Below are 56,530 nucleotides of genomic sequence, written 5' to 3'. Positions count from 1 at the left end.
TGTTGCTCGAGCGGCGGCCGGGGAAGCTTTCAGGCGGCGAAAAACAGCGCGTCGCGATCGGCCGGGCGTTGCTCTCCGCTCCGCGTCTCCTTCTGATGGATGAGCCGCTTGCCGCGCTCGACGACCTGCGCAAGGCCGAGATCCTGCCCTATCTCGAACGTCTGCGCGACGAAACCTCGACGCCGATCGTTTATGTCAGCCATTCGGTTTCGGAAGTGGCGCGGCTTGCCGACAAGGTGGTGATAATGAAGGAGGGCCGGGTCGAGGCCGTCGGCACGCCGTCGGAAGTCCTCTCTATGCCTTCGGCGGATCGCCGCGATGCCGGCGCAGTACTGACCGGCACGATCGAGACGATCGATATCCCGCACCGATTGGCGACCGTTCGGCTTTCGCAGGCGCAGATCGTCGTACCGAATGCGCATGCCGAAGAAGGCCGGAGCGTCCGCGTGCATATCCCCGAACGGGACGTCATGGTCGCCACCCGGCGGCCGGAAGGCCTGAGCGCTCTCAACATCCTTGACGGCATAATCGCCGCGATCGAGCCGGACGGGGACGGCATGGCCCGCATCCACATTCGCTGCGGCGGAGATACCGTGCTCGCCCGCATCACCGCACTTTCCGTCGAACGGCTCGACCTGAAGCTGGAAAAGCCGGTTTTTGCCGTGATAAAGACAGTGGCGCTGGAACGGTAGGCGGGCATTGATCTTACGTCGACTGTGAACTATAGATTACATATGATCGAAGTTCGCAAGACGGCAACCTTTTCAAAATGGTTCAGCGAACTTCGGGACCATAACGCCCGAATGCGAATAGTTACGCGGATTCGCCGTATGGAAATTGGCAATCTTGGCGATGTGAAGCCAGTCGGCGAAGGCGTCAGCGAGGCGCGTATTACCTACGGTCCTGGCTACCGGCTGTATTTCATCCAACAGGGCCAGGAAATCATCATCTTGCTCTGTGGCGGAGACAAGAGCACCCAAAGCAGGGACATCGCTTCGGCAAAACAGATGGCGAAGGAGATATGACAGTGCCTATTGAAACGACGAAATGGGACGTTCAGGACTACCTGAAGGCGCCCGAAGCGCGCGTTGCTTATCTCGAAGCAGCTTTCGAGGACGGGGATCCGAAACTTATCTCGATCGCCCTTGGCGATGTTGCCCGCTCCATGGGCATGACCAATGTCGCCAAGGAAGCGGGCATTACCCGCGAGGCGCTCTACAAGGCGCTGAGCGATAAGGGAGATCCGAAGCTCTCCACGTTGCTCGGTGTCTTGAAGGCCCTCGGACTCCGAGTCACGGTGGTTTCCACCAACGAAGCCGCATAGGGTCGGCCCCAGCAGACGGCAGAACGATTCTTCGAAGAAATTTTGCACACGCGTACATTTTGTCATCCGGGTGTTAAGGAGCCCCGCTAGACCGCTTCCTGTTGATGATCTTCAGCGCTTCCGCAGCCTCGGCCGACAGGTCTTTCAGGGTTCGGAAGAAGCCATTTCGCTCTTCGGGGAGTAAACCATGACTGTTCTTCCGATACTCAAGTCCGCCACGCTCGCGGCCGTTCTCTTGACCTCGACCGCCGTCTTCGCGTCCGCCAAGGATGTCACCATTTCCGTTTGGTCCGGCGGTTCCGGGCCGAACGACAACTACCGCACCGATGCCTTCGACATCGCAGCCGATATTCTCGAGCGCGAAGCCGCCATCCGCGGCCAGCAGCTCAATATCATCGTCCAGAAGACGCCCTATTCCGGTTGGGAAGATTTCAAACAGGCCCTGACGCTCGCCGCCGAAGCCAAGAAGGCTCCGAACATCGTCGCCACCGGCCATGAAGACATCGGCCCCTGGGCGCAGGCCGGCCTCATCGTTCCGGTCGAGAAGTTCATCGACCTCGACAGCTGGCCGATCAGCGACATCTATCCGAACCTGATGGAGATCACCTCCTTCAACGGTACCGTCTACGGCATCCCGCAGGACGCAGAATCCCGTCCGTTCTTCTTCTGGAAGCCTTACATGAAGGCGATCGGCTATTCGGATGCCGATATCGAGGCCCTGCCGGCCAAGGTCGAAAAGGGCGAATATACGCTCAAGAACGTACTCGAAGACGCCAAGAAGATGCAGGGCAAGGGCCTCGTCCAGGCCGGCTACGGCTTTTATCCGCGCACCAATAACGGCCCGGACTACTGGCAGTTCTACACGTCCTTCGGCGGCGTGATGGAAGAGGAAGGCAAGCTCGTCTTCGACAAGGCCGCGATGAAGCGCACCTACCAGTATTTTGCCGATCTCGTGAAGGCCGGCGTCACCAAGAAGAACCATGTCGGCATGCCGGGCGACCAGTGGTGGAAGGAAGTTGCCACCGGCAAGGCCGGCATCTGGCACGGCGGCACCTGGCACTATGCCCGCCTCGTCAACCAGGAAGGCCTGAAGGACTTCTTCACCAACGTCCAGTTCACGCTGGTACCGGGCGGCGAGGGCGGCAAGGCCAACACGCTGACCCATCCGCTCGCTTACCTGCTGATGGCCGGTCATACCGAAGAAGAAACCCAGATCGCTGCCGACCTGATCAAGATCGCCTCCGAGCCGCGCATCAATGCCCTGCATGCGATCAAGTCCGCCCATCTCGGCATCTCGCCTTCCGAAACCAAGGTCGACCTCTATGCGGCCGACCGCTGGGCTTCGGAAGCCACCGAACGCCTTCTGCCGCATGCCAACGCCATGCCGAACAATGCCGATTTCGGTAAATACTGGACGATCATGTGGAAGAACTTCGAAGCCTCCTGGACGGGTGCCAAGACCGCCGATGCCGCGGTCAACGATGCCGAAGCCGAGCTGAAGTCGACACTCGGCGCGGCGATCATCATCCGCTGATGCCAGGCGACTTATCCTGCTCGGACAGGGCGGGATAAATCGTGGACTGTCCGGGCGAAACTCCTCGCCCCGAACTGTGGGCGGCGATCACTCCGCCGCCCACACCCGATCCGTCTCCCAAGGCTTCACCCATGCGAACGTCCCGAACGCTCGGACTGGTGATGATCGCGCCCGCCGCGGTCATGACCTTCCTGTTCTTCCTGATGCCGGTCGTCCTGACCGCCATCTTCGCCATGACCAACATGACCACCGCGACCGGCATTTCCGGCGGCGCCTGGCAGGTCACGCAGGGCGCCATCAACCGCCTGAAGGCAGACATGCCGGAACTTGCGGGCGGCATTGCCGAACCGCGTTTCGTCATCGACGAGGAGGGGCTTGCAGCGCTGGAGGCCTTGAAGCTCAAGGCAGGTTTCAGCACTGAACTGCGCACCAGCCACATGGGCGAGGTCTTTCCCTCGCGCCGCGAGGCCGAACGCATGATCAAGGCGCTGAAGGACCGGCCCTCGACGCGCGAGGTCAAGCAGATCTCCGACCTCTTCAACCGTTCGGTTCTGAATACCCGGTTCGAGACCCGAGACGGACTGATGGCGAGCCTCAAGAAGCTGGGTTTCGCTCTACCGCCGGCCGAACAGGAGACGGTCGCCACCGCCACCTATACCGGCTGGGTGTGGACGACGGAAAATTTCAGGATCATCGGCAACTCGCCGGACATGGCGCAGATCTTCCTCAACACCGCCTTCTACGTCTCGGTGACGCTGCTCTTGTTCAACGTCAGCTACGCGCTCTTCCTCGCCATCACCACCCACTACATGCCGGCTTCGACCGCATCCATCTTCCGCGCCATCTGGCTGCTGCCGCGCATCACGCCGGTGGTCATCTATGTGCTGATGTGGAAATGGCTGACCTGGGACAGCGGCTTCATCTCGATGTTCATGGGCCAGTTCGGATATCCGGCGAAAAACTACCTGCTCGACAGTGCCTACAACGCCTGGTTCTTCGTGATCCTGATCAACGGCTTCATCGGCGCTTCGATGGGCATGCTGGTCTTCTCTTCGGCCATCAAGGCGATCCCGCAGACGCAGTTCCATGCAAGCGAGGTGGATGGCGCCAGCCGCTGGCAGCAGGTCCGCCACGTCATCCTGCCGCAGCTTCGCTGGCCGATCCTGTTCGTCACCTGCTACCAGACCCTGTCGCTTCTCGCCTCCTTCAACGAAATCCTCCTCTCGACCCGCGGCGGGCCGGGGCGGGCGACCGAAGTATGGTCGCTCGCCGCCTACCACACCGCGCTCAACAACTATACCGGCAATCTGGAATACGGGCTGGGCGCTGCCATGGCGCTGGTGCTGGTGGTTGTCGGCATCGTCCTGTCGCTCATCTACCTGCGCATCTTCCGTTACGATACGCTGATCTCCAAGCCGCTGATCGAGGATTGAGCATGGCCGAAAAACCGCAAATCTCGTCCAACACCACCTCGGCGAATTTCTCGAGCCTCCCGGTGATCCTGCTGCTCGGCCTTTTCAGCCTGCCGCTGCTGGTGATGTATGCCTATCTCTTCATCGACACGATCAGCGACACCGAGGCCGGCTCGCTGATCCCGAACGAGTTCACGCTGCGCCACTGGAGTTTCCTCTGGGAGACCAAGGCCGGCAAGCCGAACATCTGGCTCGTCACGCTCAACACCTTCATCTTCGCAAGCTGCATCACCGGCGTCATCCTCACGGTCTCGTCGATGGCGGGTTACGTGCTGTCGCGCCTCAACGTGCCGGCACGCGGCTTTTTCCTCGCCGGCGTCATGGTGCTGCATGCCTTCCCGTCGGTGACGCTGATCATCGCCATCTTCATCGTGCTGCAGTGGATCGGTCTCTACAATTCGCTGATCGGGGTGATCCTGGTGAAGGCTGCGGTCGAGCTTCCGCTCGGCATCTGGTTGATGAAGGGGTTCTACGACACCGTGCCCTGGGAAATCGAGATGGCCGGCACCGTCGACGGCGCCTCGCGCTTCACGGTCTGGCGCCGGCTCGTGCTGCCGCAGATCAGACCAGCGGTGATGGCACTTGGCCTCTTTTCCTTCCTCACCGGCTGGAGCGAGTTCATCATGCCGCAGGTGCTGGCGCCGGGCGCGAAAGTGCAGGTCCTGTCGGTCTATCTGGCGGGCCTGATCATCGACGACAACAATTTCGATTTCGGCACCTTCAAGGCCGTCGGCGTCTTCTACGTCGTGCCGGTGCTGATCCTCTATGTCTTCTTCCAGAAGCATCTCATGAACATCTATGGCGGAGGCACCAAGGGCTGATGCGTATACTGCTCGACAAGTTTTCCAAGAGTTTCGGCTCCACCAAGATCATCGAGGACATGGATCTCGAAGTGGGTTCCGGCGAAATGCTGGCGCTGCTCGGGCCTTCCGGCTGCGGCAAGTCGACGACGCTGTTTGCCGTCTGCGGCATTCATCGGCCGACCTCGGGCCGCATCATGTTCGGCGACAGGGACGTCACCCATCTGCCGAGCCAGGAGCGCAATGTCGGCGTCGTCTTCCAGTCCTATGCGCTTTATCCGCATATGACGGTGGAGGAAAATATCGGCTTCCCGCTGATGGTGAAGCGGGTTGCCTCCGCCGACATCAAACAGCAGGTCGCTGGCATCGCAGCCCTTGTCCATATCGAGGATCTTCTCGGGCGGCGCCCGGCGCAGCTTTCGGGCGGCCAGCAGCAGCGCGTGGCGCTCGCCCGCGCCCTGATCCGCCGGCCGGACGTGCTGCTTCTCGACGAACCGCTTGCCAATCTCGATGCTAAACTGCGCCTCGAAATGCGCTCGGAAATCCGGCGGCTGCAGAAGGAGACGGGCATCACCGCCATCCTCGTCACCCACGACCAGGTCGAGGCGATGTCGATGTGCGACCGCATCGCCATCATGAAATCGGGCGAGATCGTCCAGATTGCCACCCCGTCGGAAATGTACAAGGATCCTCGGACGTCCTTTGTCGCCAGTTTCCTCGGCAATCCACCGATCTCCTTCCTCAAGGGTCAGGCGCAGCAGGGGGCTTTCGTGCTGGGCGGAAGCGGCTTGCGCCTGCCGCTCGCTACTCTGGCCGGCATTCCGGACGGAACCGCGCTCAGCCTTGGCGTCCGCCCGGAGCATTTCGGGACGGCGGGCGGTGTGCCCGTCGAAGGCAAGGTCGTGTTTGCGGAAACGCAAGGCCGCGAAAACCTCTACGACGTCGTGCTGCCGGACGGTTCCGTGCTGCACTCGATCCAGCCGGTGCGCGACGACGTGAAGCCGGGCGACAGCGTGCGCTGGAACCTCGACAGCGCCTCGACCTTCGTTTTCACCGAAGACGGACAGAGATTGTGACGGAGGCTCCGATGCGCGACTTTTCCGCCTTCTTCGGCAAATTCGGCTGGCCGGAAGGGAAGGGCCGGCTGCCATTCTGCATCGGTCATCGCGGCGCAAGCGGCCATGAACGGGAAAACACGCTGACCGCCTTTCGCCGCGCGGCTGAACTCAGCGCCGAGATGTGGGAACTCGATACCCAGATGACCTCGGATGGCGTCGTCGTCGTCTCCCATGACGACCATCTGCAACGCGTCTTCCAGCGGGACCTGTTTATCTCGCACATGACCTTTGCCGAACTGCGCGAGGCGGTGCCGGATGTGCCGAGTTTCGCGGAAGTCGCCGCACTCGGCCGGGAGACCGGATGCGGCCTTTACGTCGAGTTGAAGCGGTCGGGCACCGGTCCGCTCTGCTGGCAGCACCTGAAGGACATGGACCAGCGCTTCGCCTGCCTCGGTTCCTTCGATATCGCCCAGGTGCGCGAGCTGCGCGAGATGGGCTGCGATTATGCGCTTTCGGTGCTGATCCGTGTCGGCCACGATCCGCATGCGGCAGGGGAGGCGGCCGGCGCCGACATCCTGCATCTCTGCTGGGAAAAGGTGAGCGATACGCCGCAGGAATTCGTGACCGAGGAACTGATCGACAGGGCTTTCGGCGATGGCAAGGAGCTCGTGCTCTGGCACGAGGAGCGGCCGGATGTCCTGAAGGACATCATGGCGCTGCCCGTGCTCGGCATCTGCACCGACCTGCCGGACCTGATGCGACCAAGGGAAACGAACGGCATGTCCCGCGAGCCACGCCGCGTCACCTCCTTCGACGTCGCCCGGGCGGCCGGCGTCTCCCGCGCCGCCGTGTCGCGTGCCTTCACCCCGGATGCCAGCGTTTCGGAAAAAACCCGGCAGAAGGTCTATCAGGCGGCCAAGGAACTCGGCTACCGGGTCAACTATCTCGCCCGCAGCCTCACCAACAAGCGGTCCGATTTCGTCGGCCTGGTGGCCGCCGGCCTCGACAATCCGTTCCGCACCCAGCAGCTTGAACACCTGGCCCGCGCGCTGATCGCCCGCAATTACCGGCCGATCCTGCTGCCGACCTCCAAGGAAGCCGACAGCGCCACCGTCATCGGCCAATTGCTGCATTATGCCGTTTCCGGCGTCATCATCACCTCGGATGCGCCGCCCTCGCACATCTTCGAGGAATGTGCGGTCGAGGGCGTGCCGATCGTGTTGGTCAACAAGGGCGAAGATTTCCCGTTTGTCGACCGGGTCGTCTCCGACGACCGGATGTCAGGTTACACGGCCGTCGACCATCTCGTCGAATCAGGTGCTAAAAAGCTCGCCGTCATCGCCGGCACGACCGTCTCCTATTCGTCGCGCCGGCGTGCGGAGGCTTTTCAGAGCCGCTGCCAGATGCTCGGGCTCGATGCGCCGCTGATCCCGGTCGCCATCAACGACTACGCCCACGGCCACGAGGCGGCGCAGGCGTTGATCGACATGGGGATAGACGGGGTGTTTTCGGTCAACGACTACATGGCCTGCGGTGTCCTCGACGGGCTCGCCAGGGCTGGCCGGAGCTACGGCACCGTCAAGGTGATCGGCCATGACGACATCCCCCAGGCAAGCTGGTCGGCCTATGACCTCACCACCTTCGTACAGCCCTGCGACGTGCAGGCGGAACAGGTGATCGATCTCCTGACCAGCCGGATGTCCGAACCGGACGCCGTGGCTAGGGTGGAGTTCACGCCGGTGACGCTGATCAAAAGAAGAAGTGCATAAATGGCATCTGCATTCGATCTCTCCTCCCTGCAATCGCGCGAAAGGACCGCAATCGAGGTCGCCCGCCGGGTCGGCATGGAGGCCGCCGCCTTCCGCGCCGAAGCTCTTCCCGAAACGCTCGGTGTCGAGAACAAGGGCCTGCAGGATTTCGTCACCGTTGCCGACAAGCGGGCCGAAAAAGCGATCCGCGCATCCCTGCTCGGCGAATTCCCCGACGATTCCTTCATGGGCGAAGAGGGTGGGGGAGACTCTGGAGAACGCGGCACCTGGGTGGTCGACCCGATCGACGGCACCACCAATTTCATCCGCGGTTTTCGGCACTGGGGCGTGTCGATCGCCTTCGTCTCCGCTGGCGAAATCCTGCTGGGCGTGATCTATGACGCCGCACAGGACCGGGTTTTCCATGCGATCCGGGGTGAGGGCGCCTTCAAGGAAAGAAAGCCGATCACGGCGGCCAAGACCAGTGATCCCAACCACGCGATCGCCATTCTCGGCCATTCGCGCCGCACCGATTTCGAGGACTACATCACCGTCTCGCGCAGGCTTTACGAGCGCGGCATCGACTACCGCCGCATGGGCGCGGCCGCAATCGGCCTCGTCCGCGTCGCCGAAGGCGTGTCCGACCTTTATTACGAACGGCACCTTTCTTCCTGGGACATGCTCGCCGGCGTGTTGATCGCCGCGGAAGCCGGTGCGACGATCGCCGTGCCGCCGCTCGAGGAATTGCTTTCGCGGGGCGGGCCGGTGGTTGCCTGTTCGCCAGGGCTGGCCGGCGAATTCGCCTTCCTGATGAAAATGGAAGGCTTGCTCGCGGCCGCGCAGTAGGGCAGGCAGATGGCGGCAGCGGCATCGATGCGACATAGAAGATCCGCAGCGACATCGTCGTGATTGGCCCGTCTGGCGCGGTGAAAGTCATGATCGCCACCAAGCCCGTCGACTTCCGCAAAGGCGCAGAGGGATTGGCCGCATTGGTGAAGGCCGAGATGGGGTGCTGATCCGTTCTCCGGCACAATCTATGTGTTCCGGGCCAAGCGAACCGACCGCATCAAACTGATATTCTGGGATGGCAGTGGCGTATGCCTGGTCGCCAAGCGGCTTGAGGATGGCGAGTTCCATTGGCCCCGAATGCAGGACGGCGCGATGCATCTGACGGCCGCGCAATTCTCGGCTTTGTTCGAGGGACTCGATTGGAAACGCGTGCATGCGCCAATCGAAACGCGCACCCCCGTTAAGGCCGGATAGCGGCCGCGACCAATTGAATCAGCCGCATCCAATAGCTCGTTTTGCGGGGCAAAATATGCTGTTCTTGTCCCATGACGACAAGGGCGGACGAGCTTCCGGATGACCTGAACGCGCTGAAAGCGATGGTGCTTTCGCGCGAGGCGGAGAATGCCCGCCTGCGTCAGATCATCAAGGAATTGCAGCGCCACCGGTTCGGTCGCCGCGCCGAAACGCTTCCCGAAGATCAGCTACTTCTGGGCTTGGAAGAAGCCGAGCAGGTCGAAGCGAATGGTCTGGAAGCGAAAGAAGAAGCCTCTGCCCCTGAGCGCCAGGCCCGTGTTGCCAAACGGCGGACGAACCGGGGTTCATTGCCAGCTCACCTGCCACGCATCGAGATGGTCGTCGATATCGATGATCACGCCTGTCCAGGCTGCCGCCATGATCTGCATCGGATTGGCGAAGACGTCAGCGAAAAGCTCGACATTGTCCCCGCCCAGTTCCGTGTGCTGGTCGTGCGCCGCCCGAAGTATGCCTGCCGGGCCTGCGAGGATGTCGTGGTTCATCTCCTGTGAATAAGAATGTAGAGCGCATCCTTGCCGCGGGCCTTTTTCGAGCGCGCGGCGCGCAGCACTGCATAGGAGGCAAGCGCCCAGGTCTCGCCGATCCGGCGGGACTTTTCGATGAATAGGACGCGGCAGGCGATGCTTTCGAGAAACCCAACGGTGCGGCTCTGGTAGCCGAGCAGCGCCTTCGGCAGGCCGAGCGTCTCGATGATGTCGGGGATAGGGTCGCTGTTCGATGGTCTTTGTAAGTGCGGCCGAGTCAGCAGCGAATTCCGGCGTTCATATTGCTTTTCGCGAAAAGTGAGCGCGGTGTCGGCCTTATCGGGCGCGGCGATCAAGGTTTTGTCGCCACACCGACATTCAAATGACGCTGAATGTCTACGGCCATCTCCTGAAAGGCAAAGAGGAGGAACACGCCCGCACGGCAGAGGACCTCGCAGCCGATCTCATGCCTGTTTGTGCAGGCAGCTTAATCGTCTTTCGCCGGGAACAGCCCTGGCATCCAGAACTGAGCAAGTGCTGCGGGGAAGGCAAGGTGCAACGGCGCCTTGGAACTTTGCGAAGTCAATATGCCGGCATCTAGAAGCGCCGAAGTTATGCGGCGCGCCTGGCGATCAGTCAGTCCCAAAAGATCAGGAACATCGCCGCGCGGAAGCGCACCGCGATAGAGGACGGCTTCGAGCACGTTGCCGGATTTCGCGGGCAGCTTGTCAGCGCGAACCTCTTCTTCCACCCAGCGTAGAATGCGGTCGCGCAGCTTCCCCGGCTCGACCAGATCGCGCATGAAGCGCACCTGATCAATGCAGGTTTCCAGAAAATACCGGGTGAAGGTGGCCAAGGCCTCTTCGCTGAGCGTCCCGCGTCCATCGAGATCGTTGCGGCGGGTCATGTCGCAGGCCGCCAGATGATCCTTGTAGGCCTTTTCCGAACGGGCCAGTCCGCGCGACACGGACCAGACTCCCCCGGTATCTAATGTGTCGAGGAGCATGGCATGGGTCATCAGGCGGCCAACGCGGCCGTTGCCATCAAGAAATGGGTGTATCCAAGCGAAGCGATGATGGGCGGCGGCGGCGGCCAGCACTGAATCAATCCTGCCCAGTCTGCGATATGCTTCCTCAAAGCGAGCCAGGAAACGTGGCACGGCACCTGGGCTTACGGGAATGTGGCGGCCGACCTTCACGTCGCGCTGACGCACTTCGCCGGGGACGACCGGTATTTTCTCGGCCGTCTTCGGGTCTTCCGCGAAGAGCATCTCACCTGGAAGTAGTTCGCAGAAGCGCCTATGTATCTCGCGGAGCGTGTCGGCGTTGGTCGCGACTCCTTTGATGGTTCCCCCGTCGATCCAAGCCTGCACCGTAATGTGAGCTCTCGCTTCAAGCTGCAAATTGCGCTTCTCGGGATTGGCACTGTAGTCGTCTTTCAGGGCGCGCTCGATATCAACCGGATGCGTGTTGTGGCCTTCGATCAGATTGCTGTAGTAGCAGTTCATCGCACGCACGAGATCGGCAAGGGCGTGCATGACCCCTGCGGGAAGGCTGCTTCTGAAAGCCGCCGACTCCTCCGCAAGGGTCAAAGCCAGATCGGCGAGAGCGGATTTGTGTTTTGACCCATCGGATACAAGCATAGGCTCCATGAGCCCGGTGCTTTCGTCCCGATCTGCTGCCGCTGAAATGTCCGGATTTTTGTCCGCTACTGAATCGCTCATAAATACCTCTATATCATAGTTTTTTCGCATTTTCAACGAAGAGGATGTCCGCGGCTATGTCCGCTTAAATGTCCGGATTCAGCGCCTTGACAGGAGGGTGCAGAATGTCTCCGGTGTGTTTCGGCACGGCTTTGACCCCGCCCTCGACACCGAATGCTTCCGAGCCGAAAGGGGTCAAATCCAGCGCCTAGTCACACCCGGCCTTCTTCGCGCGTCATCGCCCGTTCGGGAGCAAGCTTCAGCTGGCATGGGACGATCTTGTCGAGGATCAGCCTATGCACGAACAAAACACGGACGAAGCCGAGCAATCGAAACCTGAATCGAACCAACCTGGCAGAACTTGCTGCGGCCATTCGTGATCTCCAGCAAGAGTTAAGGAAGAATACCGACCTGACGAATTTTGTCACACAGTCCGCACTGCGTGAAGCGGATGCCGTGATCGAGCAGGCTGAATCAATCAAAGTCTCTGAACGCGATTTTTTACGCATTCTGGAGCTGCTGGAAAATCCGCCGGCACCTAATGAAAAATTGCGTGCTGCTGCACGTTCGCTACCCAAATCGAAATGACGGCTTGGCATGAAGAGGCGATCGGCAAGCATCATGATCGCAAAAATTTCGACTGCGGCGATGCTGAACTGAACGATTTTCTGCAAAAATACGCGCGACAGAGCCACGATCAGGGCGGCTCGAAGAGCTTTCTTGCGGTCACTGATGACGGCAACAAGCATATTTTGGGCTTTTACAGCCTTACCCCGACGTCAATCGATCCTGAGAAAATGCCGGCTGCGGTGCGTAAGGGGCTTGGACGGCATGAGGTGCCGGGCTTCCGGTTAATCCACCTTGCTGTCGATCGACGCCAAACAGGAAAAGGCATCGGTGGTCAGCTCATGCTGGCGGCCGGCAGGCGCTGTTTGCGTGCAGCGTCGGAAGTCGGCGGCGTAGTGTTAGCTATCGATGCTAAAAATGACAGAGTAGCCGAGTGGTATAAAAGCTATGGCGCGATACAGCTCGTCGATTCCCCGCTTTCGCTGACGATATCGCTGACGACCATGGCGGACGCACTGAAAGCGGCTGGACACATGCTATAATACGCCATTCACAGGAGCAGATTGTTTAGATGGGATATTCGGCTGGCGTCGCATCTAAACAGCTAGCCCTCGATTGGTGTCGAGCCGGGTAGCTTTGCGCCCCTCGTGGTCCTCGTTAGCAGAGGGTGCAAATTTCCCCCCAGAATGATATGAACAAGCGGATATCCACGATCCATGGGGGGTACAATGACAGGCGCTTCACGTCACGACGCATGGCAGGCGGGCGACAGTTACGAAATCTACATGGGACGTTGGAGCCGGCAGATTGCGCCGCGCTTCATCGAGTGGCTTGAACCCGACGATGATCTTGATTGGCTGGAGGTCGGCTGCGGGACAGGCGCGTTGAGCGCCCGCATCCTTTCGGACACCAATCCGAAATCCCTCATCGCCATCGATCCGTCCGAAGGGTTTCTGGAGAAGGCTCGCTCGACGATTGCCGATCCGCGCGTGGAATTTCAGATCGGCAATGGCGAGGCCCTGTCAGTTCCATCGGGCACCAGGGACATGGTCGTCTCAGGCCTGGCTTTGAACTTCATACCAGACCGCGAAAAGGCGCTTCTGGAAACGCAGAGGGCGGCGCGCAGCAAAGCCACCATAGCCTTCTACGTCTGGGATTATCCAGGCGGTGGAGTAGAATTCATGCGGGCTTTCTGGACGGCGGCGACAGAACTGGATCCAGGCGCACGCGACCTTACCGAAGATCGCCGCTTCCCGTTCTGCACTCTTGAGGGACTAGCCGATCTCGCTCACCGATCCGGGCTTTCCCACGTGGGAACGACGAAGATCGAAGCGCCTACACGCTTCCAAAATTTCGACGACTTCTGGCACCCATTCACGCTGGGTGCTGGCCCTGCACCCGGTTACTGCGCCAACCTGAAGGCCGCCGAACGAGAAAAGCTGCGGGAAAAGCTCCAGGAAAGTCTGCCGACGGCAGAGGACGGATCCATCCCGCTGAAGGTGAGAGCATGGGCGATCCGCGGCAGAAAGCAGTAAGGTGCCCCCGGGGCAACTTGGCGGCTATCTGAATTGCTGTCCCACCGACACCGGAATAATCCGCAAGTTGATGGCGGCTCCGGGGCCAAGAGCGGCCCATCTCCATTCCGGCAACAGGTTTGACGGCCGGGACCAACCAGTTCGTCAAACCGACCCATCGCGTTAGGGCGAAAAGGCGAGATTCACGAAAATTGTTCAGTAGCAAGCGTCGGTAACGCAAGATGAACGTGTCGGATCCCCTGGATAACCTATTGTTTTTCCTGTCTATACCGTTCGCTGGTATTCGGATTTCACCTCTGCTAAGTGATATTCATGCCATTCGATGACAAAAAGAAAAGTCGTGTGACGCTTCTCGACGTAGCGCGGCGCGCCAATGTGTCCCGCGCCACCGCCTCGCTCGTCATCCGCAAGAGCCCGCTGGTCGGCACCGAGACGCGGGCGCGGGTCGAGGAGGCGATGCGTGAGCTCGGCTATGTCTACAACATGGGGGCCGCCCGGCTGAGGGCCGAGCGCAGCCACACCGTCGGCGTCATCGTGCCCAATCTGACGAACCCGTTCTTCGCCGAACTGTTGTCCGGCATCGAGGCCGGAATCGATTCGGCCGGCATGGTGGTGATCCTCGCAAATAGCGGCGATCTCGTCGAACGGCAGGACATGGTGATGCGGCGCATGCGCGAGCACGGCGTCGACGGCGTCATCGTCTGCCCGGCGGCTGGCACCGAGCCTGCATTTCTTCACCAGCTTGCCGAATGGGACCTGCCGCTGGTGCAGGTGCTGCGCCAGATCTCCGAAGAAGTCGATTATGCCGGGGCCGACTATGCGGCCGGCATGCGCCAGGCGGTTGATTATCTGGCCTCGCTCGGCCACCGGACGATCGCGTTTGCCGTCCAGGGGCCGATCCATTCCGCCTATCACGAGCGTGTCGAAGGGTTTTGCGAGGCCATGCAGTCGCGCAGGCTCGATCCGAGCATGATCTTGCGCGTGCCGAACCAGATCGGCGAAATCGCCGACGCGGCGCATCTCCTGTTCGACGAGCGCGAACAGCCGACGGCGGTGATTTGCTTCAACGACGTGATCGCACTCGGCCTTTCCGCCGGTCTCTACGACCGGGGCCTGAAGGTCGGCGAGAATTTTTCGCTGATCGGTTTCGACGACGTGACGGACGCGGAGGCGATGCGGCCGAGGCTCACCTCCGTTTCCACCGCACCGGTGACCATCGGCGCGAATGCCGCCAGGCTTCTCCTCGACCGGCTGGCCGATCCCATCCGCCCGGCTCGGAGGGTCGTGAATGAAACGGTTTTGCATATCCGCCAGTCCTGCGGGCCGATCGCCATTTCGCCTGACAACAATCCGCCAGCTTCCGGTTGACGTCCGGAGCAAAAGCTTTTAGATCGATCTAAATGGAAAGGCGCCGCAGAGGAGTGGCTTTCTTTCGACATCATTGGGGAGGTCCCAAGTTGTACGCTTTCAATTTCGAGCCCGTATTTGCGGGTTTCGACCAGCTTCTGCTCGGCGCCTGGCTGACGATCCAGCTTTCGGTGGCAGCGATGATCATCGGCCTGATCGTTTCGATCGCCTGTGCCGCGGGCAAGACCTCGGGCATTACGCCGCTGCGCTGGGTCATCGACGCCTATATCGAGATCATCCGCAACACGCCGTTCCTGGTGCAGATCTTCTTCATCTTCTTCGGCCTGCCGTCGCTCGGGATTTTTCTGACCCCGAACAGCGCGGCGCTCGTGGCGCTGGTCGTCAATTTCGGCGCCTACGGCACGGAAATCATCCGCGCCGGCATCGAGTCGATCCAGAAGGGGCAGATCGAAGCCGGCACGGCGCTCGGCCTCTCGAAGCTGCAGGTCTTCCGCTACATCATCATGAAGCCGGCGCTGCGCACCGTCTATCCGTCGCTGACCAGCCAGTTCATCTACCTGATGCTGACCTCGAGCGTCGTTTCGGCGATATCGGCCGACGACCTTGCCGCCGCCGGCAACAATCTGCAGTCGCAGACCTTCGCGAGCTTCGAAGTCTATATCGTCATCACGATCATGTATCTCGTCATGTCGGTCGGTTTTTCTACGATCTTCTCGATGATCGAGAAGGCTGCCTTCAAATATCCGTTGAGCCGATAGGAGCCTGGCCATGCCATTGATCAGACCTTTCGGCATCAACGAATTCTGGATCATCGTGCTGGCCGCGCAATGGACGATCGCACTGTCGGCGATCGCCTTCGCTGGCGGGGGTATCGGCGGCCTGCTGATCGCGCTGCTGCGTGTCTCGGATGCGAAGCTGCCGCGGCTGATCGCCACCGGCTTCATCCGCGTCTTCCAGGGAACGCCGCTCTTGATGCAGCTCTTCCTGGTGTTCTTTGGCATGAACATCCTCGGCTTTGCCATCAATCCCTGGCTTGCGGCAACCGTCGCGCTCACCCTGCATGCGAGCGCCTTCCTCGGCGAAATCTGGCGCGGCTGCATCGAAGCGGTGCCGCCCGGCCAGCGGGAAGCCGCGACTGCGCTCGGCCTGCGCTACTACAACCGGATGCGCTACATCGTCCTGCCGCAGGCCTTAAAGATCGCGGTGGCGCCGACGGTCGGCTTCCTGGTGCAACTGATCAAGGGCACATCGCTTGCGGCAATCATCGGTTTTACCGAGCTCACCCGCCAGGGCCAGATCATCAACAATGCGACATTCAGCCCGTTCATGGTGTTCGGCACGGTGGCGGCGGTCTATTTCGTCCTCTGCTGGCCGCTTTCGGTGCTGGCACGACGCATGGAACTCAGATTTTCCCGCGCAACGGCACGTTGACGGGACCCGAGCCGGAGGGAGGAAAGCCGGCACAACAGAAAAGGGTAGGAACATGAATATTTCTAGACGCATGGTTATGGCCGTCATCGGCGCAGGCCTGATGATGGGCGCAGGCGCCTCCACCGCATTGGCACAGACCGTCGAAAGCATCAAGTCCGCAGGCACCGTCAAGATCGGCATGCTGGTCGACTTCCCGCCCTTCGGGATCATGAACACCTCGAACGAGCCGGACGGTTATGACGCCGACGTCGCAAAGCTGCTCGCCAAGGAATTCGGCGTGAAGGTGCAGATCGTTCCGGTTACCGGCCCGAACCGCATTCCCTACCTGCAGAGCAACCAGGTCGACCTGCTCGTCGCCTCGCTCGGCATTACCGAAGAGCGCGCCAAGAGCGTCGACTTCTCGCAGCCCTATGCCGGCATTTCGATCGGCGTGTTCGGCGCCAAGGCGACCGAGGTCTCCAAGCCGGAAGATCTGTCCGGCAAGACGATCGGTGTCGCCCGCGCCTCGACGCAGGATACCGGCGTCACCAAGATCGCCCCGAAGGATGCCAAGATCCAGCGTTTCGATGACGATGCCAGCGCCGTGCAGGCCCTGCTGTCCGGCCAGGTTCAGCTGATCGGCGTCTCGAACGTTGTTGCCGCCCAGATCGAAAAGGCCGCTCCAGGCCGTTTCACCCAGAAGCTGCAGCTCAGCCAGCAGGTTCAGGGCATTGCCGTCCGCAAGGGCTCGACCGAGCTGTTGACGGCTGTCAACGCCTTCATCGCCAAGGTCAAGGCCAATGGCGAGCTCGGCAAGATCCATGAAAAGTGGCTCGGCGCTCCGCTGCCGGACTTCGTCGCCAACGCCAAGTAAGACCAGAACCACGCCCAGAACTGAGATCGAAAAGGAGTTCCTCATGACGACTGAGGTGAACGCAAACGCATCGGCCGCGGCCACGCGAGGAACTTCCGAACTCGCCGTCAGGATGGAAGGCGTCAACAAGTGGTATGGCGGCTTTCACGCGCTGAAGGACGTCGAATTGTCGGTCAACCGGGGGGAGCGGATTGTCATCTGCGGCCCTTCCGGCTCCGGCAAGTCGACGCTGATCCGTTGCATCAACCAGCTGGAGACGATCCAGAAGGGCAAAATCGTCGTCGACGGCCATGACCTGACCGCCGGCGGCAAGAACGTCGATATCGTCCGCCAGGAGACCGGCATGGTCTTCCAGCAGTTCAACCTCTTCCCGCATATGACCGTCCTGGAGAACTGCACGCTGGCACCGATGAAGGTGCGGGGCATTTCGAAAATCGAAGCCGAAAAGATCGCCCGCAAATACCTGGAGCGGGTGCGCATTCCCGAACAGGCGGAAAAATATCCCGCCCAGCTTTCCGGCGGCCAGCAACAGCGCGTGGCGATCGCCCGCGCGCTGTGCATGAACCCGAAGATCATGCTGTTCGACGAGCCGACCTCGGCGCTCGATCCGGAAATGGTCAAGGAAGTCCTCGACACCATGATCGACCTTGCCAAAGAGGGGATGACCATGCTCTGCGTCACCCACGAAATGGGCTTCGCCCGCCAGGTCGCCGACCGGGTGATCTTCATGGACCGCGGCGAAATCCTCGAAACCGGCGCGCCGGGAGAATTCTTCGGCAATCCCAAGAACGAGCGCCTGAAGATCTTCCTCGGACAGATCTCTTAGACGCTGCTGTCACCTATTGGAATTTAAGGAGTTCCGGACGTGAAACCCGATATCCTGCTTGTGGAACCGATGATGCAGTTCATCGAGGACCGGCTCGACGCCGCCTATACCGTGCATCGGCTGTATGACCCGGCGCAGAAGGAAACGCTGGAAGCGGCGTTGCCGAACATCCGCGCCGTCGCGACCGGCGGCGGCAGCGGTCTTTCCAACGAATGGATCGAGAAGCTGCCCTCGCTCGGCGTCATCGCCATCAACGGCGTCGGCACCGACAAGGTCGATCTCAAGTTCACCCGCAGCCGCAATATCGACGTCACCACCACGCCCGGCGTCTTGACCGACGATGTCGCCGACATGGGCATCGCGCTGATGCTCGGCGTGCTGCGCCATGTCGCCAAAGGCGACGCATTCGTGCGGGCCGGCAAGTGGGGCAACCAGAGCTTCCCACTCGGCAACAGCCCCAAGGGCAAGCGTGTCGGCATCCTCGGCCTCGGCCAGATCGGTAAGGCCTTCGGCCGCCGCGCCGAAGCCTTCGGCATGGACGTGCGCTTCTGGAACCGCTCGCCGGTCAAGGACACGACCTGGAAGTCCTGTGCCTCGCCGGTGGCCTTGGCGGAAGACAGCGACGTGCTGTGCGTCATCGTCGCGGCGAATGCGCAGACGAAGGATATCGTCAATTCCGAGGTTCTGAAGGCGCTCGGACCGAAAGGTATCTTGATCAATATCGCCCGCGGCAGCGTCGTCGACGAGAATGCGCTGCTCGCCGCCCTCAACGACGGCACGATCGGTGCAGCCGGTCTCGACGTCTATCTCGACGAACCCCGTATCCGCGAGGATTTCTTCACCGCGCCGAACACGGTGCTGATGCCGCACCAGGGCAGCGCCACGGTCGAGACCCGCGTCGCCATGGGCGAGCTGGTGATTGCCAATATCGCCGCGCATTTTGCCGGCGAGAAGCCGCCCACCACCGTCAATTGAGCAATTCCAGGAAAAGTGTGAAGCGGATTTCCGTTCGGAATTGCGCAGCGCAAAAGTGAGCCGGAGAAACGAGATGATCATCCGTCAGGCCTTTTTCGAAGGCAGGATCCATGCCGGCCAGGAAGAGGCGTTCAAGTCCTATGTGGCCGAGAAGCTGATGCCGATGTGGCTCGCTTTTCCGGGCATCAGGGAAGTGCGCGTGCTCTACAATATCGAGCGCGACGAAGGTGCACCGTCCTACCCGATGGTGCTGTCGACCATGTACGAAAGTCGCGAGGCGCTGGCCGCGGCCTTGGAATCGCCGGTGCGCTACGAGAGCCGGGACATGACCAAGGGCCTCATGGACATGTTCGACGGCCATATCCACCACCACGTCTTCGATCTGGCGCTGGCCTGAGTTCGTCAACCGCCGGCGGTCTTTGTGCCTGAGCCGGGCGCGCGATAGGCGGGCGTGTTCGGCTCGAACAGTTCGATCAGGTTTCCGGACGGATCCTGCAATAAAATCTGCTTGCCGCCCGTCCCCTGGATGATCTCGTTGCGGAAGCCGCAGCCGGCCAGTTTCAGGCGCTCGACCATCCCATCCAGATCCTCGACGGTGAGATGAATGCGGTTCCAGCCGCCGGGTGCCTGCTGCTCCCCGGACGGCATGGGCGCACCGCCGCCACCCCGCGGGTTCGGCTGGGACAGATAGAGATGCATGTCGCCGCGTGAAATTTCCGCAAAAGGCGGGGCAGGGTGCATCTCGAGCTTGAAGCCGAGGTGTGCGGTGTAGAAATCGATCGCCGCCTTTACATCGTTGACGATATATCTGAAGCATGCGGACATGGTCTGAGCCCTCCCGGTGTCAGATGGATATCCGAAGACAAGCCTAACACTCCCGCAACAGAGGGCAAGCGTCATCCGTCTTCCTCCGCGAAAGCTGCTGCACGTCAACGCACCGCAACCGCATAAAGCTGTGGGGAAAGCCCGAAACTGCGGGTGAAGATGCGGGTCATGTGGCTCTGGTCGGCAAAGCCGCTGGCCAGCGCCGCCTCCGCAAGTCCCGTCCCGCCGGCGATCAGTTTTCGCGCCAGCTGGATGCGCCGCTGGATCAGGTAGGCATGCGGAGTGAACCCCGTCGCCTTGTCAAAAGCGCGCAGGAGCTGGAATTGGCTGACGCCTGCGGGGCCTGCCAGGTCGGCAAGGCTGACCGTTTTGGCCGGATCGTCATCGATCCGCTCGCGCGCTGCCCGGATCCCTCGCGGCACCGGTTTCGGCTCCGGCACCTCCCGTATCACCTCGGCCAGCAGCGTCAGCAGCAATTCCTGGCGGCGGAGTTCGGCGCCGGCTTGCTCGGCGGTCATCGCCGTGAACAGCTGCCGCATGGTCGTCGCCTGCGGCGGCTGCCGCAGCACCGGATCGGCAAATTCGAAATCGCCGGGTCTGCCCTGGCGGATATCCGCGGCCGCGCCGGCTATCACGTTCGGATCGAAATAGAGCATCTGCCAGAAACGGCCCTCGTCGCCGATCGGCGCGCCGTCATGCACTTCGCCGGGGTTGACGGTGATGACGTCGCCCGGTCCGGCTTCCACCGGACCGCGTCCGCTTGCGGACTTCTGGGCGCCGCTCTCGATCACGCCGATGCCGTACTGGTCATGGGTGTGACGGGCGAAATGGTGGTCGGAGCGGGCCACGACCGCCTGCACGCCGGCCATGCCGCATCGAAACATCCGAAATCCGTTTCGTCCCTTCGCCCGCATCGGCTCCTCGCGTTTGAGCCAGCATAACCCGGCTGGAGAAGATCGCCAACCGGCAGTCCCGGCCGCCCAGCTTATAGGACGGTGCGCACCCGCCAGAGTTCGGGAAACAGTTCGACCTCCAGCATCTTCTTGAGATACGACGTTCCCGACGTGCCGCCGGTGCCACGCTTGAAGCCGATCACCCGTTCCACCGTGGTGACGTGATTGAATCGCCAGCGGCGGAAATAGTCCTCGAAGTCGACCAGCTTTTCGGCGAGTTCGTAAAGCTCCCAATAGGTGCCGGGCGCGCTATAGACCTGTTTCCAGGCCTCCAGCACCTGCTCGTTCTCGATGCGTTTTGTGCGCCAGCCGGTTCTGGCCGCGTCCTCGCCGATATCGAACCCGCGCCGGGAAAGCAGCATCAGCGCCTCGTCGTAGAGGCTCGGGCGGGCGAGGATGCCCTCCAGCATCTCGATGATATCGGGCCGATGCGCATGCGGCCCGAGCATCGCGACGTTGCGGTTGCCGGCAAGGAACTCGATTGCGCGGTATTGATAGGACTGGAAGCCGGAGGACTGGCCGAGCGAGGCGCGGAATTCGGTGTATTCGCTGGGCGTCATGGTGCGCAGCACGTCCCAGGCATTGTTGAGCTGTTCGAAGATGCGGGCGACGCGGGTTAGCATCTTGAAGGCTGGCTGCGGATCGTCATTGCGGATAGCCTCGATCGCCGAGGTGATCTCGTGGATCGCAAGCTTCATCCACAGTTCGGACGTCTGGTGCTGGATGATGAACAGCAGTTCGTCATGCGCCGCCGAAATCGGCGCCTGCGCGTCGAGCACCTTTTCGAGATGCAGGTAGTCGGAATAGGACATCTTCTCGCGAAAAGACATTTCCGCGCCGTCTTCGCCGGGATCGTAAGGTTTCGAGCTCATGATGTCCGATATGTCTTTCGTGGTCTAGAATTCCACTTCCAACTCGACGATTTCGTCCGGTTCCGCAAGCGCCCCTTCGGTCCATTCGAGCATCAGCGGCCAGGCAAGGACCATTTCCGCATAGGCGGCAAGCTTCGGCGAGAGCTCGACCGCGTAGGTACGGAAACGGCTGCAGACCGGCGCATACATGGCATCCGCCACCGTTGGTTTCTTACCGAACAGCCACGGGCCGCCGCTCGCCTGCAGGCACTCGGTCCAGATCGTCTTGACCCGCTCGACATCCGGCCGGGCGCCCGAAAAGATCTTGAACCGCTCATGCCGCGCCTTGAGGTTCATCGGCAGGGCGGAGCGGAGATTGTGGAAGCCCGAATGCATTTCACCCGAGACCGCACGACAGCGGGCGCGATCGGCGATGTCGGCCGGCCAGAGACCGGCGTCAGGGGTGATTTCGTTCAGGTATTCGGCGATCGCCAGCGTATCCCAGACGATGACGTCGTCGTGAGTCACCCGCGGCACCAGCACGGAGGGCGACAGGAGCAGCAGTTCCTGGCGCGCATCATCGTTCATCTCGACCAGCACTTCCTCGAAATCAAGGCCTGCCAGGCGGCAGAGCAGCCATCCACGAAGCGACCACGAGGAATAGTTTTTCGACGAAATCGTCAGTGTCGCTTGTGCCATCGCTCGAAACTCCTGCCGGACAACCGTGCGTCCTGTGACAATCTTCTCGCATCGCGAGACATATTGCACTAGCATTTTTGCACTGCCGCATTTTGGCGGCGCGCGGGGTCATGTTCATGCTCTATCAGGCCTATCAATTTCATGATGACCTCCTCGCCCCGATGCGGGACCTGGCCCGACGCCTGCAGCTGATGTCCTCCACCCTATTCTTCGGCGCCGGCACCGAAATGGGCCGGCATGCCGCAGCAGCATTGGAATTGATGTCCCGCTTCAAGATCTCCCACGAGCGGCCGGAGTTCGAGATCACCTCGGTCACGATCGGCAATCGCGACGTGCCGATCGCCGTGGAAACGGCGCTCGACCTGCCCTTCGGCCGCCTGCTGCATTTCGTCGCCGACGTCGATACGCCCCGCCCGCGGGTGCTGGTGGTCGCGCCGCTGTCGGGCCATTTCGCGACGCTGCTGCGCGGTACCGTCCAGACGCTGCTGAAGGACCATGACGTCTATGTCACCGACTGGGCCAATGCGCGGGACGTTTCCACGGCCGCCGGCCGTTTCGGCATGGACGATTATGTCGACTATATCATCCGTTTCCTTGAGGAGATCGGTCCGCGCGGGCATATCCTCGCCGTCTGCCAGCCCTGCGTCCAGGCGCTGGTCGCCGTCGCGGTGATGTCGGAGGCGAAGAACCCGGCGACCCCGCGCACCATGACGCTGATGGCCGGACCGGTCGATACCCGCGAGAGCCCGACCAAGGTCAACGAACTTGCGGTCTCGAAGCCGCTGGCGTGGTTCAAGAGCGAACTGATAACCGGCGTACCGATGGGGTTTCCGGGCAGTGGACGGCGGGTCTATCCCGGTTTCCTGCAGCTCGTCGCCTTCATGAGCATGAACATGGAGCGCCATGTCGAGGCGCATCGCAAGCTCTACAGGCATCTCGCCAAGGGCGAGACGGCTGAGGCAAACAAGATCAAGCATTTCTACGACGAATATTTCGCCGTGCTCGACATGACCGAGGAATTCTACATCGAGACGATCGACCGGGTGTTCCAGAGGGCGGAGCTGGCGAGCGGCACCTACACCCATCATGGCCGGAAGGTGGATCCGAACCATATCCACGCCACGGCGCTTCTGACCGTCGAGGGCGGACGCGACGATATCTGCGGGCTCGGCCAGACTTCGGCCGCGCACGACCTCTGTCGCTCGCTGCGGCCGCATCTGCGCCGCCACCACCTGCAGGCCAATGTCGGGCATTATGGCGTCTTCAGCGGACGCCGGTGGGAGAAGGAAATCTATCCCGTCGTGCGCAACCTGATCCTCGCAATGGAATGACGCCGAAGGCGTCAAGCCTCATGCCTTGACTTGCATACGATCCTCTATCTGCTGTATGCAATGAATGGGTAGGAGAAAAGAGATGAGCAACAGGGATCCAGTTTTCGGCTGGTGGGACGCTCCACCGTTTATCGGCGAGCTGATCCAGTCCTTGTCCGGCCGCGGCCGGGCCTTGTTCGGCCTGTCATCGCCGCCGGTGCAGAACCGCGATCTCACCGGCCTTGCCGAAATGATCCTGTCGCGTCGCGGCGAAGTCTCCGGCGCCATTCTCGCCGAAGCCTTCCTCGAAGCCTACCGCCAAGCAAGTGCTGCGGACCGCGACGTGTTCATGCGCGCGCTGCTGGATCGTTTCGGCCCCGACCGCACGGCCCTCGATGCCGCGGCCACCGCCTATAGTGCCGAGCCGAGCGCAGAGAATATCGCCCGGCTGCACGAGGCGGCCGAGCCGCGCCGGCAGGAGCTTTTCCGCCGCATCAATTTCGCCAAGCGCGGTACGGCGACGCTGGTCGAGATGCGCGAGCATCTGATGGACATGCTGTCCAAGGAACCGGCGCTGCAGCCGGTCGACCTCGACTTCTGCCATCTCTTCTCCTCATGGTTCAACCGGGGCTTCCTGATGTTGCGATCGATCGACTGGACCACGCCCGCCAATATCCTCGAGGCGCTGATCCGCTATGAAGCCGTGCACGATATCGACGGCTGGGACGATCTGCGCCGGCGACTGGCGCCGGCCGACCGCCGTTGCTTCGGCTTCTTCCACCCGCAATTGGAAGACGAGCCGCTGATCTTCGTCGAGGTGGCGCTGACCGACCACCTGCCGGCTTCGGTCGATGCGCTTCTCGCCCGCGACCGCCAGCCTCTGGAAGTGCAGCAGGCGACGACGGCCGTCTTCTATTCGATCTCCAACTGCCAGCGCGGCCTTGCCGGCATTTCGCTCGGCAACTTCCTCATCAAACAGGTGGTGAACGATCTGAAGCGCGACCTTCCGCGGCTCGAAAATTTCGTGACGCTATCGCCCATCCCGGGCTTCGGGGCCTGGCTGCGCGGCGAAAGCCGCGTAACCGACAGCGAAGAAATCACCCGAGAAAAGCAGCGGCTTGTCGCCAGACTTGAAGGTGATTGGGCATCTGCCGGCGAGCACGAACTCGACCAGATCCAGCGCGCCATGCTGCCGCTCGGGGCGCATTACCTATTGAACGTCCGGCGCGGCAATGGTCGACCGGTGGATCCGGTGGCGCGGTTCCATCTCGGCAACGGCGCGCAGGCCGAGCGGCTCAATTTTCTCGGCGACCGATCGCCGAAGGGCATGCGCCAGTCCTGCGGCCTGATGGTCAACTATCGCTACCGGCTCGGCGAAATCGAAAAGAACCATGAGGCTTATGCCGAAAACGGCCATATCGCAGCCACGCCGGCGCTGCGCAAACTGGCCCAACCGGTTTCCCAGGAGGTGTTTTAATGGCTGGTAATCTCTATGACGCGCTGCTCGGCGGGCTCGACCGGGAGGATCGGCTGCTCCTGACGGACGAAACGGTCGGCGCCATGAGCTACCGCGCCTTCGCCGATCAATGCGCGCGGCTTGCCGGAGCCCTTCTTGCAGCCGGCCTGCAGCCGGGCGACCGGGTTGCCGTCCAGGCGGAAAAGTCGGTTGCGGCACTGGGGCTTTATCTGGCGACGGTCCGCGCAGGCGGCATCTACCTGCCGCTCAACATCGCCTATACACCCGCGGAAATCGAATATTTCCTCACCGACGCCGAGCCCTCGATCTTCGTCTGCGATCCCTCGAAATTCGAGGCGCTGCAGCCGATCGCCAAGGCGGCCGGCGCGAAGATCCTGATGCTCGATCCCACGGGGCAGGGGACTTTGACGGACGCCGCCGCCATCGCCAAACCGATTGCCGAAACCTCGGCGCGGGGAGGGGCGGATATCGCCGCGATCCTCTACACGTCCGGCACGACGGGGCGTTCCAAGGGCGCCATGCTCAGCCACGACAATCTCCTGTCGAACGCCACGTCACTGGTGGACAGCTGGTGTTTCACCGACAAGGACGTGCTGATCCACGCGCTGCCGATCTTCCACACGCACGGGCTTTTCGTCGCCACCAACGTCGTGCTCGCCTCGCGCGCCTCGATGATTTTCCAGGTGAAATTCGACCCGAACAAGATCATGGAGGCGATGCCGAAGGCGACCGTGCTGATGGGGGTGCCGACCTTCTATACGCGCCTGCTGCAGCATTCGGGGCTCAACAGGGACAGCACCGCCCATATGCGCCTCTTCGTTTCCGGATCGGCGCCGCTTCTTTCCGAAACCCACGCGGAATGGCAGGCGCGCACCGGTCACGCCATCCTCGAGCGCTACGGCATGACCGAGACCAACATGAACACCTCGAACCCCTATGACGGCCGGCGTGTCGCCGGCACGGTCGGGTTCCCGCTGCCGGGCGTCGAGGTGCGGATCACTGACCCCGAAACAGGCGCCTCCCTCGGCACGGAAGAGATCGGCATGATCGAGGTGCGCGGCCCGAACGTGTTTTCGGGCTACTGGCGCATGCCGGAAAAGACCGCCGCGGAATTCCGCAAGGACGGCTTCTTCATCACCGGCGATCTCGGCAAGGTGGATACCGACGGTTATCTGCATATCGTCGGGCGCGGCAAGGACCTCATCATCACCGGTGGCTATAATGTATACCCGAAAGAGGTGGAGATGGAGATCGACGCCATGCCGGGCGTCACCGAAAGCGCCGTCTTCGGTGTCGCACATCCGGATTTCGGCGAGGGCATCGTCGCCGCGATCGTCCTGAAATCAGGTGCCCAATTGACCGAGCAGGAGGTCATCAGGGCGCTCGACGGCCGTCTGGCTGGCTATAAACGCCCGAAAAAAGTGGCATTCATGGCCGAACTGCCGCGCAACACGATGGGCAAGGTCCAGAAGAATATACTGCGCGATCGGTTTTCCGGAATTTGCGAGCCTGCAGTGGCTGCAAAGTAGGCGGCGGCGATTTTAGGACTTGACGGCTGATGTATACGCGTGGACTATGAATTGCATACGAGCACGGATCATTTCGGGAGGAAATGGGATGTTGCAACAGGGAAAGCCGCAGAGCGCTCAGCCGCTCGTCACCGTCCACAACCCGATGGGTTATCCGCCGAAGGTCAGTCGCAAGCAGCCGGCCGACCGGCCCGCCAGCCTCGACGGCAAGGTCGTCTATCTCGTCGACAGCCGCTTTGACGATTCCGTCGAGCTTCTGAAGGAGGTGGAGGCCTGGTTTGCGCGCAACATGCCGTCCGTGGACGTACGGATCCGCCAGATGGCGAACACCTATTCCAAGGATGACCCGCAGCTCTGGGAAGAGATCAAGGCGAACGGCCATGCCGCGATTATCGGTGTCGGCCATTGCAGCACCTGCGCACCGGCCGTCACCACCCATGCGATCACGCTGGAAACCAAATACGGCGTACCGACCGCGGCGATCCATACCGAAAAATTCGACAAGGTGGTCCGCTCGGTCGCCAAGATGGGCGGGCTTTCGCAGCAGCCGCTGGTCTTCGTGCCGCAGCCGGTGATGGGAAAGACGCCGGAAGAGCTGCGCGCCTATGTGGAAGGCATCGATCCGATCAGCGGCAAGTCGGTGATGAAGGAAATCATCGAGGCCCTGACCGTCGGCCTTTCGACAAGTGCCGAGGATACACAATTCGAACGCAGCACACCGCGCTTGATTGAGCCGGATACGGAAGACAATCTCCACGTCGCCTTTTTGCGCAACAACTGGACCGACAAACTTCCGATCATCCTGCCGACCGACGCTCGCGTCGCCGACATGCTGGCCGGTACAGGTCGAAAGCCGGACGAGGTCGTCGGCCATATGCAGCCGACCACCAATCGCGGCCTGTGGGAATATACCGTCGAGAAGGTCGCCGTGAACGCCGTCATGGCCGGCGCGTCGCCCGAATATTTCCCGGTCATCCTGGCGCTGGCGGCAGCACAAGTCTCCGCGCGGGGATCGACCTCTTCTTCGGCAGCGGCGATGGCCGTCGTCAACGGACCTGTTCGCAACGAGATCGGCATGAACTGCGGCGTCGGCGCACTCGGCCCCTACAGCCATGCCAATGCCACGATCGGCCGCGCCTTCGGGCTCCTGTCGCAGAACCTGCAGGGCGGCTCGGTCGTCGGCGAAACCTTCATGGGCTCGCTTGGCAACAATTATACCTACAACAACCTCACCTTCGCGGAAAACGAGGAGCGCAGTCCGTGGGAGCCGCTGCATGTGCAGAAAGGTTTCGACGCCAAGGCGAGCACCGTCAGCATCTTCCACGGCTGCCGTTCCACGACCTTCAGCCTCGGCCTGCGCAAGGAATACTGGCGCGAGCACGTGCGCGACATGCTGCTCGGCACCGATGCGATCACCGCGCCGACCCTGGTGCTCGACCCGATCTGCGCCCGGCAGTTCATCGATCGCGGCAGCTTCGTGAACAAGCAGGACCTGCTGGACTTCATCTACGAGACGGCGCAGATGCCGGCCGGCCGTTACTGGGACCTGCAGCTCGTCCAGAATTATATCTATCCGCGCGCCACCTTCGGCGAGGAGCCGATGGCGGGCAAGCTGAAGGCCGGCAAGGACGAACTCATCCACATCTTCCGCCCGCAGGACATCAATGTCGTGGTCGTCGGCGGCGAGTCCAACGGCTACTGGCAGATTTACGGCGCGCATTACCGCACCACCGTTTCCGTCGACGATTGGCGCTGACGATGAGCGCCAACGATTACGACATCGTGGTGATCGGCGCCGGCGTGGCGGGGCTCAATGCCGCCATCGCCGCTGCCCGCCACGGCGCGCGCACGATGATCGTCGACATGCTCGGCGCCGGCGGCCAGGTGATCAATGTCGACCGCATCGACAATTTTCCGGGGCCTGCCGAGGGTATGTCCGGTTTCGAACTCGGCCCGATGCTGCAGATGCAGGCGGACGAGGCAGGCGTCGAATTTGCGCTTGATACGATCGAGACAATTTCGAAGACGGATACCGGTTTCCGCATCGCTGGCGCCGATCTCGATCTGACGGCAGGCGCAGTGGTCATCGCCGCCGGCTCGGCCAAGCGCACGCTCGGCATTCCCGGCGAAGCGGAATTCGAAGGCCGCGGCGTGTCCCATTGCGCTTCCTGCGACGGGCCGCTGATGCGCGGCAAGGACGTGTGCATCATCGGCGGCGGAGATTCGGCGCTGGATGAGGCTTTGGCGCTCGTCCCGCATGCCGCTCGCATCACCATTATCCATCACGGTTCACGTCTCACTGCCTCCGCTGCCCTGCAGGCGAAAGCGCGGGAAGCCTCCAATATCGAAGTCAGGCCGAACACGATCGTCACCGCGATCCGCGGTGACGGCGGCGTCAGCGCCATAACCGTCCGCGATCTGTCGACCGGCACAGAGAGCGATCTCCCCTGTCACGGCGTCTTCGTTTATGTCGGGCTCGAACCCAATACCGCATTCCTCGGCCAATCGGTCACGCTCGCGGCGGATGGCCGGATCGTCGTCGATCTCGACATGCAGACGTCGGTTCCGGGCATTTTCGCAGCCGGCGACATCCGCACGCGTTCGGTTGCGCATTTGGCAGCCTCCGCCGGCGACGGCGTGACGGCCGCGATTTCCGCCGTGCGTTATCTCGCAGAACAGGACGACGAAACCCAACAGGCGGAGCCGCGTTTTGCGGCGGCCGCATCGGCAGGATAGGCCCATGAACGTGCAGCTCAAAGGCAAGCAGGGCAAACCGAGCGTTCGTGATGCGATCGAGCAGGATATCGTCACCGGCTTCTATTCCCCCGGCGACCGGCTCGACGAGGCAGGGCTTGCGACCCGCCATCAGGTGTCGCGCACGCCGGTGCGCGAGGCGCTGATCCAGCTCAGCACCATGGGCCTCGTCAAGATGGTGCCCAATCGCGGCGCCTTCGTCACCCAGCTGACGATCACCGAGCTTGTCGAAATGTTCGAGGTGATGGGTGAACTGGAGGCGATGTGCGCCCGGCTTGCCGCCCGCCGCATCCGCCCGGAACAGCTGAAACTGCTCGAAGCGGCGCAAGCCGCCTGCGCCGCGGCTCAGCAGGCCGGCAATTCCGACGATTATTATTATGCCAATGCGGAATTCCATCGGCTGATCTACGAGGCGAGCGGCAACGGGTTCCTCGCCGAGAACGCCCATGCGCTGCAGCGGCGGCTGAAGCCCTATCGGCGCCTGCAGCTGCGGGTCCCCGGGCGCGTCAACAGTTCGCTGTCCGAGCACGAGGAGGTGCTTGCCGCAATCCGGGACCGAGACGACGCCCGCGCCCGTGATGCGATGCGCAACCACGTCGTCATCCAGGGTGAATATTTCAGCGACTTCCTGGCGCTGATGCGCCCGGTGGAACGCCAGCTGATCCCCGGCGAATGATGAGGAACATCGCCTCCGGGATCGATTGCGGCGGAAGGGAAATGTGAATTTTTAAGCTCGGGAGGGTCGAGCTTATCGCCGGCGATGGGCCGGATCAAAGGGAGGAGAGACGATGAAGCATGCCATGACCTATGTGGCCGGCCTGGTTCCGGCATTCTTGCTGGCGGCCGGTCTTGCCGGTGCGGCTGAAATGACGGCCAGCGAAAAGCAGCTCTACGACGCCGCCAAGAAGGAAGGTTCGGTCACCTGGTACGTCTCGCAGACGACCACCGAGTTCGCGGACGGCATGTGCGGCCTGTTCAAGAAGAAATATGCCGGCGTCGAATGCAACGTCGTACGCGCCTCCGGCCAGGTCATCTTCCAGCGCCTCGTGCAGGAACTGCAGGCCAAGGCCGTCCAGGGCGACCTGATGTCGACCAATGACGATGGCCAGATGGCGCAGTTGAAGGAACAGGGCGCGCTTGCCCAGTTCGCCCCTGAAAACCTCAAGGACATGGTGCCGGAGCTTCGGTCGCTCGCCGACAAGGAAAATTACTGGATCACGTCGGGCGTCTCGCCTCTTGTCATCGCCTACAATACCAAGCTGGTGACCGAGGCGGAAGCCCCGAAGAACTGGACGGATCTTGCCGATCCGAAATGGAAGGGCCAGGTCGCCATCGGCCATCCGAGCTTCTCCGGCAGCGTCGGGCTCTGGACGGTGCTGATGAACGATCTCTACGGCTGGGACTTCTTCAAGAATATCGAGAAGAACAAGCCCCAGATCGGCCGCTCCGTGGCCGATGGTCATAACCTCGTCGCCTCGGGCGAACGCAAGCTGGCGCTGGCGCCGTTGCCGCTGATCCTGTCGGACTCGATTCTCAAAAAGGTACCGATCGGTGTCGTCTATCCGACCGACGGCGCGCTGCTGCCGCCTTCGGCGACCGCCATCTTGAAGGACGCACCGCATCCCAACGCCGCGAGACTGTTCGAGAACTTCCTGCTCGGGCCGGAGATCGCCGAATATTTCGCCAAGGATTACCGTTACCCGCTTCGGGCCGGCGTGCCGCTGGCAGAGGGCATGCGTCCACTCAGCAGTTACAAGACGAAGTCGATCGCGACGGCCGACGGCATCAGGAAGCTGCCCGAGGTCCAGGAAAAGTTCCGCGACACGTTCGGGATCTGAACCGTAACCGGGAGGCCGGCATCTGCTGGCCTCCGCCCATCACGCCCGCTGGCGTGACCTGTTTCCGACGCCTCCAGTGACAAAGCGAGCGCCGATCATGACGAGTGTTTCCCATCCCGCGGCCTCCACCTGGTCGCAAGACCAGCCGGTGAAGGTGCGTGTGCCCTGGCACCAGCGACTGCAGCCGGCCAATCTGCTCTGGCTATTCCTGGCCGGCATTCTGGTCGTGCTGATCGTGGCGCCGATGTGGACGCTCGTCGTCTCCAGCTTCACTGACGCCAAGACCGGCGGCTGGACGCTTCACAACTATGTCGAGGCCTATGGCAAGGAACGCCACATCACGGCGCTCACCAATACGCTGAAGATGGGTGCCGTCGTCGTCGTGCTGAAACTGGCCTTTGGCGTGCCGCTCGCCTGGGCCTGCACCCGAACCGACATGCCGGGCCGCAATTTCGTGCGCTACAGCGTGTTCGGCGCCTTCATCATGCCGCCCTATCTCGCCGGCGTCGGCTGGATCCTGCTCGCTGGCCCGAATACCGGCTGGATCAACCGCGTCTGGCACAGCCTTTCCGGTTCGACCGAACCGCTGGTCAATATCTTCTCCTTCGGCGGACTGGTGCTGGTCACCGCGATCGGCGGCTTTTTCCTTGTCTTCGTGCTGGTGAGCTCCGCCTTCGAGATGATCAATTCGGAGATGGAGGATGCCGCCAACATCCTCGGCGCCGGTCCGTTCAAGACGGCGATGAAGGTGACGTTCCCGCTGGTCATGCCGGCGATCATCGGCGCAGCCCTTCTCTCCTTCCTCGGCGCGATCGCGCTCTACGGCGTGCCGGCCTTGATCTCGATCCCGGCGCGATATCCGGTCGTGGTGATCCAGCTCACGGAATTCTTCTCGTTCCCGCTGCGGATCCAGGTGGCGGCCGCCTATTCGATCCCGCTGCTGCTGATCACCGCCGCGATGCTTGGGCTGCAGAAGCTGATCCTGCGCCGCAAGGGTTACGTGTCGGTCAGCGGCAAGGGCGGCGAGCGCCGTATCGTCAAGCTCGGCAGGTGGCGCTGGGTGCTGTTTGCCTATTGCTTCTGCGTGGTGGCGCTCTCGGTGCTGATGCCGCTGTTCGTGCTGCTTCTCGCCGCCTTTTCCGATTCATGGACCACGGGCTTCTCGTTCAGCAACCTGACGCTTTCCAACTTCCACTATGTGCTCTTCGAGCATTCCAGCTCACAGAAGGCGCTGGTCGGCAGCATCGGCCTCGGCATCGTGGCGGCGACGGTGGCGATCACGCTGGCGCTGTTCATCGCCTATATCGTCCAGCGCAGGCTGATCCCGTTCTCGGGCCTGCTCGCCTTCCTGGCGGTCTCGCCCTATGTCGTGCCCGGCATCGTGCTCGCCATCGGCTTTTATGCGGCCTACGCCCTGCCGCCGATCGCGCTTTATGGCACCTACACGATCATGGCGCTTGCCTTCATCACCCGTTTCCTGCCGATCGCCTTCACCACCAGCTCGGCCGGCGTGCGCAGCATTCATCCGGAAATGGAGGAAGCGGTGCGCATTCTCGGCGGCGGGCGGGTGACGGCGCTGCGGCATGTGGTCGGACCGCTCTTGAAGCGCACGCTCGCCGGCGGATGGCTGCTGATCTTCGTGCCGGCCGCACAGGAACTCTCGACCGCCATCTTCCTGGTCGGTCCCACCACGCGCGTCGTTTCCGTCGTGCTGCTTGATCTCAGCGAGGAAGGCGAGCTCGAAAAGCTCGCGGCGCTGGGCTCTTTGTTGTTGATCATCATTGTCGCAGTCGTCGCCCTCGGGATGAAATATCTCGGTCGCGACTTCATGTTGAGGAGAAGCTAATGGACGGACTTGTCCTCAGGAAACTCGGTCGCCGTTTCGGTGCGGTCGATGCGGTTCTCGATTTCGACCTGCATATCAAGCCCGGCGAATTCGTCTCGCTGCTCGGCCCTTCCGGCTGTGGCAAGACGACAACGCTTCGGATGATTGCCGGCTTCATCGACCCGACCTCCGGTTCGATCGAGCTCGACGGCAAGATCCTCTCTGCGCCTTCCGGCTCCGTGCCACCGGAAAAGCGCGGCATGTCGATGATCTTCCAGTCCTATGCGATCTGGCCGAACATGACCGTCTCGCAGAACGTCGCCTTCGGCCTCAACCTGCGGAAATTGCCCTCCGACGAGGTCAGGAAACGCGTCGGCGCCGTGCTGGAAACCGTGCGGATGAGCCATCTCGCCGACCGCTATCCGGCCGAGCTCTCGGGCGGCCAGCAGCAGCGCGTGGCGCTCGCCCGCGCCGTCGTCATCCGCCCGGCGGTTCTGCTGCTCGACGAGCCGCTCTCCAATCTCGACGCAAACCTGCGCGAAGAGATGCGTTTCGAGATCAAGCGCATGCATGACGAGTTCAAGATCACCTCGGTCTACGTCACCCACGACCAGGGCGAGGCGATGGTGACCTCCGACCGCATCGCGGTGATGAACAACGGCCGCCTCGAACAGATCGACACCCCATACGCGCTCTACAGCCGGCCGAAGACACGGTTCGTGGCGAGCTTCATCGGCCGCACCAATTTCCTCTCGGGCAATTGCGGCAACCAGATGATCGACTTTGCCGGCTTCAGCGTGCCGCTTGCCCTGATCGGTGAGGAAGTGAAAGGCTCCGGACCGGTCACCGTCTCGATTCGGCCGCAAGCGTTGAAGCTTTCGGCGACGGAGGCTCCCAAGGACAAGGCCATCAACCTCGAGGGCTTGGTTCGGCAGTCCGCGTTCCTCGGCGAGACCTGGGACTACGTCTTCCAGCCGAAGGACAGCGGGCTGCAGTTCCGCGTCGCGGCGCCGCCGGCCGATGTCTTCCATGTCGGCGCTCCGGCCTGGCTGCAGATCGACCCGGCCCAGATCGTCCCGATCGTGGATTGAGGCCTGCCTCGCCCGCTATTTCACCTTGAAACCCATCCGTCGCACCACATCGAGCAGCACGTGCCGGCCTTTCAGGGCCGGTGCGTCGGCAATGTCGCCCGTCCGTTCGGTGAGTGAACGGATGAAGGACTGGTCGATCTTGACGATATCGACCGGGAAACGGCTCATATAGCTCAGCGACGAATAACCGGTGCCGAGATCGTCGAGCGCGATGCGGCAGCCGAAGCGACGGATCTGGAGAATGCGATGAGTGATATCGACCGCCGCCATGCGGAGCGCCTGATGGTGCAAGCCGGCCTCGACGCCCTGATAATCTTCCAGCCCGAAGCCTTTCGGTATGCGGTGGGTGCGCCGGCCGGTGTCGCGACCATGTGGGGCAGGGCGGGTGCCGCAATCGCGCTCGTGCCGGCCGATGCCGCGACCGGTCTGGCCGCGATCGCCAGCGACCACGCCGCCGGCTCGATCCGCAAGGCTGCGGCAGACGTAGACCTGCGCACCCATCGCGTCTGGATCGACATGCTCGATCTGACGGGAGCCGAGAGCGTCGAGCAGATCAACGGGGCCTATCGCCGGTCCGGTTCTTTCGGGCCTCGGCCGGAAACGTTCGATCGGTCCGCATGTTTCGGCCTGCTCGGCGATCTGCTGAACGAGCGTGGCCTTGATCGCGCCCGGATCGGCGCCGACCTGGAATTCATGCCGGCCACCGATTTCGAGGCCCTGAAACTGGCTTTGCCGACGGTGACCTTGACCGATGGCTCGCACGTGCTGCGCCGCCTGCGGGCCGTCAAGACGCCGCACGAGATCGAACGGCTGCGTCGTGCCGCGAAGGCTGCGGAGGCCGGGCTCGTCCGCATGGCGGCGGCGGTGAAACCCGGCGCACGGCTCACCGACCTCTCCGGCGCCTGGAAGGCGGGCGCCCAGGCAGCTGCGGCGGAAGGCGGTTTCGGGCTGAGCGGCCACTGGGATTTCATCTCGGTCGGCGCCGATCTTTCGGACGTGTCGGCGGTCGTGACGCCGGGCGCGCTGATCAAGGCCGATGTCGGGACGCTGGTCGACGGCTACTCTTCGGACGGCGCACGCACCTTCACCCATGGCCGTGCATCGCCACTGTCGCGCGAAATCTTCAAGGCGCTGGAAACCGCTTTCGACGCCGGGCTCGGTGAACTTCGTCCCGGCAATACGTTCGGCGCGGTGCACGCGGCCATGCTCGCCTCGATGCGCAAGGACGGCTTTGCAGAATATGATCGTGGCCATTTCGGCCATTCGGTCGGCGGCAGCGTCGGCATCGAGGAATGGCCGTTCTTCTCCGCCGGCAATCCGGAAATCATCCAACCGAACATGGTGGTGGCGCTGGAGACGCCGTTCTACGGGCAGGGCATCGGCGCGCTGATGATCGAGGATCAGTTCCTGATCACCGAAACGGGGGCCGAATGCATGAACAGGCTGCCGCGGACATTGCGTGATCTTTCGGCAGAATAGGGCAGACGAGCAAACCGACGTTGAACCTTTGGCGCCGGTCCTGTATCGGTGTCACACCTTCGGCGATCTCGCCGGCAAGGGCACCAGACAGGCGGAATTTCGATCCTCGATGCTTACGAAGAAGGGAAAATACGGGCTCAAGGCGCTTGTCCACCTCGCGCAGCTTGAACCCGGCAAGACCGCCTTCGTCAGCGACATCGCCCAACAGAACAATATTTCCAAGAAATTCCTCGATGCGATCCTGCTGGAACTGCGCAAGGGCGGCATGCTGCGCTCCAAAAAAGGACCGGGCGGTGGTTATGCACTGTCCAAGCCCGCGTCGCAGATCTATGTCGGCCAGGCCGTCCGCATCCTCGATGGTCCGCTTGCGCCGATCCGCTGCGCCAGCAAGACGGCGTTCGAGCCTTGCGACGATTGCGACCATCCGGAAGATTGCCAGGTCCGCCATTCGATGACGGAAGTGCGCGACGCGATCGCCTCGGTACTCGACAACATGACGCTGGAGCAGATGGTCGCCAAGCGCTCGAGCGGCCTTATCGACGACGCTCAGGCCGGCAGCAAATAGATCCACGTGCCACTGTCGCAAGCCGCTGCACACCCGGCCACAGGGTTTAGAACTGTCCATTCGGCCGCGGCACATTGCCGTTCAGGTGAAAGTCGCCGATTGCGTGATGTTTCCAGCGCACCGGATCATGCACCGTGTGGGTGCGGGTATTGCGCCAGTGCCGGTCGAGGTTCAGGTCTTCCTTGGTCGCGGACGTTCCGGCAAGTTCGAACAGGCCGTTGGTGGCGTCGAGTGCTGCCTCCGTGGTCAGGATCTTTGCGGCGGCGACGGAAAGCGAGGCCTCGATCGCCGTCTCGGATGACGGGTTGATCTGCGCGACATCGACCTTGCGACCGGCTCGCTCGAGAACCGCGCTTGCCGCCTCCAGCTTGACGGCGATCGAGCCGGTCCGCGCAATGGTCAGCGGATCGGCGCTGGCGGTCTCGACGCCGACATTGCGGATACCCCGGGATTTGTTCCGCACGAAGCCGACCATGTCGGCAAAAGCGGCGCGCGCAATCCCCAGGTCGACGGCGGCATGCAGCAGCTGGCCAAGCGAGCCGAGTGGCGCATGTCGTTCGAAACTCCGGTAATAGCTGACGACCGAATCCGGCGAGACGTAGACGTTGTCGATCACGACGGTACCGCTGGCCGTGGTGCGCTGGCCGAACCCGTCCCAATCGTCGACGATCGTCAGTCCTTCGGCATCGCGCGGCACGATCGCCATGACTGCTTTTCCTTCGGGATCGAGACCGAAGACCGCCACCCAATCGGCAAACAGCGCGCCGGTCGAATAATATTTGCGGCCGGTGATGCGATAGCCGAGCCCATCCGCCACCAGCCGGGTCTCGATGTCGCCGGCCGCCTTCGTTCCGGACTCGGCAAGGGCATTGCCGAAATGTTCGCCGGCCAGCGCCCGCGCGAAGAAATATTTCTTCTGCTCCTCGCTGCCGGAAAGGCGCAGGGCTTCGAGAATAGAAAAATGGTTCTGGGGGATCTGACCCACCGATGCATCGGCCTCGGACAGAATGACGATCACCTCCGCCAGGAAGGCGTTGGAAATGTCGGCGCCGCCATATTCGGCGGGCACGGTGATCCCCAGCAATCCCGACCGGGCGACCAGTTCCATCTCGTCATGCGGCAGTAGCCGCTCCCGGTCGCGCAGACTGGAACCATCGGCGATGCGCGCCGAAAGCCCCGTCGCAACCTCGATCGCCTGGTCCTCTGTCGCCAGATATGGAGCCACTGCCCTGATCTTTCCTGCCAAATGGAAAACCCTGCTCATTGTGCGCCTCCTCCCGGATCAAGCCTGTCATTGAGCCACGTCACGGAGGCCGGGAGAAGGAATAAAGCTTCAATTGCACAGGTCGAACGACGTGAATTTTCTCTTTTTGGCGGCCGCACCGGGAGATTTGCGGATTGTCACGCCAAGTTGAGCGGAAGGAGAGAGAATTTCTCCGGGGCGACGGGATCGACGCAACAACTTTCCTTAGCGCGCCGAACAGGAATGCCTAGTTTAGGAAACGAGCCCGTTTTTTCCTCTCAGCAGAGCGTCTCCGATGGCAAGATCACTACACCTTACCGCCTTCATGCGTCCCGTCAGCCTGCATACCGGTGCCTGGCGTTATCCCGGCGCCTATCCGGATGCCAATTTCAATTTCGGGCATATCAAATCCTTCATCCAGAAGCTGGAGGCCGCCAAGTTCGACGCGTTCTTCATGGCCGATCACCTGGCGGTGCTGAACATGCCGGTCGAAGCGCTGAAGCGCAGCCACACGGTGACGTCGTTCGAGCCGTTCACGCTGCTGTCGGCGCTTGCCGCGGTCACCGAGAAGATCGGCCTTGCGGCGACCGCCTCGACAACCTTCGACGAGCCCTATCATGTGGCCCGCCGGTTCGCCTCGCTCGACCATATCAGCAACGGCCGCGCCGCATGGAACATCGTCACCACGTCCAATCCGGATTCCGCCCGCAATTTCGGTCTCGACGAGCATGTGGAGCACGGCGAGCGCTACAAGCGGGCCCGCGAGTTCTATGACGTCGTCACCGGGCTGTGGGACAGTTTTGCGGACGACGCCTTCATCCGCGACCAGCAGAGCGGCATTTTCTTCGATCCGGAAAAGATGCACGTGCTCGATCACAAGGGTGACGAACTCAGCGTACGGGGGCCGCTCAACATTGCCCGCCCGGTACAGGGCTGGCCGGTGATCGTGCAGGCGGGGCAGTCGGAGCCGGGGCGCCAGCTTGCGGCCGAGACCGCCGAACTGGTCTTCTGTTCGCCGCGCGATCTCGCAGCCTCAAGGGCGCTCTATGCCGACATCAAGGGCCGCATGATCGCTGCCGGACGCAATCCCGACCACCTGAAGATCCTGCCGGCCGCTTTCATCGTCGTTGGCGACACAGTGGAAGAGGCGAAGGCGAAGCGGGCGGCGCTCGACAGCCTGGTGCATTACGACAGCGCCATCGCCTCGCTGTCGATCGCGCTCGGCCACGATGCGTCCGGCTTCGATCCGGACGGTCCGCTGCCGGACATTCCGGAAACCAATGCCAGCAAGTCCGGCCGCGCCCAGGTCCTCAAACTCGCCGAGCAGGAAAAACTGACGGTGCGCCAGCTTGCGCAGCGTTACGGCGGTTATTCGGGCCTCGCCTTCGTCGGCACGCCGGAAACCATCGCCGACGAGATGCAGGCCTGGCTTTCGGAAGAGGCGAGCGACGGATTTACTGTCGTTTTCCCCTACCTGCCGCAGGGTCTGGACGACGTGACGCAGCGGCTTATTCCGGAACTCCAGCGCCGCAGGATCTTCCGCACCGACTATGAAGGAGCGACGCTGCGCGAGCATCTCGGCCTGCCGCGGCCGGCCAACCGCTTTTTTACCTGAGGGACCGCAACCGCAAGCGGGCCGGGATCTCTATTTCGCCCATTGCCACATTTTGGACATAACAATTTCAAATGTGTCAACGAATTAGTATAGGGTTTTGATAGACTACATTGACCGAAACGATATTTGGCCTGAAAGTGGGGACGTATTACGCTCAACCAACTGGAGGCTGACGATGATCGCTTGTGGCTTATCCCTGTTTGGATTTGATCTGTTCGGGCTGGCCCGGCGCGCGCCGGGCAAGGCGGGTGCGGACAGCACTGAACGCAAGACGTCCGAAAAGGATCGTGAGGAACTTCGCGATCCGGATCGCGAACATTCGGAAAGCTTCTTCTGGGGCATGTATCCCGTCTATTGACCGGCCTTCCGGCACGGGGGCGATTATCCGGAATACAAAAAAGCCGGCGAAGCGATCCGCTCCGCCGGCCTTTCCATGTTCGAACAGACGAGCCGATATCAGGCGGTGGGCTGCTTGGTCTTGCGCAGGTAGGGCAGGACCGTATCGAACGAACCGAAGCGGGTGACCGCATCCTCGTTGGAAACGGCGGCGGTGATGATCACATCCTCACCCTGCTTCCAGTTGGCCGGCGTCGCGACCTGGTGCTTGGCAGTGAGCTGGATCGAGTCGATCGCCCGCAGGATTTCGTTGAAGTTGCGGCCGGTGGTCATCGGATAGGTGAGGATCAGCTTGATCTTCTTGTCCGGGCCGATCACGTAGACCGAGCGGACCGTCGCATTGTCGGCAGGCGTGCGGCCCTCCGAACTTTCGCCGGCTGCGGCCGGCAGCATGTCGTAGAGCTTGGCGACCTTGAGGTCGCGGTCGCCGATCAGCGGATATTCCACCTCGAAACCAGTCGCGGTCTTGATGTCGTCCTTCCACTTGCCGTGGCTTTCGACCGGATCGACGGAGATGCCGATGATCTTGACGCCACGCTTTTTGAATTCGCCCTCAAGGCCGGCCATGGCGCCGAGCTCGGTCGTGCAGACCGGCGTGAAGTTCTTCGGGTGGGAAAACAGCACGGCCCAACCGCTGCCGATCCAGTCGTGAAAATGAATCGTGCCCTGGGTGGTCTCGGCGGTGAAATCCGGTGCTATGTCGTTGATACGAAGGCTCATGTCAGCTCCCTTGAATTGTTGTGTCTGCAGCGATCGGGACTTCAAAGCCGGCCCGATCAAGCGGCCGCTTGGGTCGCCTGTCAGTTATAGAGTATTTCGCGGGTACCTGCCTGCTCTTCCGGCGGTCCGCTGCCCACGCTGGGCCAAAAGCAAGGAGCGACCATTAAAAACCCCGGATCCGTGTCGTCAAGAAGGATATAGCCGCTTCAAGATTGCGGGCCGACGCAGTTTGTTCCAAAATGCCGGCAGGAAAGAGTGTAGCTTTCCAAATATTCCGCAACCGCATCGGTTCCATCACTCGTATCAGGAATGAGCCTCAGCGGCGGTAGCCAAGCGCCCGGCTGATATCGTCGGCTGCACTGCGGACCATCAGCAGAAAGCCCTCGCGCTGCTCGTTGTAACGCACGGTCGGAACGCCGAGATTGAGGGCCGCGACGACCGCGCCGTTGCCATCGAAGATCGGCGCGGCAATGCCGGTCGAGCCGGTGACGAATTCCTGGTCGTTCAGTGCATAGCCATCCCGGCGGATCTTCACGAGCATCTCGCGAATGCGCTCGATATCGGTGACGGTGTAGCGGGTATAGGAGAGCAGTTGGACACGGGAAAGATAGTGTTCCAGCGCCTCCTTCGGCGTGAAGGCGAGCAACACGCGACCGGTCGCGGTGCAATAGGCTGCGATCGCCGCATCGAGGTTGACGTCGTAGCGAACCCGATGCCGGCTGACACACTTCGCCAGCCGCCTGATGTCGCAATGGGCGTTCATCGTCGCCAGCAGGATGGTCTCGCCGGATTCGTCGCGCAGCTTTTCCATGAACGGTTTCGCCACCACGACCAGCGGCTCTTCATGCCGCCGGAACGGAAAGCCGTGCCGGCTCGCCTCGACCAGCATATAGCGGCCGGCATCGTCCCGGACCACGTGGCCACGGGCAGCCAACGTCTGGACGAGACCGTGCGCGCTGCTTTTCGGGAAAGAAAGATCGCGCACGATCTGCGCCAGCGGCACCGCTTCCCGGCGGGAAGCCATATATTCCAGGAGATCGAGAATCCTGCCAGCGCTTTTGATTTCGGAGTTCATATATGTGAACGAAACCCCCATTGATGGCTATCGGATCGGCTCATAACAATTCTGCCTAGAAAGCAGCCACTCACATTTTCGAGTGTCGCGCTGACAGGATAAACGATCTCATGAATGCGCCGAATAAGCAAAATGATGTCTCCGAACCCTGGACCTGGCCGGATAGTGTCTGGCAGCAGAAGGTTCAGAAGGTACGCGCCGGGCGTTCCCTCAAGCCTGCGAAATGGAAAAACGGCGCACGCATGGCAGTCGCATTGTCCTTCGATTCCGATCACGAGACGATGGAACTGCGCAATGGCGGCACCTCCTTCGGCACGATGAGCCGTGGCCAATACGGCGCCCGCGCCGGCATGCCACGCATCCTGCGGCTGCTGGAAAAATACTCCATTCCGGCCTCCTTCTTCATGCCGGCGGTCTCGGCGATGATCAATGCGGACGAAGTGAAGACCGTGGTTTCGTCGGGCCACGAGCTCGGCATCCATAGCTGGATCCACGAATTCAATTCCCGCCTTGACGAGGTGACCGAACGCGACCTGGCGCTACGCGCCTCCGACACGCTCGAACGCCTGTCCGGCATCCGCCCCGTCGGCATGCGCACCGCGTCCTGGGATTTCAGCCCCTATACACTGAAGATCGCTCGCGAGATGGGTCTGCTCTACGATTCTTCGCTGATGGCCGACGAGGAGCCCTACGAACTTCTGGAGGACGGCGAACCGACCGGCGTGGTCGAGATCCCCGTCGAGTGGATCCGCGACGACGCACCTTACGTGGCGATGGACCGGATGACCGGCGCGCGACCTTACGGCGGCCCTGCCATGGTTTTCGACATCTTCGCCCGCGAGTTCGAAGTTGCCTGGGAAGAGGGCGGGCTGTTCCAGCTCACCATGCACCCGCATCATATCGGGCACCGTTCACGCATCTTCATTCTGGAAGAGATCATCCGGCTCGCCAAGTCGAAGGGCGACGTCTGGTTCTGCACCCATGCGGAACTGGCGCGTTACTGTGCCGACGAGGCCGGGCTCAAGACCGGCGCGAAGGCGGCGTAAACAGTTCTTGAATACAGCAGCAACAACAATGAGGGTAAGGGAATGTCTGCCAAATTCGCATCCATAGCCGCCGTGCTACTGGCGCTCACCGCGTCGACCGCGCTTGCGCAAACCAAGGACACGCTGACCATCGACCTGCCGAACGATGCGGCAACGCTCGATCCGCATCTGCAGTGGAACACCGACAGCTACTCGATCTACCGCAATATCTTCGACAACCTGCTGACGCGCGACGTCAAGGGCGAGATCGTGCCGCAGATCGCCAAGTCGTGGAAATATCTCGACGACAAGACGATCGAATTTCAGATCCGCGACGACGTGACCTTCCAGGACGGTACGAAACTGACGGCTGAAGATGTTGCGTTTTCTATCAACCGCATCATCGATCCGAAGTTGAAGAGCCCGCAGCTTTCGCAGTTCGACCAGATCGCCAAGGCCGAGGCGGTGAGCCCGACCGTCGTCAAGATGACGACCAAGTCACCTTATCCGGCGCTGCTCGCCCAACTGGTCAAGCTTTCTATCGTGCCGAAGGCCTATGTCGAAAAGGTCGGCGACCAGGAATTCAACCTGAAGCCGCTCGGCTCCGGCCCCTACAAGATGGCAAAGTGGCAGAAGGGCGTGCAGACCGAGCTCGAGGCCTATGGCAGCTACTGGCGCGCCAAGCCGCCGTTTCAGAAGGTGGTCTTCCGCACCGTTCCGGACGTTTCGACCCGTATCGCCGATCTGAAGACCGGCAAGGCCGACCTCGTCCGCGACGTGCCGCCGGATCAGGCCGAAAGCATCAAGAGCGACAGCAATTCGCAGGTCCTGTCGGTTCCGACCGAGCGGATCGGCTATCTCTTCATCAATGCCCAGGGCGGCGTCACCAAGGACGTCCGCGTCCGCCAGGCGATTGCCTATGCGATCGACCGCCAGGCGCTTGTCGAGGCGCTGCTCGAAGGATACGGCAAGCCGGTCGAGGTCCTCGGCGCCGAGCCGGTCTTCGGCTACACCGACAAGATCAAGGGCTACGAGTACAATCTCGACAAGGCGAAGGAACTGGTGAAGGCCGCCGGCGCGGAGGGCGCGACCGTCGAATTCCTGACCTCTCCCGCCTATAGCCGCGCCACCGTCGAAGCCATTCAGCAGATGGTCAACGAAGCCGGTCTCAAGGTGGAGATCTCGTCCAGCGACCAGGCGACCTTCCTGAAGCGCCGCCAGGGCGATCCCGCCAATGCCGGCGGTCTTGCCTTCGGCGCCTGGTCCTGCGCCTGCCAGGACGTCGATGGCGTGATCTTCCCGCTGTTCCGCACCGGCAGCATCTGGGCCAAGTACTCGAACCCGAAGTTCGATGAAGCGGTCGACAAGGCGCGCGTCATCCTCGACCAGAAGGAGCGTCTGAAGCTCTACGAACAGGCCTACCAGGTCCTGAAGGACGACGTTCCGGGCATGGGCCTTTATCAGGCCTATGCGCTCTACGGAGCCGCCAAAAAGCTGAAGTGGCAGCCGACCGCCAATGAAGCCATGTTCGTCATGGACATGAGCTGGCAGCAGTAAAAGACAGGTAACAGGATCATGTTGAGATATGCCGTCGAGCGTTTGATACAGGCGATCATTGCGATCTTCGGCGTTCTCACCATCGTCTTCGTCGTCATGCATCTCTCGGGCGACCCCACCCTGTTGCTGGTGCCGCAGGACGCATCGGCCGAGATGATCGCCCAGTTGCGCAGCCAGCTCGGTTTCGACCGGCCGATCTGGGTGCAATATCTCGAATATCTGGGCGGACTTGCGCATTTCGACTTCGGCATTTCCGTCGTCCAGCGGGTGCCGGCATTCGATATCGTCGTTTCGCGTGTGCCCTATACGGCGATGCTTGCCGCCGGCGCGCTGGTGGTGGCGATCGGCATGGGCATTCCGGCCGGCATCATCATGGCGACCCGGCGCGGCGGCTGGCTCGAACGGTTGCTGACGGCGATCGTCGTCACCGGCCAGAGCGTGCCGACCTTCCTGTCAGGTATCGTGCTGATCTTCTTCTTCGGCGTGACGCTGCGCTGGCTGCCGACCTCCGGCTCCGGCGATTTCGCCTCGCTGATCATGCCGTCCATCGCACTCGGGGCGATCTCGATGTCGACCTTCGCCCGCATGACCCGCATCTCGATCATCGACGAACTCGGCAAGGACTATGTCAGGGCAGGGCGCGCCCGCGGCCTGTCGCTGGGCTCCGTTGTGTTCCGCCATGTGCTGCGCAATGCTGCGATCCCAGTCATCACTATTGCCGCACTCGAAATCGGTAACCTGCTTGCCGGTGCTGTCATCGTCGAGACGGTATTCGCCTGGCCGGGCATCGGCCAGCTCGCCATCCAATCCATCCAGTCGCGCGACTTCCTGGTCGTCCAGGTGATCGTGCTGCTGATTTCCTTCGTTTATGTGCTGACCAGTGTGATCGCGGATTTCGTCTACGCGCTCGTCGATCCGCGCATCCGTCTGGTCCGATAAGGAGAAGGCTTTGAGCACCGCCGTCCTCGCCCTTAGCCAGCGCCTTCGCCGGGTCCCTCTCTCGGTCATCGTCGTATCGGTCATTTTCCTGGTGATCGTGCTGCTGGCGATCTTCGCGCCTTGGGTGGCGCCAGCCGATCCCAACCGGCAGAACCTGCTCGGCCGCCTGAAACCGCCGGGCTTCGAGATGCGCGGTATCACCTACTGGCTCGGAACCGACGACCTCGGCCGCGATCTGCTGTCGCGCACGCTTTATGGGGCAGGGGTCTCGCTGTCGGTCGCGGTGCTGTCCGTGGTCGTCTCTTCGCTGGTCGGCGTCACGCTCGGCATGATCGCCGGCTGGTTCCGCGGCAAGATCGAGATCCTCATCATGCGCCTCGTCGACATCATGATGTCGATCCCGGCAATCCTGCTCGCGGTGCTCACCGTCGCGGTACTCGGCCCGGGCTTCCTGAAACTGGTCCTGGTGCTCGGCCTGACACGCTGGCCGCGTTATACCCGCGTCGCCTATGCCCAGACGCTGCAGGTGGCGAACCTGCCGTTCATCAAGGCTTCGGAACTTGCGGGCGCCGGGGCGGCGCGCATTCTTTTCCATCACATCCTGCCGAATATCGCCGGCCCGGTACTGATCGTCGCCACCGCAGAATTCGGCCTGATGATCCTGATGGAAGCGGGCCTTTCCTTCCTCGGCCTCGGCATCCAGCCGCCGGCTTCGAGCTGGGGCTCGATCATGAGCGTCGGCCGTCAATATATCGAGCGGGCCTGGTGGATCGTCGCCTTTCCGGGCGCCTGTCTCTTCCTGCTCGTCTTTTCCGTCAACGTGCTTGGCGACTGGTTGCGAGACCAGCTCGACCCACGTTCCCGTACCCGTTGAGTCTTTGGCGCGTTGAGGTTTTAAGTCATGGAATTCGAAAACAAGACCATCGTGATCACCGGCGCCGCTGGCATTTTCGGCCGCTGGATCGCCGCTTATTTCGCCCGGGAAGGCGCCACGCTGTGTCTCAGCGACGTCCGCATGGACGGGCTGGAAAAGGCGGTCTCCGAGCTCGGGCTCGACCGTTCCAAGGTGCTGCTGCATGCGACTGAGCTGACCAGCGACGCCTCGATGCTCGACCTCGTCGATCTCGTGAAGCGCGAATGGAAGGCGCCGGACGTCCTGGTCAACAATGCCGGCATCTACACCCGCTTCAGCCTGCTGGAGATGGAGTTCTCCGACTGGGACCGCGTCTTCGGCGTCAACCTGCGCGCACCCTTCGTGCTGTCGCGCGAGTTCGCCAGGCTGATGATCGCGGAAGGCAAAACCGGCTCGATCGTCAACATCTCCTCCGGCGCCGCCCGCAAGATGACCCAGAACGGTGTTCCCTACTGCACGTCGAAGACAGCCATCGAACGCCTGTCCAAGGGTTTCGCCATGGAGCTCGCCGAATACGGCATCCGCGTCAACGTCGTCGAGCCGGGCTTCGCGCCGGGCAGCGAAGTGAGTGAACTTTCCGACGAATATGTCAGCAACATGCTGAAGAATATCCCCCTCGGCCGCGCCAGCGGCCCGGAGGATGCGCCGGGCGCCATCGCCTATCTCTGCTCGGACAAGGCCGCCTTCATCACCGGCGCCGTGATCAGCGTCGATGGCGGCAATTCGATCGGCAACTACAAGCGCCCCGAGCGGGCGAAGACGGCAGGCTGAGGACAGATGATGGACGCCGCCGCCAATCCGCTGCTTTCCGTCGACAGGCTGACCATCGATATCGGTGGCGCCAACGTCGTCGACGACATCTCCTTCACCGTCGCGCCCGGCAAGGTCATGGCGCTGGTGGGCGAGTCCGGCTGCGGCAAGTCGCTGACCTCCTATGCAATGCTCGGCCTGCTGCCGCCGGCTGCGAGACGCACCGCCGGCCGGATCATGCTCGAAAACACCGACCTTGCGGCGCTTTCGGAACGGCAGTTCCGCAAGGCACGGGGAAAAGACATCTCGATCATCTTCCAGGAGCCGAGTGCTTCGCTCGACCCGCTGACGACGGTCGGTTCGCAGATTGCCGAGGCCTACCGGGTCCACCATGGCGTCTCTAAAGCGGAAGCCTACGAGAAGGCGCGGCAGATGCTGGTCGATGTTGGCATTCCCGACCCGACCCGGCGGCTCGACCAATATCCGTTCGAACTGTCTGGCGGCATGTGCCAGCGCATCATGATCTCGATCGCGCTGATCTGCGGCCCGCGCGTTCTGGTCGCCGACGAACCGACCACGGCGCTCGACGTGACCATCCAGGCGCAGATTCTCGACCTGATGAAGAAACTGGTCGCCGACCGCGGCACCGCGATCGTGCTGATCACCCACGACATGGGCGTGGTCGCCGACATCGCCGACGACGTGGTGGTTATGTATGCCGGCCGGATCGCCGAAATCGCGCCCGTGCACGATCTCTTCCGGCAGCCGAAACACCCCTACACGGCCCTGCTGCTTGCCAGCGTTCCCAAGCTAGATGATGCGCCGAAGGCGGACCTCGCGACCATCGAGGGGACGGTGCCCACGCCGAACGAATTCGGCGTCGGTTGCCGTTTCACTGAACGCTGTCCTCTCGCGACCGACAAGTGTCGCACCGAACAGCCGCCGCTCTTCGATTGCGGCGCAGGCCACCGCTCGGCCTGCTGGCATATCGACCGCATGGCGGAAATCCGCGAGGTGGCGGCATGAGCGAGCCGATGAAATCCAGCAAAACCGGGCACGTTCTCGAAATCCGCGATGTCGCGGTGCATTTCGGCGGCCGCGGCGGACTGCTCGGTAAGTCAGGTCCAGTGGTCAAGGCCGTCAATGGCGTCGACCTCGATATCGCCCGCGGCGAGACGGTGGCGCTGGTCGGCGAATCCGGCTGCGGCAAGTCGACGCTTTCCAATACCATCGTCGGCCTGCAGGCTCCCATTTCGGGAAGCGTGCGGATCAGCGGCGACGAAGTGGTCGGCGCCAGTCGCCGCGAGCTCAACGACATCCGCCGCAATGTGCAGATGATTTTTCAGGATCCGGCGCTGTCTCTCGATCCGCGCTCGACCGTTGGCGCGACGATCGGCGAGCCGCTGATCGTGCGCGGCGTCGCCAAGGGGAGGGCACTGAAGGAACGGGTCGCGACGCTGCTGCAGCAGGTCGGCTTGCGTCCCGAACACGCGGACCGTTATCCGCACCAGTTTTCCGGCGGCCAGCGCCAGCGCGTGGTGATCGCAAGGGCGCTCGCTCTGGAGCCGGACCTCCTGATCTGCGATGAGCCGGTCTCGGCGCTCGACGTCTCGGTACGCGCCCAGATCCTCAACCTGCTGGTGGCGCTGCAGAAGCGCACCGGCGTTTCCTATCTCTTCGTCAGCCATGATCTCGGCGTGGTCCGGCATATCTGCGACCGGGTCGTGGTCATGTATCTCGGCCGTTTCGTCGAGATGGCCGACCGCGACACTTTCTTCGCCAATCCGAAACATCCCTATACCAAGGCGCTGATGTCGGCCGTGCCGGAAGCCGACCCGGAAGTGCAGCGTGCCAAGCAACGCTTTATCCTCAGCGGCGAATTGCCAAGTCCTTCAAACATCCCGTCCGGCTGTGCATTCCATACGCGCTGCCCGCTGGCGACCGAAATCTGCTCGCGAGAGCGGCCGGAACTGACGCCGCGTGCCGATGGCGCGCGCGTCGCCTGCCATCACGCCTAAGAGCCATGACGCATAAGAGACTGCCATGACGGATGCTCCGACGAACGAAACCCTCCGGCTGGCCGGCCTCGAAGCGCAGGCGGAAATCCGCATTGATCGCTGGGGCATCCCGCATATCAAGGCGGCGAGCGAGAAGGACCTTTTCTTCGTCCAGGGTTTCAACGCCGCCCGCGACCGGCTGTGGCAGCTCGACCTCTGGCGCAAGCGCGGCCTCGGCCTTCTCGCCGCCGATTTCGGCCCCGGCTACCTGGCGCAGGACCATGCCGCCCGGCATTTCCTCTATCGCGGCGACATGGCCCCGGAATGGATTTCCTACGCGCCGGATACGCAGGCGATCTGCACCGCCTTTGCCGCTGGCATCAATGCCTATGTCGCGCTTTGCGAGGCAGAGCAGGCTCGCTTGCCGCCAGAATTCGCCATCTTCGGCACCAGGCCGTCACGCTGGCAGCCGGCGGACGTGGTGCGGATCCGCAGCCATGCGCTGACCCGTAACGGCATTTCCGAAATCCTGCGTGCCAACATCATGACGCTTGCGGACGCAGAGACCGACCTGCTGCGCTTCGAGCTCGATCCACCGGTCTCGCCGACGCCGGAGGAGGGGATTTCACTCGCCGATATCCCGCTCGCCGCGACCCGTCTGTTCAAGCTCGCCACAGCCGCCGTCATCTTCGACAAGGCACGCCTGGCCGCAACGCTCGGCGATGTCTGGAAATGGACCGAGGTTACCGATCTCGGCGATATCGTCCAGGCGATCGCGGAGGAGGGGTCCAACAACTGGGCGGTGCACGGTTCGCGCACCGAAAGCGGCCGGCCGATCCTCGCAAGCGATCCGCACCGAGCGCACGCCGTGCCGTCGCTGCGGTATCTCGTCCATCTCGAGGCTCCGGGCCTCAACGTCATCGGCACAGGTGAACCGACCGCGCCCGGTGTCTCGCTCGGCCATAACGACCGCACCGCCTTCGGCCTCACCATCTTCGGCGCCGACCAGGAAGATGTCTATGTCTACCAGACCAAGGAAGGCGATCCGGAGCACTATCGTTACGCCGACGGCTGGGAGAAGATCACCCGCATCGAGGAGAATTTCCCGGTCAAGGGCTATCCCGACCAGACGCTGACGCTCTCGTTCACCCGCCACGGCCCGATCCTCCATGAGAACCCGAAGATCCATCAGGTCATCGCCATGCGCACCGTCTGGCTGGCGCCCGGTACGGCCGCTTATCTCGGCAGCCTGTCCTATATGCGCAGCGGCTCCGTCCAGGCGTTTTCTCAGGCGCTCGGATCCTGGGGCACGCCCTCGGTCAACCACGTCAGTGCAGATGTTGACGGCAATATCGGCTGGTTCACCGCCGGTTTCACGCCGGTGCGCCGCAACTGGGAAGGGCTGCTACCCGTGCCGGGCCATGGCAGCCACGAATGGGACGGCTTCCTGCCCGCCGGCGAGCTGCCGCGCAAGTATAATCCCGGTGAAGGTTTCGTCGCCTCGGCCAACGAGATGAACCTGCCGGCCGACCGCGACCCGAAAGCGCCATCGATCGGTCACGAATGGGCGGAAGTGAGCCGTGCCCAGCGCATCAAGTCGGTCCTGCGCGTCGATCCCAAACATACGTTGAAAGCCTCGATGGCTTTGCAGACCGACGTCTATTCCCGCCCGGCCGCGACCATCTGCGCCATGCTCCAACAAGTTGCCAGCCGTCAACCGCTGGATGACCGGCAGGAACATACCACAAAGCTTTTCAACGGCTGGGATTATCGTCTCGAAGCAGGGAGTGCGGCGGCGGCGCTGTTCGAAGTCTGGTGGATGAAGCACCTGCGACCGGCACTGCTCGCCAAATTCGCACCGAACCCGACCGTCCGCCAGTTGCTGCTGCCCGGCGATGTTGACCGCATGCTGGCGCTTATCAGCGAATCCGGCACGCTCTGGGATGCTGCCGAACGAGACGCCATGCTGGTATCGACGCTTTCCGACGGCTTTGCAGATTGCGAAAACCGGCTCGGTGCCGAGCCGGCAGCTTGGCGCTGGGGCGACCTGCACCGCGCGCTCTTCGAACACGCGACCAGCCGCATCAAGACCGAAGATGCGACCGACTGGAATGTCGGCCCGCTGCCCGTCGGCGGCAGCCGTTCGACGCCCATGCATGCCGGCTATCGGATGGGCGATTTCGGCGTCAACGCCGGCGCCTCGGTCCGCCTCGTCATGGATGTCGGCGACTGGGACAACAGCGTCTGCATCAATACGCCCGGCCAATCCGGCGATCCCCGTTCGCGTCATTATGGGGACCTGGCCAGTATTTGGTCGAAAGGCGAATACGTGCCGCTCCTCTACAGCGAAGCCCACATCGCCCGGGAAACAATCCACCGCATCATGCTTCTGCCGGGTTGAGCAGGCGGGGAGGGAGGGTTGGTGAATACGCTTTGTCGGATGTGTCTTTCAACGAGCGCTTTCAGCCTCTTCCCGTCGCGCGCCTAAAGAAGATCAACCATCTCATGATGCTCCCGAGCCGATTGCTCGATTCGCGCCCGCGTCTTCCACTGGGAAACGGGAGCGGAAAATGTGCGCTGTCGGAGTTCGGCGATAATCCCATCCAGTTCGTCATTACCAGATAGGTGCACGAAAGCCCGATGAAAGTTCAGATTGGCCTCATACAGTTCCAGCACGGTCCCGTGCAGGATCAGGCTTTCGAACCGCTCGGCCGTCGGGTGTGCTGGCGCTTGAATTTCGACGGTACTCGAAGCCGAACAGAGGTAGCTCATCGGCATCGCCAACTTAGCGAAACATGGACTTCGATGTGAGATGAAGGGCCATGACACGTGACCCTCTTTACCGCCGCCATCGTTTTCCCGCCGAGATCATAGCTCACGCTGTGTGGCAGTATTTCCGCTTTCCCCTTAGTCTGGGGATGGTCGAGGACATGCTGGCGGCACGAGGGATTATTGTCTCGCACCAGACGGTTCGGCTGTGGGCAGGGAAATTCGGGCGGGCCTTTGCCACCGAGATCCGCCGTCGCTGCGCGGGTCGGCTCCTGACGGATTACATGCTCAGGCGTTGACGACAGCGGCGATGTCGCGAAGATGCCGAAAGTCCCGTGGCGCCTTGGGCGCCAGTAGATCTTTTTCGATCTCCATGACGATAGAGCGGACCGTGTCGGTCCTGTTCATGCCACTGGCCGCCATCACCCACCGGACGTCGTCATCGGTCCTGGCGGAGATCTTGAATGACAAGCGACGATTGGGGATGCGGATTGTCGGCGTTATGTGCTTGCCCCTCTCGGCCTTCGACCTCTGCCATGCTTCGAAGTTGCGGCGCAGGGCATTCGTTCTCGGCTCGTCTAGCCGAAGTCGCTGAAGATAGGATGCAAACAACGTTTTCCTGAAGCGCGTGGTAGCAGTCGGATCGATGCGATGCGGCGGCATCGAGGATCTCGACCTCGGGCGCGGGAATGCTGACTTCGAGCGCGACCTCGGCCACCTCGCGTGCGCGCCGGATGGCCGGCGTGGACTGCGCGGGGATGGCGACAACGGCGTCGCATTCATCGCAGACCGCGGCCAGGATGCCCTTCACCGTGCCGGATCCGTTATCGAACGGAACGTCGCGATAGGCGAACGTCGTCGCGACCAGCTTTCCGCAGTGCGGGCAAATGGCTTTGCTGGTATCGCCTGGTTGGTATCGCCTGGTTGGTAGAGCTTCATGAAAGCCTCACTGATGCACGCTGATGAATACGGTATCCGGGTCGACGAAGTAGGACTCGATGTACCAGCCATCACTTTGGGGTGCAGCATGTGACGGGACATTCACCGGGCTTGAAAACGTCCTCAAAGGATCGAAAAATGGATAAAGCTCAGGCGACAATCGAAAATCCGGCCGCATGTCGATGGCTGAGCCGAACGGCCGCCTCCGCTGCTTCAATGATCGACAACGTATCGATGCCGAAATGGGCATACAGATCAGCGATCGTGCCTGTCTGGCCGAAATGTTCGACGCCGAGGCTGGTCAGCACATGACCATGAACCGAACCGAGCCATCCGAGCGTTGCCGGATGACCGTCCGTGACCGTTATCATATGCGCATGTTGGGGTAGGGGCGCGAGCAGGTTTTCCACATGGCTGCGAGCGGCGGCATATCCGTGCCGTCTTGCACGCTGTGCCGCCGTCCAGCCGGCATTGAGCCGGTCGGCCGAGGTCACGGCCAGTACGGCCACGTCGCGATGCCGTTCCGCGAGCCGCCCGGCCGCGGTCAGCACTTCCGGCGCAACGCAGCCCTGATAGGCCAACACCAGAGGCGTATTCGATTGCGGTTCGCGAAGCCAGTAGGCGCCATCGACGACACCTTGACGAAATGCTTCGCTGTCGCGGCGCACCGGCTGTTCCAGCGGCCGGGTCGTCAGGCGCAGATAAACCGAGCCGCCGGCTTCGTCCCGCAGCCATGTCCGCGGGTCATGCCCGCCTTTGCCTTCCCGCTGCATGTAGTCGAATGACCAGTCCATGATGATGGAGAGTTCGTCCAGATAGGCCGGTTCGAAACTTGCCAACCCGTCCTGGCTCATGCCGATCAACTGCTGCCCGATGGATTGATGCGCGCCACCCTCCGGCGCCAGCGTCACGCCCGATGGCGTGCCGACGATCATGAAGCGGGCATCCTGGTAACAAGCGTAGTTCAACGCATCGAGACCGCGGGCAACGAAAGGATCATAAACGGTGCCGATCGGTATGAGCCTTTCGCCGAACAACGAATGCGACAGCCCGGCTGCACTCAGCAGCAGGAACAGGTTCATTTCCGCGATGCCGAGTTCGATATGCTGCCCCGCCGGACCGAAAGACCACTTCTGGGTTGAGGGCACTTTCTCGTCGTGGAACGTATCCGCCAGCGCGTCACGCGCAAACAGCCCGCGCCGGTTGACCCAGGGACCGAGGTTGGTGGAGACAGTGACGTCCGGTGCCGTCGTGACGATCCTTTTGGAGAGGTCGTCATCGCGCCTTGCGATCGAATCCAGAACTTTGCCGAAGCCTGCCTGTGTTGAAAGTTCGCGATCATCCAGGAAGACCGGCCCCGGCGATGCGACACGGGCGGCGGCATAGCGGCGTGAGCCCTTGGCGAAGAAGGGTACGGTCTTGAGATAGGCCTTGACCACCGATGGATTCGTGACGGCGCCGAACTCCTCCCATTCCTCGCCGGCGGCGACCCCGATGTGGCTCTGGAACTGCGCCATCTGGGCCTTGGTCATCAGGCCGGCATGATTGTCCTTGTGGCCGGCAAGCGGCGTACCCCAACCCTTGATCGTATAGGCCAGAAACACCGTCGGCCGATCATGGTCGATGCTTTCGAAGGTCTTCGCCAGCGTTTCGATACAGTGGCCGCCGAGATTGCTCATCAGTTCGGACAGTTCCGCATCCGTGCGCCGGTCGATCAGCCGCGTCACCTCGCCCTGATCGCCGATCTCGTCGGTCAGGCGCTTTCGCCATGCCGCTCCGCCTTGAAAGGCGAGGGCCGAATAAAGCTGGTTCGGGCAGCGGTCGATCCAGTCGCGCAGCGCAGTGCCGCCGGCTTCACGAAAGGCGGCCTCCTGCAAGGCGCCGTATTTCAGCACCTTCACATCCCAGCCGAAGGCCGCAAATATGGATTCGATGCGCTTCCAAAGCCCCTCGCGCACCACGCCGTCGAGGCTCTGCCTGTTATAGTCGATGATCCACCAGGTGTTGCGCAGGTCGTGCTTCCAGCCCTCCTGGAGGCATTCGTAGATATTGCCCTCATCCAGTTCGGCATCGCCGACAAGGGCGATCATGCGGCCCTTAGGGCGCGGCGACGAAAAGGATTTGGCTTCGATGTAGTCCTGGACGATCGAGGCAAAGGCCGTGATCGCCACACCCAACCCGACCGAACCGGTGGAGAAATCAACGTCGTCACCGTCCTTGGTGCGGCTCGGATAGGATTGGGCGCCACCAAATCCGCGAAAATTGACCAGCTTCTCCCGCTGCTGATTGCCCATGAGATACTGGATCGCATGAAACACCGGCGAGGCGTGTGGCTTGACCGCGATCCGGTCCTCCGGCTTCAGTGTGTGGAAATAGAGTGCCGTCATGATCGACACCATCGAGGCCGAAGACGCCTGGTGCCCGCCAACCTTGACATCGCCTTTTTCGCGGATGTGGTTCGCGTTGTGGATCATCCAGCAGGCATGCCAAAGCACCTGGCGTTCAAGATCCTTCATGATCTGGAGCGTTTCCTGCGACAGGCTCACTTTCATCTCTGATCCTCCCCAATTGCAGTGAAAGACTATCACCCTTGATGCGGATTTACTGGCCTTTCTAGCTTGCTTGTTGCCCATATTTCGGTACGATTTGCCGCCTTAATCGGGAAAACGGAAATTTCATGCCGATTGTCAGCTATGACCCCGCGACGCTGAAGCTTCTGGATCTCCTGCAGAACAATGCCGAACTCAGTACGGCGGAACTCGCGCTAGCGACCGGTCTGTCGGCGTCTCCCTGCTGGCGGCGTGTCAATGACCTGAAGGAAAGCGGCGTGATCAAAGGAACGGTCGCACTCGCGGATGCGCAATCCCTTGGTCTCGCCGTCAACGTCTTCGTCCATATCTCGTTGAAGCAACAGGACAGGACATCGCTCGCCATCTTCGACGAGGCGGTGCGGTCCATGCCTGAAGTCATGGAATGTTATCTGATGACGGGTGAATCGGACTATCTTCTTCGTGTTGTCGTCGAGGATCTCAGAAAATACCAGGCGCTGGTGGTAGACCGGCTGACGACCATTCCCTGCGTATCCAACATCCGGTCCAGCTTTGCCCTGGGGCAGGTCAAGTATACGACCGCCCTGCCAACCACGCATCTTCGGAAATAGCACGGAGAAAAAGGTCAACTGCTCGAATAGGCGGATTTGTCTGCCCGAAGTCTCAGATTCCAAATGAACGGCCGACGGCGCGCGAAGCCGTACGTAGCGCAGCGCTCCGTCCTGATGGTCATGGCCATTCGCGTTGGTTGGCGGCATATGGCTGATGTGGTGGCTTGGTTTCAATGCATCTGTTGCAGTCGCGGTCGGATTCATTGCTCTCGCGGGCGTCGCCGCCGAAACAGGGGTGATCATGCTCATCTACCTCGATCACGCCCTCAAGGAGAGACGTGAGGTCTGCTTGACCGAGCGGAGGCCTCTCACGAAAGCAGACGTCCGAGACGCAATCATGGTCGGCGCGGTCGAACGGGTGAGGCCAAAGATGATGACGGTTGTCGCCATCATGGCCGGTTTGATCCCGCTCCTCTGGAGCACCGGGACCGGCTCGGAAATCATGCAGCGAATTGCTGTCCCAATGATCGGCGGAATGGTTTCGTCGACCATCCTAACGCTCGTCGTCATTCCCGCAGTCTATGCCCTGGTCAAGGGCTGGCGTCTTCCGGAAGCCCGGGTTGAACAGCCTCAACATCCCCAAGGACCACAAATAGAAGGAGTTACCGCATGAACAGGAGACAATTCATATGCTCCGCAATCGCGACCATCGCAGTTGCCAGCACGGCCCCAGCGCGGGCGTCGCAAACCAGAATGACGGTCTATAAAGACCCGACCTGCGGCTGTTGCGGCGCATGGGCCAACGCCATAGCGCAGGCCGATATTGCCGTCGACGTTCAGGAGGTCGACGATCTTGACTCGGTAAAGCGGAGATACCGTGTGCCGAAAAATCTGGAAGGCTGCCATACGGCGACCATCGGCAAATATTTCATCGAGGGACATGTCCCGCTGGAAGCCGTTGAGAGACTGCTCAACGATGCTCCGGATATCCTTGGGCTGGCAGTACCGGGTATGCCCGTGGGATCACTTGGAATGGGCGACAATCCGGCAGTAGCGTCATTCGACGTGTGGAGTGTCGAGGAGCAAGGTGGAGCGTCAATCTTCATGAGCGTTCGGCCGACGAAGCTTTGAGCCTGCTTGCGGTTGCCTGTTCACCCATTCCATGCGGCTTGGTAGCCCGGGAGAGTCCACTAGAGCGTTTCACCTTTTGACGGAAACGTAGCCTGCATTTTCGAGATAGTTGGCACATTCATCGGATTGGATCGCCTCGACCAGGTTACCAATGTGCCGCCAGGTTTCGTCGATGGTCCTCCTTT

Annotated in this window: 54 protein-coding genes and 7 pseudogenes (1 of these 61 cut by a window edge); 47 read left to right on the top strand and 14 right to left on the bottom strand. The window is 61.9% G+C overall.

The annotated features are described in order from the left end of the window. The 12 genes and pseudogenes from modC to C5J26_RS29195 form a co-directional block, all read left to right on the top strand. A protein-coding gene (gene modC / locus C5J26_RS29250) for a molybdenum ABC transporter ATP-binding protein (protein ID WP_105404955.1) crosses the window boundary here: on the top strand, nt 1-692 show its 3' portion. 370 nt of this gene lie to the left of the window's left edge; only the last 692 of its 1,062 coding nucleotides appear in the window; its start codon lies off the left edge, out of view; its stop codon occupies nt 690-692. Between the two features lie 42 nt (nt 693-734). Then, a complete protein-coding gene (locus tag C5J26_RS29245; RefSeq protein ID WP_105404954.1) occupies nt 735-1,025 on the top strand; it encodes a type II toxin-antitoxin system RelE/ParE family toxin in 291 nt (96 codons plus the stop codon). Nucleotides 1,026-1,027: 2 nt separating this feature from the next. After that, nucleotides 1,028-1,324, top strand: coding sequence for an addiction module antidote protein (locus C5J26_RS29240; protein ID WP_105404971.1), 297 nt, complete (start codon nt 1,028-1,030; stop codon nt 1,322-1,324). Between the two features lie 187 nt (nt 1,325-1,511). Further along, a complete protein-coding gene (locus tag C5J26_RS29235) occupies nt 1,512-2,858 on the top strand; it encodes an extracellular solute-binding protein (RefSeq protein ID WP_105404953.1) in 1,347 nt (448 codons plus the stop codon). A gap of 131 nt (nt 2,859-2,989) precedes the next feature. Beyond that, complete coding sequence (locus C5J26_RS29230) at nt 2,990-4,291, top strand: carbohydrate ABC transporter permease (protein WP_105404952.1); 1,302 nt, start codon at nt 2,990-2,992, stop codon at nt 4,289-4,291. 2 nt (nt 4,292-4,293) lie between these two features. Further along, nucleotides 4,294-5,151 (top strand): carbohydrate ABC transporter permease, encoded by an 858-nt coding sequence (locus C5J26_RS29225; protein ID WP_105404951.1) that lies wholly within the window; start codon nt 4,294-4,296, stop codon nt 5,149-5,151. Then, entirely contained in the window at nt 5,151-6,206 is a 1,056-nt protein-coding gene (locus C5J26_RS29220; RefSeq protein ID WP_105404950.1) for an ABC transporter ATP-binding protein, read from the top strand. Before C5J26_RS29225 ends, C5J26_RS29220 begins: the two co-directional genes overlap by 1 nt. A gap of 11 nt (nt 6,207-6,217) precedes the next feature. Then, nucleotides 6,218-6,952: pseudogene (locus C5J26_RS29215) on the top strand (glycerophosphodiester phosphodiesterase); the annotation flags it as partial. Between the two features lie 15 nt (nt 6,953-6,967). Beyond that, the gene (locus C5J26_RS29210) at nt 6,968-7,957 is read left to right on the top strand and encodes a LacI family DNA-binding transcriptional regulator (RefSeq protein WP_105404970.1); all 990 of its coding nucleotides are present in this window, start codon (nt 6,968-6,970) and stop codon (nt 7,955-7,957) included. After that, nucleotides 7,958-8,782, top strand: a complete 825-nt coding sequence (locus C5J26_RS29205) for an inositol monophosphatase family protein (RefSeq protein ID WP_105404949.1) — start codon at nt 7,958-7,960, stop codon at nt 8,780-8,782. Nucleotides 8,783-8,841: 59 nt separating this feature from the next. After that, a pseudogene (tnpB, locus tag C5J26_RS29200) lies at nt 8,842-9,199 on the top strand (IS66 family insertion sequence element accessory protein TnpB). Nucleotides 9,200-9,270: 71 nt separating this feature from the next. Then, nucleotides 9,271-9,738, top strand: a pseudogene (locus C5J26_RS29195) (IS66 family transposase zinc-finger binding domain-containing protein); the annotation flags it as partial. Here C5J26_RS29195 and C5J26_RS33115 read toward each other — a convergent pair. Together C5J26_RS33115 and C5J26_RS29185 are read right to left on the bottom strand one after the other, a co-directional pair. Beyond that, on the bottom strand, nt 9,738-10,079 hold the full coding sequence (locus tag C5J26_RS33115; protein WP_206051235.1) for a hypothetical protein: 342 nt from the start codon (nt 10,077-10,079) through the stop codon (nt 9,738-9,740). The pseudogene C5J26_RS29195 and the gene C5J26_RS33115 sit on opposite strands and share 1 nt — an antisense overlap. 131 nt (nt 10,080-10,210) lie before the next feature. Further along, on the bottom strand, nt 10,211-11,446 hold the full coding sequence (locus tag C5J26_RS29185) for a Fic family protein (RefSeq protein WP_105404948.1): 1,236 nt from the start codon (nt 11,444-11,446) through the stop codon (nt 10,211-10,213). A gap of 330 nt (nt 11,447-11,776) precedes the next feature. Between C5J26_RS29185 and C5J26_RS29180 the strand changes: the two genes are divergently transcribed. The 10 genes from C5J26_RS29180 to C5J26_RS29135 all read left to right on the top strand — a co-directional run bounded on the left by C5J26_RS29180 (nt 11,777) and on the right by C5J26_RS29135 (nt 19,377). After that, complete coding sequence (locus C5J26_RS29180; protein ID WP_245441318.1) at nt 11,777-12,013, top strand: DUF1778 domain-containing protein; 237 nt, start codon at nt 11,777-11,779, stop codon at nt 12,011-12,013. After that, on the top strand, nt 12,010-12,534 hold the full coding sequence (locus C5J26_RS29175; RefSeq protein ID WP_371681960.1) for a GNAT family N-acetyltransferase: 525 nt from the start codon (nt 12,010-12,012) through the stop codon (nt 12,532-12,534). The genes C5J26_RS29180 and C5J26_RS29175 overlap by 4 nt, the downstream gene beginning before the upstream one ends. 186 nt (nt 12,535-12,720) lie before the next feature. Next, on the top strand, nt 12,721-13,527 hold the full coding sequence (locus tag C5J26_RS29170) for a class I SAM-dependent methyltransferase (RefSeq protein WP_105404946.1): 807 nt from the start codon (nt 12,721-12,723) through the stop codon (nt 13,525-13,527). A 312-nt stretch (nt 13,528-13,839) separates the two neighbouring features. Continuing rightward, nucleotides 13,840-14,895, top strand: a complete 1,056-nt coding sequence (locus tag C5J26_RS29165) for a LacI family DNA-binding transcriptional regulator (protein WP_105404945.1) — start codon at nt 13,840-13,842, stop codon at nt 14,893-14,895. 89 nt (nt 14,896-14,984) lie between these two features. Beyond that, entirely contained in the window at nt 14,985-15,653 is a 669-nt protein-coding gene (locus tag C5J26_RS29160; RefSeq protein ID WP_105404944.1) for an amino acid ABC transporter permease, read from the top strand. 16 nt (nt 15,654-15,669) lie between these two features. Beyond that, nucleotides 15,670-16,326, top strand: a complete 657-nt coding sequence (locus C5J26_RS29155; RefSeq protein WP_105404968.1) for an amino acid ABC transporter permease — start codon at nt 15,670-15,672, stop codon at nt 16,324-16,326. Between the two features lie 52 nt (nt 16,327-16,378). After that, complete coding sequence (locus tag C5J26_RS29150) at nt 16,379-17,179, top strand: transporter substrate-binding domain-containing protein (protein ID WP_105404943.1); 801 nt, start codon at nt 16,379-16,381, stop codon at nt 17,177-17,179. 43 nt (nt 17,180-17,222) lie between these two features. Next, the gene (locus C5J26_RS29145; protein ID WP_105404942.1) at nt 17,223-18,005 is read left to right on the top strand and encodes an amino acid ABC transporter ATP-binding protein; all 783 of its coding nucleotides are present in this window, start codon (nt 17,223-17,225) and stop codon (nt 18,003-18,005) included. Nucleotides 18,006-18,074: 69 nt separating this feature from the next. After that, complete coding sequence (locus C5J26_RS29140; protein WP_105404967.1) at nt 18,075-18,980, top strand: 2-hydroxyacid dehydrogenase; 906 nt, start codon at nt 18,075-18,077, stop codon at nt 18,978-18,980. Nucleotides 18,981-19,053: 73 nt separating this feature from the next. Continuing rightward, nucleotides 19,054-19,377 (top strand): hypothetical protein, encoded by a 324-nt coding sequence (locus C5J26_RS29135; RefSeq protein ID WP_105404941.1) that lies wholly within the window; start codon nt 19,054-19,056, stop codon nt 19,375-19,377. A gap of 5 nt (nt 19,378-19,382) precedes the next feature. Here C5J26_RS29135 and C5J26_RS29130 read toward each other — a convergent pair whose 3' ends face one another. The 4 genes from C5J26_RS29130 to C5J26_RS29115 form a co-directional block, all read right to left on the bottom strand. After that, entirely contained in the window at nt 19,383-19,805 is a 423-nt protein-coding gene (locus C5J26_RS29130) for a VOC family protein (RefSeq protein ID WP_105404940.1), read from the bottom strand. Nucleotides 19,806-19,909: 104 nt separating this feature from the next. Continuing rightward, nucleotides 19,910-20,719, bottom strand: coding sequence for an AraC family transcriptional regulator (locus C5J26_RS29125; protein WP_105404939.1), 810 nt, complete (start codon nt 20,717-20,719; stop codon nt 19,910-19,912). 71 nt (nt 20,720-20,790) lie between these two features. Further along, the gene (gene kynA, locus C5J26_RS29120) at nt 20,791-21,630 is read right to left on the bottom strand and encodes a tryptophan 2,3-dioxygenase (protein WP_105404938.1); all 840 of its coding nucleotides are present in this window, start codon (nt 21,628-21,630) and stop codon (nt 20,791-20,793) included. Nucleotides 21,631-21,654: 24 nt separating this feature from the next. Beyond that, nucleotides 21,655-22,308: a glutathione S-transferase gene (locus tag C5J26_RS29115; protein ID WP_105404937.1), complete on the bottom strand. Its 654-nt coding sequence runs from the start codon at nt 22,306-22,308 to the stop codon at nt 21,655-21,657. A gap of 116 nt (nt 22,309-22,424) precedes the next feature. Here C5J26_RS29115 and C5J26_RS29110 point away from each other — a divergent pair, with 116 nt between their 5' ends. The 9 genes from C5J26_RS29110 (at nt 22,425) to C5J26_RS29070 (ending at nt 34,132) form a co-directional block, all read left to right on the top strand. Then, nucleotides 22,425-23,639 carry a polyhydroxyalkanoate depolymerase gene (locus C5J26_RS29110; protein WP_105404966.1) on the top strand — a complete coding sequence of 405 codons (1,215 nt, stop codon included), beginning with the start codon at nt 22,425-22,427 and terminating at the stop codon, nt 23,637-23,639. A gap of 82 nt (nt 23,640-23,721) precedes the next feature. Beyond that, on the top strand, nt 23,722-25,095 hold the full coding sequence (locus tag C5J26_RS29105) for a malonyl-CoA decarboxylase (RefSeq protein WP_105404936.1): 1,374 nt from the start codon (nt 23,722-23,724) through the stop codon (nt 25,093-25,095). After that, nucleotides 25,095-26,624 carry a malonyl-CoA synthase gene (locus C5J26_RS29100; RefSeq protein ID WP_105404935.1) on the top strand — a complete coding sequence of 510 codons (1,530 nt, stop codon included), beginning with the start codon at nt 25,095-25,097 and terminating at the stop codon, nt 26,622-26,624. Before C5J26_RS29105 ends, C5J26_RS29100 begins: the two co-directional genes overlap by 1 nt. Before the next feature lie 88 nt (nt 26,625-26,712). Continuing rightward, on the top strand, nt 26,713-28,380 hold the full coding sequence (locus C5J26_RS29095; protein ID WP_105404934.1) for a hypothetical protein: 1,668 nt from the start codon (nt 26,713-26,715) through the stop codon (nt 28,378-28,380). A gap of 2 nt (nt 28,381-28,382) precedes the next feature. Continuing rightward, a complete protein-coding gene (locus C5J26_RS29090) occupies nt 28,383-29,360 on the top strand; it encodes an NAD(P)/FAD-dependent oxidoreductase (RefSeq protein ID WP_105404933.1) in 978 nt (325 codons plus the stop codon). 4 nt (nt 29,361-29,364) lie between these two features. Beyond that, complete coding sequence (locus C5J26_RS29085; protein ID WP_105404932.1) at nt 29,365-30,054, top strand: GntR family transcriptional regulator; 690 nt, start codon at nt 29,365-29,367, stop codon at nt 30,052-30,054. A 112-nt stretch (nt 30,055-30,166) separates the two neighbouring features. Beyond that, complete coding sequence (locus C5J26_RS29080) at nt 30,167-31,216, top strand: ABC transporter substrate-binding protein (protein ID WP_105404931.1); 1,050 nt, start codon at nt 30,167-30,169, stop codon at nt 31,214-31,216. Between the two features lie 97 nt (nt 31,217-31,313). Next, nucleotides 31,314-33,062 carry an iron ABC transporter permease gene (locus tag C5J26_RS29075; RefSeq protein ID WP_105404930.1) on the top strand — a complete coding sequence of 583 codons (1,749 nt, stop codon included), beginning with the start codon at nt 31,314-31,316 and terminating at the stop codon, nt 33,060-33,062. Next, entirely contained in the window at nt 33,062-34,132 is a 1,071-nt protein-coding gene (locus C5J26_RS29070) for an ABC transporter ATP-binding protein (RefSeq protein ID WP_105404929.1), read from the top strand. Before C5J26_RS29075 ends, C5J26_RS29070 begins: the two co-directional genes overlap by 1 nt. A gap of 90 nt (nt 34,133-34,222) precedes the next feature. On the opposite strand, the pseudogene C5J26_RS33440 reads toward C5J26_RS29070, so the two are convergent. Further along, nucleotides 34,223-34,375 (bottom strand): annotated as a pseudogene (locus C5J26_RS33440) (EAL domain-containing protein); the annotation flags it as partial. 3 nt (nt 34,376-34,378) lie between these two features. Between C5J26_RS33440 and C5J26_RS33435 the strand changes: the two are divergent. Next, on the top strand, nt 34,379-35,611 hold the full coding sequence (locus C5J26_RS33435) for a Xaa-Pro peptidase family protein (RefSeq protein ID WP_245441316.1): 1,233 nt from the start codon (nt 34,379-34,381) through the stop codon (nt 35,609-35,611). Nucleotides 35,612-35,720: 109 nt separating this feature from the next. After that, nucleotides 35,721-36,176 (top strand): Rrf2 family transcriptional regulator, encoded by a 456-nt coding sequence (locus C5J26_RS29060; protein WP_105404964.1) that lies wholly within the window; start codon nt 35,721-35,723, stop codon nt 36,174-36,176. A gap of 46 nt (nt 36,177-36,222) precedes the next feature. On the opposite strand, the gene C5J26_RS29055 is transcribed toward C5J26_RS29060, so the two are convergent. Then, entirely contained in the window at nt 36,223-37,440 is a 1,218-nt protein-coding gene (locus C5J26_RS29055) for an SfnB family sulfur acquisition oxidoreductase (RefSeq protein WP_105404928.1), read from the bottom strand. 274 nt (nt 37,441-37,714) lie between these two features. Here C5J26_RS29055 and C5J26_RS29050 point away from each other — a divergent pair, with 274 nt between their 5' ends. Both C5J26_RS29050 and C5J26_RS29045 read left to right on the top strand, forming a co-directional pair. Continuing rightward, nucleotides 37,715-39,034 carry an LLM class flavin-dependent oxidoreductase gene (locus C5J26_RS29050; RefSeq protein ID WP_105404927.1) on the top strand — a complete coding sequence of 440 codons (1,320 nt, stop codon included), beginning with the start codon at nt 37,715-37,717 and terminating at the stop codon, nt 39,032-39,034. Nucleotides 39,035-39,209: 175 nt separating this feature from the next. Further along, a complete protein-coding gene (locus tag C5J26_RS29045; protein WP_105404926.1) occupies nt 39,210-39,392 on the top strand; it encodes a hypothetical protein in 183 nt (60 codons plus the stop codon). Between the two features lie 98 nt (nt 39,393-39,490). Here C5J26_RS29045 and C5J26_RS29040 read toward each other — a convergent pair whose 3' ends face one another. Beyond that, nucleotides 39,491-40,150: a peroxiredoxin gene (locus C5J26_RS29040; RefSeq protein ID WP_105404925.1), complete on the bottom strand. Its 660-nt coding sequence runs from the start codon at nt 40,148-40,150 to the stop codon at nt 39,491-39,493. A gap of 316 nt (nt 40,151-40,466) precedes the next feature. Continuing rightward, on the bottom strand, nt 40,467-41,225 hold the full coding sequence (locus C5J26_RS29035) for an IclR family transcriptional regulator (protein ID WP_245437451.1): 759 nt from the start codon (nt 41,223-41,225) through the stop codon (nt 40,467-40,469). Between the two features lie 110 nt (nt 41,226-41,335). Between C5J26_RS29035 and C5J26_RS29030 the strand changes: the two genes are divergently transcribed. Genes C5J26_RS29030 through C5J26_RS28995 form a run of 8 tightly spaced genes read left to right on the top strand, consistent with a single transcriptional unit; the run spans nt 41,336 to nt 50,807 of the window. Next, a complete protein-coding gene (locus C5J26_RS29030) occupies nt 41,336-42,271 on the top strand; it encodes a polysaccharide deacetylase (RefSeq protein WP_105404923.1) in 936 nt (311 codons plus the stop codon). A 42-nt stretch (nt 42,272-42,313) separates the two neighbouring features. Then, nucleotides 42,314-43,807, top strand: coding sequence for an ABC transporter substrate-binding protein (locus C5J26_RS29025; protein ID WP_105404922.1), 1,494 nt, complete (start codon nt 42,314-42,316; stop codon nt 43,805-43,807). An 18-nt stretch (nt 43,808-43,825) separates the two neighbouring features. Then, entirely contained in the window at nt 43,826-44,746 is a 921-nt protein-coding gene (locus tag C5J26_RS29020) for an ABC transporter permease (RefSeq protein WP_105404921.1), read from the top strand. A gap of 10 nt (nt 44,747-44,756) precedes the next feature. Continuing rightward, a complete protein-coding gene (locus C5J26_RS29015) occupies nt 44,757-45,620 on the top strand; it encodes an ABC transporter permease (protein WP_105404920.1) in 864 nt (287 codons plus the stop codon). 27 nt (nt 45,621-45,647) lie between these two features. Then, a complete protein-coding gene (locus C5J26_RS29010) occupies nt 45,648-46,430 on the top strand; it encodes an SDR family NAD(P)-dependent oxidoreductase (protein WP_105404919.1) in 783 nt (260 codons plus the stop codon). Between the two features lie 6 nt (nt 46,431-46,436). Continuing rightward, nucleotides 46,437-47,435, top strand: a complete 999-nt coding sequence (locus C5J26_RS29005; RefSeq protein ID WP_245441315.1) for an ABC transporter ATP-binding protein — start codon at nt 46,437-46,439, stop codon at nt 47,433-47,435. 8 nt (nt 47,436-47,443) lie between these two features. After that, nucleotides 47,444-48,427 carry an ABC transporter ATP-binding protein gene (locus C5J26_RS29000; protein WP_105404963.1) on the top strand — a complete coding sequence of 328 codons (984 nt, stop codon included), beginning with the start codon at nt 47,444-47,446 and terminating at the stop codon, nt 48,425-48,427. Nucleotides 48,428-48,452: 25 nt separating this feature from the next. Then, the gene (locus tag C5J26_RS28995) at nt 48,453-50,807 is read left to right on the top strand and encodes a penicillin acylase family protein (RefSeq protein WP_105404917.1); all 2,355 of its coding nucleotides are present in this window, start codon (nt 48,453-48,455) and stop codon (nt 50,805-50,807) included. Nucleotides 50,808-50,890: 83 nt separating this feature from the next. On the opposite strand, the gene C5J26_RS28990 is transcribed toward C5J26_RS28995, so the two are convergent. Beyond that, the gene (locus C5J26_RS28990) at nt 50,891-51,178 is read right to left on the bottom strand and encodes an FCD domain-containing protein (RefSeq protein WP_245437453.1); all 288 of its coding nucleotides are present in this window, start codon (nt 51,176-51,178) and stop codon (nt 50,891-50,893) included. A 50-nt stretch (nt 51,179-51,228) separates the two neighbouring features. On the opposite strand from C5J26_RS28990, the pseudogene C5J26_RS33430 reads away from it, so the two are divergent. After that, nucleotides 51,229-51,444 (top strand): annotated as a pseudogene (locus tag C5J26_RS33430) (IS6 family transposase); the annotation flags it as partial. Nucleotides 51,445-51,614: 170 nt separating this feature from the next. Here the strand turns inward: C5J26_RS33430 and C5J26_RS32935 are convergent. Continuing rightward, nucleotides 51,615-51,986: a hypothetical protein gene (locus C5J26_RS32935; protein ID WP_172746163.1), complete on the bottom strand. Its 372-nt coding sequence runs from the start codon at nt 51,984-51,986 to the stop codon at nt 51,615-51,617. A gap of 277 nt (nt 51,987-52,263) precedes the next feature. After that, a complete protein-coding gene (locus C5J26_RS28970; RefSeq protein ID WP_105404914.1) occupies nt 52,264-54,666 on the bottom strand; it encodes a transketolase in 2,403 nt (800 codons plus the stop codon). 125 nt (nt 54,667-54,791) lie between these two features. Here C5J26_RS28970 and C5J26_RS28965 point away from each other — a divergent pair, with 125 nt between their 5' ends. From C5J26_RS28965 to C5J26_RS28955, 3 genes and pseudogenes are all read left to right on the top strand, one after another. Beyond that, the gene (locus C5J26_RS28965; RefSeq protein WP_105404913.1) at nt 54,792-55,274 is read left to right on the top strand and encodes an Lrp/AsnC family transcriptional regulator; all 483 of its coding nucleotides are present in this window, start codon (nt 54,792-54,794) and stop codon (nt 55,272-55,274) included. Between the two features lie 118 nt (nt 55,275-55,392). Then, nucleotides 55,393-55,887, top strand: a pseudogene (locus C5J26_RS28960) (efflux RND transporter permease subunit); the annotation flags it as partial. After that, complete coding sequence (locus C5J26_RS28955) at nt 55,884-56,345, top strand: DUF411 domain-containing protein (RefSeq protein WP_105404912.1); 462 nt, start codon at nt 55,884-55,886, stop codon at nt 56,343-56,345. The pseudogene C5J26_RS28960 and the gene C5J26_RS28955, both read left to right, overlap by 4 nt. A gap of 69 nt (nt 56,346-56,414) precedes the next feature. Here the strand turns inward: C5J26_RS28955 and C5J26_RS33425 are convergent. Next, a pseudogene (locus C5J26_RS33425) lies at nt 56,415-56,530 on the bottom strand (IS630 family transposase); the annotation flags it as partial.

Source organism: Neorhizobium sp. T7_12, from assembly GCF_002968535.1.
In the GTDB taxonomy this organism is placed as follows: Bacteria; Pseudomonadota; Alphaproteobacteria; order Rhizobiales; family Rhizobiaceae; genus Neorhizobium; species Neorhizobium tomejilense.
This window is presented reverse-complemented; position numbering and strand designations above follow the sequence as displayed.

Coding starts and splice junctions, on each gene's coding strand:
- C5J26_RS29185 (WP_105404948.1), bottom strand. CDS start 11,446: ATGAGCGATTCAGTAGCGGACAAAAATCCGGACATTTCAGCGGCAGCA.
- C5J26_RS29235 (WP_105404953.1), top strand. CDS start 1,512: ATGACTGTTCTTCCGATACTCAAGTCCGCCACGCTCGCGGCCGTTCTC.
- C5J26_RS29050 (WP_105404927.1), top strand. CDS start 37,715: ATGGCAAGATCACTACACCTTACCGCCTTCATGCGTCCCGTCAGCCTG.
- C5J26_RS29130 (WP_105404940.1), bottom strand. CDS start 19,805: ATGTCCGCATGCTTCAGATATATCGTCAACGATGTAAAGGCGGCGATC.
- C5J26_RS29010 (WP_105404919.1), top strand. CDS start 45,648: ATGGAATTCGAAAACAAGACCATCGTGATCACCGGCGCCGCTGGCATT.
- C5J26_RS29090 (WP_105404933.1), top strand. CDS start 28,383: ATGAGCGCCAACGATTACGACATCGTGGTGATCGGCGCCGGCGTGGCG.
- C5J26_RS29115 (WP_105404937.1), bottom strand. CDS start 22,308: ATGGCACAAGCGACACTGACGATTTCGTCGAAAAACTATTCCTCGTGG.
- C5J26_RS29035 (WP_245437451.1), bottom strand. CDS start 41,225: ATGAACTCCGAAATCAAAAGCGCTGGCAGGATTCTCGATCTCCTGGAA.
- C5J26_RS29100 (WP_105404935.1), top strand. CDS start 25,095: ATGGCTGGTAATCTCTATGACGCGCTGCTCGGCGGGCTCGACCGGGAG.
- C5J26_RS29045 (WP_105404926.1), top strand. CDS start 39,210: ATGATCGCTTGTGGCTTATCCCTGTTTGGATTTGATCTGTTCGGGCTG.
- C5J26_RS29080 (WP_105404931.1), top strand. CDS start 30,167: ATGAAGCATGCCATGACCTATGTGGCCGGCCTGGTTCCGGCATTCTTG.
- C5J26_RS28995 (WP_105404917.1), top strand. CDS start 48,453: ATGACGGATGCTCCGACGAACGAAACCCTCCGGCTGGCCGGCCTCGAA.
- C5J26_RS29140 (WP_105404967.1), top strand. CDS start 18,075: ATGATGCAGTTCATCGAGGACCGGCTCGACGCCGCCTATACCGTGCAT.
- C5J26_RS29125 (WP_105404939.1), bottom strand. CDS start 20,719: ATGCGGGCGAAGGGACGAAACGGATTTCGGATGTTTCGATGCGGCATG.
- C5J26_RS29060 (WP_105404964.1), top strand. CDS start 35,721: ATGCTTACGAAGAAGGGAAAATACGGGCTCAAGGCGCTTGTCCACCTC.
- C5J26_RS29220 (WP_105404950.1), top strand. CDS start 5,151: ATGCGTATACTGCTCGACAAGTTTTCCAAGAGTTTCGGCTCCACCAAG.
- C5J26_RS29005 (WP_245441315.1), top strand. CDS start 46,437: ATGATGGACGCCGCCGCCAATCCGCTGCTTTCCGTCGACAGGCTGACC.
- C5J26_RS29170 (WP_105404946.1), top strand. CDS start 12,721: ATGACAGGCGCTTCACGTCACGACGCATGGCAGGCGGGCGACAGTTAC.
- C5J26_RS29150 (WP_105404943.1), top strand. CDS start 16,379: ATGAATATTTCTAGACGCATGGTTATGGCCGTCATCGGCGCAGGCCTG.
- kynA (WP_105404938.1), bottom strand. CDS start 21,630: ATGAGCTCGAAACCTTACGATCCCGGCGAAGACGGCGCGGAAATGTCT.
- C5J26_RS29210 (WP_105404970.1), top strand. CDS start 6,968: ATGTCCCGCGAGCCACGCCGCGTCACCTCCTTCGACGTCGCCCGGGCG.
- C5J26_RS29075 (WP_105404930.1), top strand. CDS start 31,314: ATGACGAGTGTTTCCCATCCCGCGGCCTCCACCTGGTCGCAAGACCAG.
- C5J26_RS28965 (WP_105404913.1), top strand. CDS start 54,792: ATGCCGATTGTCAGCTATGACCCCGCGACGCTGAAGCTTCTGGATCTC.
- C5J26_RS29040 (WP_105404925.1), bottom strand. CDS start 40,150: ATGAGCCTTCGTATCAACGACATAGCACCGGATTTCACCGCCGAGACC.
- C5J26_RS28970 (WP_105404914.1), bottom strand. CDS start 54,666: ATGAAAGTGAGCCTGTCGCAGGAAACGCTCCAGATCATGAAGGATCTT.
- C5J26_RS29145 (WP_105404942.1), top strand. CDS start 17,223: ATGACGACTGAGGTGAACGCAAACGCATCGGCCGCGGCCACGCGAGGA.
- C5J26_RS29245 (WP_105404954.1), top strand. CDS start 735: ATGATCGAAGTTCGCAAGACGGCAACCTTTTCAAAATGGTTCAGCGAA.
- C5J26_RS29030 (WP_105404923.1), top strand. CDS start 41,336: ATGAATGCGCCGAATAAGCAAAATGATGTCTCCGAACCCTGGACCTGG.
- C5J26_RS29205 (WP_105404949.1), top strand. CDS start 7,958: ATGGCATCTGCATTCGATCTCTCCTCCCTGCAATCGCGCGAAAGGACC.
- C5J26_RS29110 (WP_105404966.1), top strand. CDS start 22,425: ATGCTCTATCAGGCCTATCAATTTCATGATGACCTCCTCGCCCCGATG.
- C5J26_RS28990 (WP_245437453.1), bottom strand. CDS start 51,178: ATGAGCTACCTCTGTTCGGCTTCGAGTACCGTCGAAATTCAAGCGCCA.
- C5J26_RS29105 (WP_105404936.1), top strand. CDS start 23,722: ATGAGCAACAGGGATCCAGTTTTCGGCTGGTGGGACGCTCCACCGTTT.
- C5J26_RS29055 (WP_105404928.1), bottom strand. CDS start 37,440: ATGAGCAGGGTTTTCCATTTGGCAGGAAAGATCAGGGCAGTGGCTCCA.
- C5J26_RS29070 (WP_105404929.1), top strand. CDS start 33,062: ATGGACGGACTTGTCCTCAGGAAACTCGGTCGCCGTTTCGGTGCGGTC.
- C5J26_RS29175 (WP_371681960.1), top strand. CDS start 12,010: ATGACGGCTTGGCATGAAGAGGCGATCGGCAAGCATCATGATCGCAAA.
- C5J26_RS33435 (WP_245441316.1), top strand. CDS start 34,379: ATGAGTGATATCGACCGCCGCCATGCGGAGCGCCTGATGGTGCAAGCC.
- C5J26_RS29000 (WP_105404963.1), top strand. CDS start 47,444: ATGAAATCCAGCAAAACCGGGCACGTTCTCGAAATCCGCGATGTCGCG.
- C5J26_RS29225 (WP_105404951.1), top strand. CDS start 4,294: ATGGCCGAAAAACCGCAAATCTCGTCCAACACCACCTCGGCGAATTTC.
- C5J26_RS29230 (WP_105404952.1), top strand. CDS start 2,990: ATGCGAACGTCCCGAACGCTCGGACTGGTGATGATCGCGCCCGCCGCG.
- C5J26_RS29135 (WP_105404941.1), top strand. CDS start 19,054: ATGATCATCCGTCAGGCCTTTTTCGAAGGCAGGATCCATGCCGGCCAG.
- C5J26_RS29085 (WP_105404932.1), top strand. CDS start 29,365: ATGAACGTGCAGCTCAAAGGCAAGCAGGGCAAACCGAGCGTTCGTGAT.
- C5J26_RS29025 (WP_105404922.1), top strand. CDS start 42,314: ATGTCTGCCAAATTCGCATCCATAGCCGCCGTGCTACTGGCGCTCACC.
- C5J26_RS28955 (WP_105404912.1), top strand. CDS start 55,884: ATGAACAGGAGACAATTCATATGCTCCGCAATCGCGACCATCGCAGTT.
- C5J26_RS29020 (WP_105404921.1), top strand. CDS start 43,826: ATGTTGAGATATGCCGTCGAGCGTTTGATACAGGCGATCATTGCGATC.
- C5J26_RS29165 (WP_105404945.1), top strand. CDS start 13,840: ATGCCATTCGATGACAAAAAGAAAAGTCGTGTGACGCTTCTCGACGTA.
- C5J26_RS29095 (WP_105404934.1), top strand. CDS start 26,713: ATGTTGCAACAGGGAAAGCCGCAGAGCGCTCAGCCGCTCGTCACCGTC.